The organism is Pararhodobacter oceanensis (assembly GCF_003076755.1).
GTDB classification, from domain to species: Bacteria; Pseudomonadota; Alphaproteobacteria; order Rhodobacterales; family Rhodobacteraceae; genus Pararhodobacter; species Pararhodobacter oceanensis.
This window is the reverse complement of the sequence record NZ_QDKM01000006.1, coordinates 57,672-112,992: the sequence shown is the minus strand read 5'-3', so window position 1 is coordinate 112,992 and position 55,321 is coordinate 57,672. Positions and strand designations below refer to the sequence as shown.

Annotated in this window: 55 protein-coding genes and 1 tRNA gene (1 of these 56 running past the window's edge); 11 read left to right on the top strand and 45 right to left on the bottom strand. The window is 64.2% G+C overall.

The window, feature by feature from the left end:
* Positions 1 to 1,042: the beginning of a GcvT family protein gene (locus DDE20_RS13725; protein WP_116559185.1), read on the bottom strand. 1,460 nt of this gene lie to the left of the window's left edge; 1,042 of the gene's 2,502 nt are visible here — the first part of the coding sequence; it begins with the start codon at positions 1,040 to 1,042; its stop codon lies off the left edge, out of view.
* A gap of 214 nt (positions 1,043 to 1,256) precedes the next feature.
* Here DDE20_RS13725 and DDE20_RS13720 point away from each other — a divergent pair, with 214 nt between their 5' ends.
* Positions 1,257 to 2,138: a 4-phosphopantoate--beta-alanine ligase gene (locus tag DDE20_RS13720; RefSeq protein WP_165814527.1), complete on the top strand. Its 882-nt coding sequence runs from the start codon at positions 1,257 to 1,259 to the stop codon at positions 2,136 to 2,138.
* Between the two features lie 153 nt (positions 2,139 to 2,291).
* Here DDE20_RS13720 and DDE20_RS13715 read toward each other — a convergent pair whose 3' ends face one another.
* From DDE20_RS13715 to ccoN, 9 genes are all read right to left on the bottom strand, one after another.
* Positions 2,292 to 2,891, bottom strand: coding sequence for a superoxide dismutase (locus DDE20_RS13715; protein WP_116559084.1), 600 nt, complete (start codon positions 2,889 to 2,891; stop codon positions 2,292 to 2,294).
* Between the two features lie 114 nt (positions 2,892 to 3,005).
* Positions 3,006 to 3,164 (bottom strand): cbb3-type cytochrome oxidase assembly protein CcoS, encoded by a 159-nt coding sequence (gene ccoS, locus DDE20_RS13710; protein WP_116559083.1) that lies wholly within the window; start codon positions 3,162 to 3,164, stop codon positions 3,006 to 3,008.
* Between the two features lie 87 nt (positions 3,165 to 3,251).
* On the bottom strand, positions 3,252 to 5,447 hold the full coding sequence (locus DDE20_RS13705; RefSeq protein WP_116559082.1) for a heavy metal translocating P-type ATPase: 2,196 nt from the start codon (positions 5,445 to 5,447) through the stop codon (positions 3,252 to 3,254).
* A 10-nt stretch (positions 5,448 to 5,457) separates the two neighbouring features.
* Positions 5,458 to 5,925 (bottom strand): FixH family protein, encoded by a 468-nt coding sequence (locus DDE20_RS13700; RefSeq protein ID WP_116559081.1) that lies wholly within the window; start codon positions 5,923 to 5,925, stop codon positions 5,458 to 5,460.
* Positions 5,925 to 7,346 carry a cytochrome c oxidase accessory protein CcoG gene (gene ccoG, locus DDE20_RS13695; RefSeq protein ID WP_240608074.1) on the bottom strand — a complete coding sequence of 474 codons (1,422 nt, stop codon included), beginning with the start codon at positions 7,344 to 7,346 and terminating at the stop codon, positions 5,925 to 5,927. Before ccoG ends, DDE20_RS13700 begins: the two co-directional genes overlap by 1 nt.
* A 393-nt stretch (positions 7,347 to 7,739) precedes the next feature.
* Positions 7,740 to 8,618 (bottom strand): cytochrome-c oxidase, cbb3-type subunit III, encoded by an 879-nt coding sequence (gene ccoP / locus DDE20_RS13690; protein ID WP_116559080.1) that lies wholly within the window; start codon positions 8,616 to 8,618, stop codon positions 7,740 to 7,742.
* Between the two features lie 2 nt (positions 8,619 to 8,620).
* Positions 8,621 to 8,836: a cbb3-type cytochrome c oxidase subunit 3 gene (locus DDE20_RS13685; RefSeq protein ID WP_116559079.1), complete on the bottom strand. Its 216-nt coding sequence runs from the start codon at positions 8,834 to 8,836 to the stop codon at positions 8,621 to 8,623.
* A gap of 13 nt (positions 8,837 to 8,849) precedes the next feature.
* On the bottom strand, positions 8,850 to 9,575 hold the full coding sequence (ccoO, locus tag DDE20_RS13680; protein WP_116559078.1) for a cytochrome-c oxidase, cbb3-type subunit II: 726 nt from the start codon (positions 9,573 to 9,575) through the stop codon (positions 8,850 to 8,852).
* A gap of 12 nt (positions 9,576 to 9,587) precedes the next feature.
* A complete protein-coding gene (gene ccoN / locus DDE20_RS13675; RefSeq protein WP_116559077.1) occupies positions 9,588 to 11,189 on the bottom strand; it encodes a cytochrome-c oxidase, cbb3-type subunit I in 1,602 nt (533 codons plus the stop codon).
* A gap of 220 nt (positions 11,190 to 11,409) precedes the next feature.
* On the opposite strand from ccoN, the gene DDE20_RS13670 reads away from it, so the two are divergent.
* On the top strand, positions 11,410 to 12,249 hold the full coding sequence (locus DDE20_RS13670) for a universal stress protein (RefSeq protein ID WP_116559076.1): 840 nt from the start codon (positions 11,410 to 11,412) through the stop codon (positions 12,247 to 12,249).
* A 109-nt stretch (positions 12,250 to 12,358) separates the two neighbouring features.
* A complete protein-coding gene (locus DDE20_RS13665; RefSeq protein ID WP_116559075.1) occupies positions 12,359 to 12,688 on the top strand; it encodes a TfoX/Sxy family protein in 330 nt (109 codons plus the stop codon).
* A 397-nt stretch (positions 12,689 to 13,085) separates the two neighbouring features.
* On the opposite strand, the gene DDE20_RS13660 is transcribed toward DDE20_RS13665, so the two are convergent.
* Positions 13,086 to 13,664, bottom strand: a complete 579-nt coding sequence (locus DDE20_RS13660; protein WP_133240354.1) for a hypothetical protein — start codon at positions 13,662 to 13,664, stop codon at positions 13,086 to 13,088.
* Positions 13,665 to 13,890: 226 nt separating this feature from the next.
* Positions 13,891 to 14,637: a transcriptional regulator FnrL gene (fnrL, locus tag DDE20_RS13655; protein WP_116559182.1), complete on the bottom strand. Its 747-nt coding sequence runs from the start codon at positions 14,635 to 14,637 to the stop codon at positions 13,891 to 13,893.
* A gap of 59 nt (positions 14,638 to 14,696) precedes the next feature.
* Here fnrL and hemN point away from each other — a divergent pair, with 59 nt between their 5' ends.
* On the top strand, positions 14,697 to 16,052 hold the full coding sequence (gene hemN, locus DDE20_RS13650) for an oxygen-independent coproporphyrinogen III oxidase (RefSeq protein WP_116559073.1): 1,356 nt from the start codon (positions 14,697 to 14,699) through the stop codon (positions 16,050 to 16,052).
* 59 nt (positions 16,053 to 16,111) lie between these two features.
* Here hemN and DDE20_RS13645 read toward each other — a convergent pair whose 3' ends face one another.
* From DDE20_RS13645 to DDE20_RS13630, 4 genes are all read right to left on the bottom strand, one after another.
* Positions 16,112 to 16,945, bottom strand: a complete 834-nt coding sequence (locus DDE20_RS13645; RefSeq protein WP_116559072.1) for an META domain-containing protein — start codon at positions 16,943 to 16,945, stop codon at positions 16,112 to 16,114.
* Between the two features lie 119 nt (positions 16,946 to 17,064).
* Positions 17,065 to 17,829 (bottom strand): gamma-glutamyl-gamma-aminobutyrate hydrolase family protein, encoded by a 765-nt coding sequence (locus DDE20_RS13640; RefSeq protein ID WP_116559071.1) that lies wholly within the window; start codon positions 17,827 to 17,829, stop codon positions 17,065 to 17,067.
* 191 nt (positions 17,830 to 18,020) lie between these two features.
* On the bottom strand, positions 18,021 to 20,171 hold the full coding sequence (locus DDE20_RS13635; protein ID WP_116559070.1) for a malate synthase G: 2,151 nt from the start codon (positions 20,169 to 20,171) through the stop codon (positions 18,021 to 18,023).
* A gap of 170 nt (positions 20,172 to 20,341) precedes the next feature.
* Positions 20,342 to 21,697, bottom strand: coding sequence for an FAD-binding domain-containing protein (locus tag DDE20_RS13630; RefSeq protein WP_116559069.1), 1,356 nt, complete (start codon positions 21,695 to 21,697; stop codon positions 20,342 to 20,344).
* A 191-nt stretch (positions 21,698 to 21,888) separates the two neighbouring features.
* Here DDE20_RS13630 and DDE20_RS19040 point away from each other — a divergent pair, with 191 nt between their 5' ends.
* A complete protein-coding gene (locus tag DDE20_RS19040; RefSeq protein WP_165814526.1) occupies positions 21,889 to 22,047 on the top strand; it encodes a hypothetical protein in 159 nt (52 codons plus the stop codon).
* On the opposite strand, the gene DDE20_RS13625 is transcribed toward DDE20_RS19040, so the two are convergent.
* From DDE20_RS13625 to rplS, 3 genes are all read right to left on the bottom strand, one after another.
* Positions 22,037 to 22,846 (bottom strand): division plane positioning ATPase MipZ, encoded by an 810-nt coding sequence (locus DDE20_RS13625; RefSeq protein ID WP_116559068.1) that lies wholly within the window; start codon positions 22,844 to 22,846, stop codon positions 22,037 to 22,039. The two genes, DDE20_RS19040 and DDE20_RS13625, sit on opposite strands and share 11 nt — an antisense overlap.
* A 169-nt stretch (positions 22,847 to 23,015) precedes the next feature.
* Positions 23,016 to 23,237, bottom strand: a complete 222-nt coding sequence (gene rpmE / locus DDE20_RS13620; RefSeq protein WP_116559067.1) for a 50S ribosomal protein L31 — start codon at positions 23,235 to 23,237, stop codon at positions 23,016 to 23,018.
* A gap of 11 nt (positions 23,238 to 23,248) precedes the next feature.
* Complete coding sequence (rplS, locus tag DDE20_RS13615) at positions 23,249 to 23,629, bottom strand: 50S ribosomal protein L19 (RefSeq protein WP_116559066.1); 381 nt, start codon at positions 23,627 to 23,629, stop codon at positions 23,249 to 23,251.
* Positions 23,630 to 24,124: 495 nt separating this feature from the next.
* On the opposite strand from rplS, the gene DDE20_RS13610 reads away from it, so the two are divergent.
* Entirely contained in the window at positions 24,125 to 24,838 is a 714-nt protein-coding gene (locus tag DDE20_RS13610; protein WP_116559065.1) for a heparan-alpha-glucosaminide N-acetyltransferase, read from the top strand.
* Positions 24,839 to 24,946: 108 nt separating this feature from the next.
* Here the strand turns inward: DDE20_RS13610 and trmD are convergent, their stop codons facing one another.
* From trmD to DDE20_RS13570, 8 genes are all read right to left on the bottom strand, one after another.
* Positions 24,947 to 25,663, bottom strand: a complete 717-nt coding sequence (gene trmD / locus DDE20_RS13605; protein WP_116559064.1) for a tRNA (guanosine(37)-N1)-methyltransferase TrmD — start codon at positions 25,661 to 25,663, stop codon at positions 24,947 to 24,949.
* A complete protein-coding gene (locus DDE20_RS13600) occupies positions 25,656 to 26,216 on the bottom strand; it encodes a Rossmann-fold NAD(P)-binding domain-containing protein (RefSeq protein WP_116559063.1) in 561 nt (186 codons plus the stop codon). Before DDE20_RS13600 ends, trmD begins: the two co-directional genes overlap by 8 nt.
* Positions 26,213 to 26,719, bottom strand: a complete 507-nt coding sequence (gene rimM, locus DDE20_RS13595; RefSeq protein WP_116559062.1) for a ribosome maturation factor RimM — start codon at positions 26,717 to 26,719, stop codon at positions 26,213 to 26,215. Before rimM ends, DDE20_RS13600 begins: the two co-directional genes overlap by 4 nt.
* A 115-nt stretch (positions 26,720 to 26,834) precedes the next feature.
* The gene (rpsP, locus tag DDE20_RS13590; RefSeq protein WP_116559061.1) at positions 26,835 to 27,188 is read right to left on the bottom strand and encodes a 30S ribosomal protein S16; all 354 of its coding nucleotides are present in this window, start codon (positions 27,186 to 27,188) and stop codon (positions 26,835 to 26,837) included.
* Between the two features lie 54 nt (positions 27,189 to 27,242).
* Positions 27,243 to 27,542 carry a chorismate mutase gene (locus DDE20_RS13585; protein WP_116559060.1) on the bottom strand — a complete coding sequence of 100 codons (300 nt, stop codon included), beginning with the start codon at positions 27,540 to 27,542 and terminating at the stop codon, positions 27,243 to 27,245.
* Positions 27,543 to 27,594: 52 nt separating this feature from the next.
* Positions 27,595 to 28,185, bottom strand: coding sequence for a GNAT family N-acetyltransferase (locus tag DDE20_RS13580; RefSeq protein ID WP_116559059.1), 591 nt, complete (start codon positions 28,183 to 28,185; stop codon positions 27,595 to 27,597).
* Between the two features lie 100 nt (positions 28,186 to 28,285).
* On the bottom strand, positions 28,286 to 29,803 hold the full coding sequence (ffh, locus tag DDE20_RS13575; protein WP_116559058.1) for a signal recognition particle protein: 1,518 nt from the start codon (positions 29,801 to 29,803) through the stop codon (positions 28,286 to 28,288).
* 234 nt (positions 29,804 to 30,037) lie between these two features.
* Positions 30,038 to 30,796, bottom strand: coding sequence for an SAM-dependent methyltransferase (locus tag DDE20_RS13570; RefSeq protein WP_116559057.1), 759 nt, complete (start codon positions 30,794 to 30,796; stop codon positions 30,038 to 30,040).
* Positions 30,797 to 31,450: 654 nt separating this feature from the next.
* Between DDE20_RS13570 and DDE20_RS13565 the strand changes: the two genes are divergently transcribed.
* On the top strand, positions 31,451 to 32,266 hold the full coding sequence (locus DDE20_RS13565) for a rhomboid family intramembrane serine protease (RefSeq protein ID WP_116559056.1): 816 nt from the start codon (positions 31,451 to 31,453) through the stop codon (positions 32,264 to 32,266).
* Between the two features lie 70 nt (positions 32,267 to 32,336).
* Entirely contained in the window at positions 32,337 to 33,239 is a 903-nt protein-coding gene (trhO, locus tag DDE20_RS13560) for an oxygen-dependent tRNA uridine(34) hydroxylase TrhO (protein WP_116559055.1), read from the top strand.
* A gap of 128 nt (positions 33,240 to 33,367) precedes the next feature.
* Here the strand turns inward: trhO and DDE20_RS13555 are convergent, their stop codons facing one another.
* The 4 genes from DDE20_RS13555 to DDE20_RS13540 form a co-directional block, all read right to left on the bottom strand.
* Entirely contained in the window at positions 33,368 to 34,849 is a 1,482-nt protein-coding gene (locus tag DDE20_RS13555) for an inorganic phosphate transporter (protein ID WP_116559054.1), read from the bottom strand.
* 76 nt (positions 34,850 to 34,925) lie between these two features.
* Complete coding sequence (locus DDE20_RS13550) at positions 34,926 to 35,381, bottom strand: NUDIX hydrolase (RefSeq protein ID WP_116559053.1); 456 nt, start codon at positions 35,379 to 35,381, stop codon at positions 34,926 to 34,928.
* An 89-nt stretch (positions 35,382 to 35,470) separates the two neighbouring features.
* Positions 35,471 to 35,893: an alternative ribosome rescue aminoacyl-tRNA hydrolase ArfB gene (arfB, locus tag DDE20_RS13545; RefSeq protein ID WP_116559052.1), complete on the bottom strand. Its 423-nt coding sequence runs from the start codon at positions 35,891 to 35,893 to the stop codon at positions 35,471 to 35,473.
* A gap of 255 nt (positions 35,894 to 36,148) precedes the next feature.
* Positions 36,149 to 36,790, bottom strand: a complete 642-nt coding sequence (locus DDE20_RS13540; RefSeq protein WP_116559051.1) for a queuosine precursor transporter — start codon at positions 36,788 to 36,790, stop codon at positions 36,149 to 36,151.
* Positions 36,791 to 37,362: 572 nt separating this feature from the next.
* Between DDE20_RS13540 and DDE20_RS13535 the strand changes: the two genes are divergently transcribed.
* On the top strand, positions 37,363 to 39,876 hold the full coding sequence (locus tag DDE20_RS13535; protein ID WP_116559050.1) for a hypothetical protein: 2,514 nt from the start codon (positions 37,363 to 37,365) through the stop codon (positions 39,874 to 39,876).
* Positions 39,877 to 40,521: 645 nt separating this feature from the next.
* Here the strand turns inward: DDE20_RS13535 and DDE20_RS13530 are convergent.
* From DDE20_RS13530 to DDE20_RS13495, 8 genes are all read right to left on the bottom strand, one after another.
* Positions 40,522 to 41,307, bottom strand: a complete 786-nt coding sequence (locus DDE20_RS13530; RefSeq protein ID WP_116559049.1) for a ferredoxin--NADP reductase — start codon at positions 41,305 to 41,307, stop codon at positions 40,522 to 40,524.
* A complete protein-coding gene (locus DDE20_RS13525; RefSeq protein WP_116559048.1) occupies positions 41,307 to 41,684 on the bottom strand; it encodes a DUF934 domain-containing protein in 378 nt (125 codons plus the stop codon). The genes DDE20_RS13530 and DDE20_RS13525 overlap by 1 nt, the downstream gene beginning before the upstream one ends.
* The gene (locus DDE20_RS13520) at positions 41,681 to 42,448 is read right to left on the bottom strand and encodes a phosphoadenylyl-sulfate reductase (RefSeq protein WP_116559047.1); all 768 of its coding nucleotides are present in this window, start codon (positions 42,446 to 42,448) and stop codon (positions 41,681 to 41,683) included. The genes DDE20_RS13525 and DDE20_RS13520 overlap by 4 nt, the downstream gene beginning before the upstream one ends.
* Positions 42,438 to 44,105, bottom strand: coding sequence for a nitrite/sulfite reductase (locus DDE20_RS13515; RefSeq protein WP_116559046.1), 1,668 nt, complete (start codon positions 44,103 to 44,105; stop codon positions 42,438 to 42,440). The genes DDE20_RS13520 and DDE20_RS13515 overlap by 11 nt, the downstream gene beginning before the upstream one ends.
* A 10-nt stretch (positions 44,106 to 44,115) precedes the next feature.
* Positions 44,116 to 44,481 (bottom strand): DUF2849 domain-containing protein, encoded by a 366-nt coding sequence (locus DDE20_RS13510; RefSeq protein WP_116559045.1) that lies wholly within the window; start codon positions 44,479 to 44,481, stop codon positions 44,116 to 44,118.
* Positions 44,481 to 45,875: a siroheme synthase CysG gene (gene cysG, locus DDE20_RS13505; RefSeq protein ID WP_116559044.1), complete on the bottom strand. Its 1,395-nt coding sequence runs from the start codon at positions 45,873 to 45,875 to the stop codon at positions 44,481 to 44,483. Before cysG ends, DDE20_RS13510 begins: the two co-directional genes overlap by 1 nt.
* Positions 45,876 to 46,236: 361 nt before the next feature.
* A tRNA-Ala gene (locus DDE20_RS13500) sits at positions 46,237 to 46,312 on the bottom strand.
* Positions 46,313 to 46,520: 208 nt separating this feature from the next.
* Complete coding sequence (locus DDE20_RS13495) at positions 46,521 to 46,850, bottom strand: TIGR02300 family protein (RefSeq protein WP_116559043.1); 330 nt, start codon at positions 46,848 to 46,850, stop codon at positions 46,521 to 46,523.
* Between the two features lie 119 nt (positions 46,851 to 46,969).
* Here DDE20_RS13495 and DDE20_RS13490 point away from each other — a divergent pair, with 119 nt between their 5' ends.
* Both DDE20_RS13490 and DDE20_RS13485 read left to right on the top strand, forming a co-directional pair.
* Positions 46,970 to 47,671 (top strand): M48 family metallopeptidase, encoded by a 702-nt coding sequence (locus tag DDE20_RS13490; RefSeq protein WP_116559042.1) that lies wholly within the window; start codon positions 46,970 to 46,972, stop codon positions 47,669 to 47,671.
* A 31-nt stretch (positions 47,672 to 47,702) separates the two neighbouring features.
* Complete coding sequence (locus DDE20_RS13485; RefSeq protein WP_116559041.1) at positions 47,703 to 48,362, top strand: GntR family transcriptional regulator; 660 nt, start codon at positions 47,703 to 47,705, stop codon at positions 48,360 to 48,362.
* Between the two features lie 38 nt (positions 48,363 to 48,400).
* On the opposite strand, the gene DDE20_RS13480 is transcribed toward DDE20_RS13485, so the two are convergent.
* From DDE20_RS13480 to ugpB, 6 genes are all read right to left on the bottom strand, one after another.
* The gene (locus tag DDE20_RS13480) at positions 48,401 to 48,862 is read right to left on the bottom strand and encodes a low molecular weight protein-tyrosine-phosphatase (protein WP_116559040.1); all 462 of its coding nucleotides are present in this window, start codon (positions 48,860 to 48,862) and stop codon (positions 48,401 to 48,403) included.
* Positions 48,863 to 48,875: 13 nt separating this feature from the next.
* Positions 48,876 to 50,021, bottom strand: coding sequence for a polysaccharide biosynthesis/export family protein (locus DDE20_RS13475; RefSeq protein WP_116559039.1), 1,146 nt, complete (start codon positions 50,019 to 50,021; stop codon positions 48,876 to 48,878).
* Between the two features lie 562 nt (positions 50,022 to 50,583).
* Positions 50,584 to 51,630 carry a sn-glycerol-3-phosphate ABC transporter ATP-binding protein UgpC gene (ugpC, locus tag DDE20_RS13470; protein WP_116559038.1) on the bottom strand — a complete coding sequence of 349 codons (1,047 nt, stop codon included), beginning with the start codon at positions 51,628 to 51,630 and terminating at the stop codon, positions 50,584 to 50,586.
* Positions 51,631 to 51,633: 3 nt separating this feature from the next.
* On the bottom strand, positions 51,634 to 52,482 hold the full coding sequence (gene ugpE, locus DDE20_RS13465; protein WP_116559037.1) for a sn-glycerol-3-phosphate ABC transporter permease UgpE: 849 nt from the start codon (positions 52,480 to 52,482) through the stop codon (positions 51,634 to 51,636).
* 30 nt (positions 52,483 to 52,512) lie between these two features.
* A complete protein-coding gene (gene ugpA, locus DDE20_RS13460; protein ID WP_116559036.1) occupies positions 52,513 to 53,397 on the bottom strand; it encodes a sn-glycerol-3-phosphate ABC transporter permease UgpA in 885 nt (294 codons plus the stop codon).
* Between the two features lie 70 nt (positions 53,398 to 53,467).
* Positions 53,468 to 54,793, bottom strand: coding sequence for a sn-glycerol-3-phosphate ABC transporter substrate-binding protein UgpB (gene ugpB, locus DDE20_RS13455; RefSeq protein WP_338066516.1), 1,326 nt, complete (start codon positions 54,791 to 54,793; stop codon positions 53,468 to 53,470).
* Positions 54,794 to 55,321 lie beyond the last annotated feature (528 nt).

The window sequence follows — 55,321 nt, the reverse complement described above, 5'->3', positions numbered from 1 at the left end:
CCAGCGGATTGCCGTCCGGCGTATAGCAAATCGGCCCGTTGAAATCATCCTTAAGACCGCTCTCTTCGCAGGACGGGATCCGCGCGATCATCGCCGCGTATTGATCCTCGATCCGCTCCAGATCCAGCTGGAACAGATCAGCGCGGAAACTATCCGGCACCGCATAGTCAAACCGCGCCGGTGCGCCCTGCTCATAGACGCCCAATATCCAGCCGCCGCGCTCCTCGCGCACATAGGATTGCGCATCGGCATCGCGGATCACCGGATGCTCGGGATTGCCCGCCTTGCGCCACTCAACCAGCGCCGGATCCTTGTCCATAACGATGAACTGATGCTCGACGGGGATCGCGGGGATTTTGATGCCCAACAGCTTTGCGGTGCGCTGCGCATGGTTGCCGGTGGCGGTGACCACATGTTCGGCGGTGATCTCGAACACCTCGCCCGAAGGCACCAGCCGCCCGCCCTTCTCCGCCATCCGCTCGCAGCTCACCACCCAGGCCTCGCCGGTCCAGCGGTATCCATTCACCTGCACCTTACGCTCGATGGTGGCACCGTGCTGGCGCGCGCCCTTGGCCATCGCCTGGGTCACATCGGCAGGGTTAATATAACCGTCCTGCGGATGATAGAGCGCGCCCTTCAGATCCTCGGTATTGATCAGCGGCCAGCGCTCCTTGATCTGTGCGGGCGTGAGGAATTCATGATATACCCCCGCCGTCTCGGCGACCGAGGAATAGAGCATATACTCATCCATCCGCTCTTGCGTCTGCGCCATACGCAGATTGCCAACCACGGCAAAACCGGCGTTCAACCCGGTCTCTGCCTCAAGGCTTTTGTAAAAATCGACCGAGTATTTATGGATATGCGTGGTCGCATAGGACATGTTGAACAGCGGCAGCAGACCCGCCGCATGCCATGTCGAGCCCGAGGTCAACTCGTCGCGCTCGACCAGCATCGTGTCCCAGCCCGCTTTGGCCAGATGATAGGCAATGCCGGTGCCCACCGCACCGCCGCCAACGACAAGGGCTTTCACGTGGGTTTTCACTGGGGTATTCATCACGCCGCACTCCGATTTCAATCCTTGCCAAGGTTTCGCAGGTCCGCGCCCGCAGCGAGCAAATGCACCCGACCCAAGTGCGCGCGAAAACGACCCGCGCGGCGCCAAACCCATCGATACCATCGCCCCGCCGCTCAGCCCGATTGCCGCCCGCGGCCTGTCGCGCTATCACCGGCCGAACACCGCCAACCGGACCCCGCCCATGTATGTGACGCGCAGCCTCCAAGACATCCGCGCGCAAAGCGCAGGGTTCCGCACGCAGGGCGAAAGCGTCGCGCTGGTGCCGCTGAGCCGCGGGCTCCACGCTGGTCATCTGGCGTTGATCGCGCAGGCGAAAGCCGAGTGCAGCCGGGTGATCGCCAGCCTCACCGAGCCCCCCGACACCCAGACCACTGCGCAACTGCAAGCCAGCGGTGTTGACGCGGTATTTGTGCCCGAGCCCGCCGAATTCGCGCCCGCGGATGCGCAAACCATCGTCGAGCCGGTCACTTTGGGCAAATCCCTCCTCGGGCGCTATTTCCCCAAGCATTTCCGCGCCAGATCCACCGAGGTCACGCGGCTCCTTAACATCATCCAGCCCGATGTCGCCTGTTTCGGCGAGAAGGATTTTCAGGAACTCGCCGCGATCCGCCAGACCTGCCGCGATCTGCATATCCCTGTGCGCATCGTTGCTACCGCCACCCTGCGCGACAGCGACGGGCTGGCGCTCTCCCTGCGCAATCAGGCCCTCGCGCCCGCGGACCGCGCAGCCGCGCTCTGCCTGAACCGCGCCCTCACCCAGGCCGAAGCGATGGCGAAAACCGGCCTCACCGCCTCGCGGCTGCGCGCCTGGGTCGCCGCCCATATCCAATCCGAACCCCGCGCCGATCTGCAAAGCGCCGACATCCGCTGCGCCGCCACGCTGCACAGCATCTCCGGCCCGCTCACCGCGCCCGCGGTGATCCTGCTGGCGGTGCGCTTTGGCCGCACACTCCTGCTCGATCACCGCGTGGTCACCCCCGCCGATCCCGGGGATGACTTGGCCGCAGGCCAAGACGAGGCTGGCCCCTGCCCAACACCGCCCCAAACCCAGCCAGCGCCCTGACCGCCCCCACTTTATGCCGCAAATATCCTGGGGGTGAACGCGCCGCGCGCGTGAGGGGGCAAAGCCCCCGCTGTTCTTGGAATAGCAAAAAGGGGGCCGAGGCCCCCTTTCAATTTCACCGGTCCAAAGACCGTCAGCGATTACCGCCAGCGCTTACATCCGCGAGGCGACGTTTTCCCAGTTGACCAGATTGTCGAGGAAGTTGGTCAGATAGGCCGGACGCTTGTTGCGGAAATCGATGTAATAGGAATGCTCCCACACATCGCAGCCCAGAAGCGCGGTCTGGTTAAAGCACAGCGGGTTGACGCCGTTTTCGGTCTTGGTCACTGCCAGCGAGCCGTCGGCATTCTTGACCAGCCAGCACCAGCCCGAGCCGAACTGACCGGCACCGGCCGCGGAGAACTGCGACTTGAACTCATCGACCGAGCCAAAGCTCTCGGTCAGCGCGGCTTCCAGCTCCGAGGGCATGGACTTGCCACCCGGCCCCATCATTTCCCAAAACTGGGCGTGGTTCCAATGCTGCGACGCGTTGTTGAAGATACCGTTCTGCGCCACCGCACCGGCCTGATAGGTGCCTTTGACGATCTCTTCCAGCGATTTGCCTTCCCACTCGGTGCCGGCAATCAGCTTGTTGCCATTGTCGACATAGGCCTTGTGGTGCAGGTCGTGGTGATATTCCAGCGTTTCGGCGCTCATCCCCAGCGCGGCAAGCGCATCATGGGCATAGGGAAGGTCGGGCAGGGTAAATGACATATCAGATTCCTTTTTTGGCACTCGGTTCAGGGTAATAAGAGTGCGCGGCGGCCAAAGGTCAAGCCCGCGGCGGCAAATCATCCGCGCAATCGGGCACTCCCCCTTCCCCGCTGCTCAGGGTTTCGGGTGGTCGTCGTAATCGCCACGCAGGATGCGGCGGCTATCGCCTTCGGGATCGTCGTATTGGCCGCGTTTCAGCGTCCACCAGAAGGCCAGCAACCCGCCCATCCCCAAGAACAGGGACACCGGAATCAATACCGCAAGAACTTCCATCTTGTGCCGTCCTTCTGCCGGAACCTCCGGCGGGTCTGGTGCGAAACGCGCAGGCGCGGGCGATAGATTGCGCCCTGCGCGCAGGGCCTATCTGAGCCGTAGCGCGTTCAGGCAAACAGTAATCGACGAGGCCGACATTGCCAAGGCTGCCAGCAAGGGCGAGGCAAAGCCGAACAGCGCAATCGGCACCGCGCAGATGTTATAGGTAAAGCAGATCGCGAAATTCTCGCGGATGCGGCGCACTGCGCGGGTGGCGGTGCGCTGCGCATCGGGCAGCGGTGCCAGCGACGCGCCCAAAAGCACGATATCCGAGGCCACCCGCGCCGCATCCAGCGCCGAGGCCGGCGAGATCGAGACATGCGCCGCGGTCAGCGCCACCGTGTCATTGAGCCCGTCACCAACCATCAGCACCTTATGCCCCTCGGCCTGCAGGGCGGTGATTGCATCGGCCTTATCCTGCGGCAGCGCCTCGGCCTGCCAGTCGCTGATCCCCAGCCGTGCCGCCAGATCGCCGACCGCGCCCGCCACATCGCCGGAAATCAGCTTCACCTGTTTGCCACGCGCCTGAAACGCCGCCACCGCCTCGGCCGCCCCGGGACGCAAGCGGTCGGCGAATTCCACCGGCTGCACTGGCGCCGCGCCAATCGCCAGATAGGCGGCAGTTACCTCCAGCGCCTCGGCGCCGACCCAACTGGCGCGGCCCAACCGCACGCGCTGCCCGTTCCACTGTGCCTGCACCCCGTGGCCGGGCACTTCGGTAATATCCTCCAGCACTGCCGGCACCACGCCCCGCGCCCGCGCCGCGGCTGCCAGTGACATCGCCAGAGGATGCGACGAGCCCACGCCCAAAGCCGCCGCCACCTGCAGCGCCTCGGGGCCGAGCGCGTCCAGATTGACCGGCTCGGGCGTGCCCATGGTCAGCGTGCCGGTCTTGTCAAACACCACCGTATCGACCTGCGCCAGACGCTCCAGCGCCGAGCCGTCCTTGATCAGCATACCGTCGCGGAACAGCGTGCCCGAAGCGGCGGTGACCACCGCAGGCACCGCCAACCCGAGAGCACAGGGGCAGGTGATGATCAGCGTTGCGGCGGCAACATTGAGCGAGAACCGCACATCACCGCCGGTGATCCAGAGCCAGACGAAAAACGCCGCCAGCGACAGCAGATGCACCGAGGGCGAGTAGATCCGCGCCGCGCGCTGCGCCAGCGTGGTGTATTTGTTGCGCGCGTTCTCGGCCACCGCCACCAGATCGGCCATCCGGTGCAGGGAGCTGTCCTTGCCCGCCGCCGTCACCCGCAGGGTCAGCGGGCCGGTCAGATTGACCGCCCCCGCCGCGACCACGGTCTCGGGACCGGCGAATTCGGGCAGGGTCTCGCCGGTCAGGAGCGACAGGTCGATTTCCGAGGTGCCCGCGACCACCACCCCGTCAACCGGAATACGGCCACCGGGGCGCACCAATACAGCATCCCCAACCGCCAGATCGGCCACCGAGACGGTCTCTTCCGCGTCACCGGTCAGCCGGATCGCGCGCGGCACTTCCAGCGCGGCCAATTCCTGCGCCGCCGAACGCGCCACCGCGCGGGTGCGGAAATCCAGATAACGCCCCGCCAGCAGGAAAAACGTCAGCATGACGGCCGCGTCGAAATAGGCGTGCTGCCCGCCCTTCAGCGTCTCGTAAAAGGAAATCGACGTCGCCAGCACAATCGCCAGCGAGATCGGGAAATCCATATCCATCCGCCCCATGCGCAGCCCCGCATAGGCACGGCGAAAGAACGGCTGCGCGGAAAATGCCACCGTCGGTACGGCAATCGCGGCCGAGATCAGATGGAACAGATCGCGTGTGGCATCGGTGGCACCGGACCAGACCGCCACCGACAGCAGCATGATATTCATCATACTGAACCCGGCCACACCCAGCCGCATCAACAGATCGCGGCCCTGTTTGTCGGTCTGGGTCATCGACAGCGTGCCGGGGTCCAGCTCATAGGCGGCGTAGCCCAGCGTCTTGAGCCGCGCGATCACATCCGCCGCACCCACGCTGGCCTCGGCATCGACCGAGACGCGGCGCAGGGTCAGGTTCAGCCGCGCCGAACGCACCCCCACCATCGCCTCAAGGTCGCTTTCCACCGTCGAGATACAGAGCGCGCAATGGGCATCCGGCACCGAGAGCATGATCCTGCCGCCCGCGTCGGTTGCGGCGGCACTGGCCCGCTCGACCACCGCAGGGGTGACCGCGCAGGCGGGACAGGCCGAAACGCTGGAGAATACCGGTGTGTCGCTCATCTACTTGCCCTCAGCGGTGGTGGACCAGACCGATGCGCTGGCGAAATTCGGTGCCATCCGCGGCCATGGCCTGCAGCACTAGGTTCCAGTTGCCGTAATCCACATCGACATCGGCGACATAGGCCTGCCCGTCAAAACGCAACTCGGGATCGAAATCCTCGCGCGCGGTGGTCGGGCGGCCCAAGGTGGCGCTCAGACTGGCCAGCGGTGCGGGGGTGCCCTCGGCAGTGGTGATCTCGACGCGCAATTGCCCGTTGCTCAACCCCGCCTCGGTGGCCCAGCCCAAGGCGCGCTGGCGCTCGAGCAGGTCATTGAAGCCTTGGCTCGCGACATAGGAGTTGCGCACCTCAAGCCCGGGGAAGGTGTTAACCGCAAAATAGGCCATCAACAGATTGACCCCGACGATCACTGCAAAGGCCGAAACGGTGATGATCAACACCCCGCGGCCGGTCAATTCCTTGGTTCCAGAAGATGCCATCACTGCGCCCGCCCGTTAAAGACTGTTTCACCATATATGCGATCGTTTTCATCGGCCACGCCCACCCAGATCCGCACCGGCGTCACCAGCTCCCGGGTCTCGGGCGCATCGGGCGCCGAGGTCAGATAGACCCGCTGGTTGAGTTGCTCATCCGGCCCCACCGTCACCGTGCGCCCTTCGACGCCCTCGATGGTCAGGGTGATCCCCTCGTGATCGGCCACCGAAAGGGTGAAATCACGCGCCTCAAGGAACATATTGCGCAGGCGGATGTCATAGGCGTTGCGCACCGAGCCATCCGAAAGCACCACATGCGTCGGGTTGCGGATCGGCGAGATCGACATATCGACATCGGCGCGCACAAACAGCGCCACCAATAGGCCCAGCCCGATCCCGCTCCAGAGCACGGTGTAGACGATGGTGCGCGGGCGGAACACATGGCGCCAGACCGAGCGCGGCGTCTCGCCGGCGCGTTCGCGGGTCTCGTCGGTCAGCGCCATATAGCCGATCAAGCCGCGCGGCTTGCCGACCTTGTCCATAATGTCGTTGCAGGCGTCGATGCAGAGTCCGCAGGTGATACAGGCCAGCTGCTGCCCGTCGCGGATATCAATGCCCATCGGGCAGACATTGACGCAGGCCATACAGTCGATGCAATCGCCGAGGTTCTCATCCTCGCCGCCCTTGCGCCTTGCGCCGCGCGGCTCGCCGCGCCAGTCGCGGTAGGCGATGGTGATCGTCGATTCGTCCATCATCGCCGCCTGAATCCGCGGCCACGGGCAGGCGTAAATGCAGATCTGCTCACGGAAGAAGCCGCCAAACAGAAATGTGGTCAGGGTCAGGAAAACGATGGTGATATAGGCAATCGGATGCGCCTCGAAGGCCAGCAGATCGCGCAGCAGCGTCGGCGCATCGGTGAAATAGAACACCCAAGCGCCGCCGGTGGCGAGGCCGATCAACAGCCAGACGATCCATTTCAACCCGTATTTGCGGATCTTCTCGGCGCCCCATTTCTGCCGGTGCAGGCGCAGGCGGGCGTTGCGGTCGCCCTCGATCCAGCGTTCGACCAGAATGAACAGGTCGGTCCAGACGGTCTGCGGGCAGGCATAGCCGCACCACACCCGCCCCAGCGCCGAGGTAAACAGGAACAGCCCGATCCCCGCCATGATCAACAGACCGGCGACGAAATAGAATTCATGCGGCCAGATTTCGATCATGAAAAAGAAGAATCGCCGGTTGGCGAGGTCAATCAGCACCGCCTGATCGGGCATCTCGGGGCCACGGTCCCAGCGGATCCACGGCGTAAGGTAATAGATCCCCAGCGTGATCGCCATCAGATACCATTTCAGATTGCGAAACGCACCGTAGACCCGACGCGGGAAAATCGGCTCACGCTTGGAATACAGTTCTTCTTGGGACGAACTCACGGGTTGCGCTCCTATTGGGTAACTAACAGCGTGATTTCCACGCGGCTCGCCATCGAGCCTTGACCTCGGTCAAAGTTTTGCGGCCTGAGGCAAAAATATGGATCAGCGGCGAATATTAACTGTGACATAGCGGCACACCGGAGGGTCGCGGCAGGTCGGTAGCGGCGTTGCGCCTGCCCTGATTGACCCTGTGGCATCCGCGCGCCGGTCTTCGGGACCATCTGTCGCAGGGGCTGCCGGTGGTAATAGGCGCTCGCGGGTTGAGCCGGTCTTCTGTCGCGCGGTTTTGGCGCTGCCGGTTGTAATCTGACGCGGCCCTCGTGCCGCCATCGGGCACCTGAAGTGCCGGTGTCGAGGCCCCGGTTGCCCGGAGCCTCTGGGTTTGCAAGCGGGTTACTGGCCACCGCCCAACTGGTGGATATAGGTCGCCACCGCGCGGATCTGCGCTGCGGGCAGACGCTCGGCAAAGCCGGGCATGATGCCAAAGCGCGCGTTGACCACCGATTCGCGGATCGTCTCCTCATCGCCACCATAGAGCCAGATCGCGTTGTTCAGGGGGGGCGCACCGCCATAGATGTCGCCTTCGCCGTCGAGCCCGTGACAGGACGAGCAGTTGTAATCGAACACCTCGGCCCCGGCCTCGGCCAGCGCCGCATCATGCGCCTGCCCCGAGATATTGAGGACATGATGCACGACCTGATCGATTTCCTCATCGCTCAGCAACTCGTCGCGCCCGAAGGCCGGCATTTCAGACCAGCGCGCGTCGATATAATCCTCGTTGCGGATGCCATGGGTGACGGTGATCTCGATGTCCTCGGGGGTGCCGCCCCAGAGCCATTCGTCGTCCAGCAGGTTCGGAAAGCCCCCGGCCTGCACCCCTGCGGCACCGGCACCGTGGCACTGCGAACACTGCGCGCGGAACACCGCCGCACCTGCGTTCACCGCAAAGCGGTTAAGCTCGGCATCGTCGCGGATCGCCGCGAGATCGGCCTCCATCAGCCGGTCATACCAGACCTGGTTTTCGGCATCGACGCGGGCAATCTCGGCGGCGACTTCACCGCGGGTGGAATAGCCCAGAATGCCGGTGGTCGCCGAGTTGATCAGCGGCCATGCGGGATAAAAGACCATATAGATCACCGCCCAGGCGATGGTGATATAGAAGGACCAGAGCCACCAGCGCGGCATCGGGTTGTCGAACTCCTCGATCCCGTCCCAGGAATGGCCGGTGGTTTCCGGATCGCCTTTGGGTTTCTTGTTGTGTTGAGCGGCCATGCTTATGCCCCCTGTCTCTGACCCGCATCCGCGTCCGAGGCGTCTGCCTCGTCCACGGCCGGTCTGTCGTCATTGCGAAAGATCATCGACGCGGTTTCCTTGTGCACGGCGCGGCTGCCGGGACGGAAGGCCCAGACCACGATGCCAAGGAAGAACAGGGTCATGAACAGCAGGAACCAGCTGTCCGCGAACCCTCTCAATAGCGTGTAAGTTTCCATAACACGTCCTCCCTTAGCGGCTGGCGTCGACGACAAAAGTGTCGAAGTCGACCAAGGTGCCAATCATCTGCATATAGGCGATCAGCGCATCCATTTCGGTCAGCTCGGGCTGGCCGTCAAAGTTGCGCGTCTGCGCCGAGTGATAGCGCTCGAGCAAGCCGGAGTGATCCGCCTCGGGATCGGCCTGCGCGAGGAAATCCGCCCGCGCGTTCTCGATCATCTCGTCGGTATAGGGCACGCCGACCATGCGGTAGGTTTCCAGCAGGTCCTGAATATAGCGCCCGTCGATGTTGGTGTTGAGCAGATAGCCGTAGGTCGGCATGATCGACTCGGGCACCACATCGCGCGGGTTGACCATATGCGCCACATGCCACTCATCCGAATAGCGGCCACCCAGACGCGCCAGATCCGGCCCGGTGCGCTTCGAGCCCCATTGGAACGGGTGATCATACATCGATTCCGCCGCCAGCGAATAATGGCCGTAACGCTCGACCTCGTCGCGCATCGGACGCACCATCTGGCTGTGACAGACATAGCAGCCCTCGCGCACATAGATCTCGCGACCGGCGAGCTCTAGCGGTGCATAGGGGCGCATGCCCTCGACCTCTTCGATCGTGTTCTCCAGATAGAACAGAGGCACGATCTGCACGAGGCCGCCGATGGTCACCACCAGAAAGCTGAGAACCAGCAACAGGGTGGCATGCGTTTCGATTTTCTTATGGTGATCTAGAATACCCATTTCACCCTCCGCTTATTCGGCGGCAACTGTGGCGGCAGCGGCGGGCTTTGCCTCGCCGACGCTGGTCACAGTTTTCCACAGGTTATAGCACATGATCAACGCGCCGCTCAGGAACATCAGCCCGCCAATACCGCGCACCACGTTCATCGGGAATTTCGCCGCCACGGTGTCGGCAAAGGAGTTCACCAGGAAGCCCTGCGCGTCGACCTGACGCCACATCAGCCCCTCCATGATACCGGTCACCCACATCGACGCCGCATAGAGCACGATGCCAATGGTCGCGAGCCAGAAGTGCCAGCTCACCAGGCTCAGGCTATAGAGCCGCTCGCGCTTCCACAGTTTCGGCACGATGTAATAGAGCATCCCGAAAGTGATCATCCCGTTCCAGCCCAGCGCACCGGAATGCACATGGCCAATCGTCCAGTCGGTGTAATGCGACAGCGAGTTGACCGCGCGGATCGACATCATCGGACCCTCGAAGGTGGCCATCCCGTAGAAGCCCACGGCAACCACCATCATCCGCACCACCGGATCGGTGCGCAGCTTGTCCCATGCGCCCGACAGCGTCATCAGACCGTTGATCATCCCGCCCCATGACGGCATCCACAGCATGATCGAGAAGGTCATGCCCAGCGTCTGCGCCCAGTCGGGCAGCGCGGTGTAATGCAGGTGGTGCGGACCGGCCCAGATATAGAGGAAGATCAGCGCCCAGAAGTGGATGATCGACAGTTTGTAACTGTAGACCGGCCGCTCGACCTGCTTGGGGATGAAGTAATACATCATGCCAAGGAAACCGGCGGTCAGGAAGAAGCCCACCGCGTTATGGCCATACCACCATTGCACCATTGCCGATTGCACACCCGACCAGACCGGAATCGAGGTCGACCCCCAGATCGAGACGGGGATCTGCAGGTTGTTGACCACATGCAGCATCGCCACGGTGATGATGAACGACAGGTAGAACCAGTTCGCCACATAGATATGCGGCTCGCGGCGCTTGATCAGCGTGCCCATGAAGACCACCAGATAGGCGACCCAGACAATCGTCAGCCACAGATCGGCCAGCCACTCGGGCTCGGCGTATTCCTGGCTTTGGGTGGAGCCCAGCACATAGCCGGTTGCGGCAAGCAGGATGAACACCTGATAGCCCCAGAACACGAACCACGCCAGATTACCGCCAAACAACCGCGCCGCCGAGGTGCGCTGCACCACATAGAACGACGAGGCGATCAACGCGTTGCCGCCAAAGGCGAAAATCACCGCCGAGGTGTGCAGCGGACGCAGGCGGCCAAAGTTCGCCAACCCCTGCTGCAGCTCATAGTTGAGGTTCGGAAAGGCCAGCTGGAAGGCGATGATCACACCGACCAGAAAGCCCACGACCCCCCAGCCAGCGGTGGCAATCACGCCGTAGCGGATCACGCCGTCCAGATATTCCCCTTGGTTATGCGTCGTCGTCTCGTCCATACGGCGGATCTGCCAGATGAAAAATCCTGCTCCGGCACCCATGATGATGATCATGTGCACCAGATAGGCGAGATCGCGAGCCTGTGATGCCGCATAGGCGGCGACCACCGTCACTGCGGCAAGCACGATCAGCTTGGCGTAATCCCACATTGTGTGCGTCCCTTCGTTTATTTTATGGCTGGTCTGCGGTCACTGTCGCTAGTCAGAGCCGTTGTGCCAGCCTGCTTATCCATAACACGGTTTGTGAAAACCTTGATTCAAGTCAAGTTGACGGTGCTTGTATTTGATAGATATCAATGTTTGCGCAATATTTCCCGGGCAGGATGCCAAGTAGGTCGTCCGATTCATCCAGCCTCGGGGAGAAACATTAATGAGCTTTGAATCCATCATCTCTTTTTTGGGCAGTGATGCGGAAATGGACGCAACTCTGCCGGCTGCCATCAGTCTTGCCAACATTTACGAGGCCCATCTATCCGCTTGTATGCTGGGTGTCGATATGACACCGGCGGGCGGTTTTTATATGGGTGCTTCGCCGATCCTGCTGCAGGAAACGCTGGAGCGGGCGCAATCCGATGCCGAGGTTCTCGAGGCGGCGGCGCGACGGATGCTCGACGGGCAGGCGCTGCGCTGGGCGGCGGAATCCGCCGTGGTGCAATTTGGCGGGCTGCAGGCGCTGGTCGGGCTGCGCGCAAGGTTCTCGGATCTGGTCGTGCAAAGCAAACCCTACGGCGAAAATTCCCAACCAACTCAAGAGGCTGTGATAGAATCAGCGCTTTTTGAGGGGCAGGCCGCGGTGCTGGTTCTGCCCGATTCCAAGCTGCAAGAAAACTTCGGCCAACGCGTGGTGGTGGCCTGGAACCAGTCGAATGAGGCGCTCTCGGCGGTGCGCCGCGCGCTGCCGCTCCTGAAGGCTGCCGAGCATGTTTCGGTGGTCGTCGTCGACCCGCCGGTGCATAGCCCCGAGCGCTCGGACCCGGGCGGCTTATTGACGCAGATGCTCGCCCGCCACGGGGTCCGCGCCGAAGTCGCGGTGCTGGCTAAAACCACGCCACGGGTCTCCGATGTGCTGATGCGCCATGTCGAGGATGTCGATGCCAGTGTTCTGGTGATGGGTGCCTATGGCCATTCGCGGCTGCGCGAGGCGATCCTTGGCGGCGCCACTCGCAATGTGCTGGAAAACGCGCAGCGGGCGATCTTTCTGGCGCATTAACCGCAGCTTGCGCGCCGCGAATCACTCTGCGCGTCCCGTAGTCCGCGGGGTTGCGCGGCAGTGACTTGCGGGCATAGCCTGCGGGATCACAGCGAAAGGCGGCGAAGCGATGGCCTATGACGAGGGATTAGCCGATCTGCTGCGCGACGCGCTGACCGAGACCGGCGGCATCACCGAGAAAAAGATGTTCGGCGGGCTCTGTTTCATGATGGACGGCAATATGCTCTGCGGCGTCCATAAGGGTGGCGGCATGTTCCGTGTCGGCAAGGACAATATCGCGCAGGCGCTGGCCGTTGAGGGCGCGCAGCCGATGGCCTTCACCGGACGGGTGATGTCGGGATTTGTCGATGTCAGTGACGAGGCGTTGGTCGACGATCAACGCCGCGAGGTTTTGATGGGTCTGGCAAAATCCTTTGTCGGCGCGCTACCGGCGAAATAGACCGGTAACATAGGCGCGACGCCGGACAGGACCACACCGGAAAGCGCGACGGATTTGCCTTAGCGCTGGCCGCAGCTCACCGCGCCTGATCCGCCACCGGCAAAGGATGCCGTGAGACGCGAGGCGCCTTCCCGATCCGATCCGTAAAGATAGGCGCGAATCCGGTCACGGCTGCGACGTTGGGCCCGTTGATGACGCTTACTGCTCATGGTCTCTACTCCTCTAAACTTTGTATTGCGCGCATCTCCCTGCGCGATCCCTTCAGTAAACCCTTGGGATATGGCGACAAATAGCCCGGTTTGAGACGTTTCAAGGGCAGGAGGGGGAAGGTGCGGCCTCACCAGACGCGCGGGCATACCATTCCGCGCAAAGGCAGATCACGCCGTCAGAGGTGCAGTTACAGCCCGCTCTGATAGCTGGCGCGCTGCGCCGCGAGCGAGGCGGTGATCTGTGGGCGCCGCAGCCCGCGGTGGGCGATCTCGGCATCGGTCAGGAACAGCGCATCCAGCAGATAGGGCGTCATCACCTGCGACACGCCCTGCATATCGCGGGTGGTGGCCGCCGCATATTGCAGCAGTTCCGCATCGGTAAACCGCGTGATGCCGCGGCGGAAATTGTGAAATTGCGCCTCGCCATAGACCATCAGCTCCGGTGGCATCTCGTCGAGCAGCGCACCACCCGAAAGCGCCGCGCGCAGACCACCAAACGCGCCAATGCTGGCCGCACTAGAAGCGCCCGTCGTGGGCGCAAGATGGGCGCGAAACAGGGATTGACCGGCCAGAGTGACCCCGACCACCAGCACCGCCGCAACCAGCAACCGTCCGGCCATGGCAGGCATCACGCTGGGGGCCACCGGATTTGCCCCCGGATCGGCGCCATGCAGGCTGCGCGGCAGCGCCACCTCGTCTTGGACCTCGGACCAGAACTGGTGGATCACGTCATCGCAGTGCGTGGCCCTGAGGTGAGCGTTCGGCATCTTCTCTCGAATCCCCTGATCTAACCATCGCAAGCGGCAGTGGTGGCGTGAACCGTCAAGCTCGGCTGCAACTGGGGCGAGAATAGGGCGCGCGCGGGAATTTCCAACGGGTTTTCGCCCATGGGTTGGGGAATACCCCCGCCTTGCGAACAATCACGCCCATCCGGCGCCTTCATCGCTTCTTAGGAAACCGACACCGCCGCCAAGCGTCAAATTTGCAGGCGAATCAGACCAGATACCCCCCGTCACTATCGTCGGCGGCTTCCTCGAGCAGACGGTCGAAGGCGGGGATGGTGATATGCCGCTTGCCCTGGATCTGGATGATCCCGTCCTTGCGCAGGGCGCTGATCTGGCGGCTGACGGTTTCCAGCGTCAGACCCAGATATTCCGACATCGCCTCGCGGGTCAGCGGCAGATCAACCACCACATTCTCGTTGTTCTCATGCAGCTTGAGCGAGGCATCGCGCCGCGCGATAATCGCGATCAGACTGGCAATCTTTTCGCGCGCGGTCTTGCGCCCCAAGAGCAGCATCCATTCGCGCGCCGCGTCCAATTCATCCAGCGTCATCTCCAAGAGCCGCTGGCTGACATTGGGCATCGTGCGGATCAATTCCTCAAAGGGTTTCTTGCGAAAGCAGCACATCACCAGATCGGTTGTCGCGACCACATCATAGGCAGCGGTATCGCGCCCCGGACGGCCGACGAAATCCGACGGCAACAGCAGACCGACCATCTGGCGGCGCCCGTCCTCCATCGTCTGGGTCAGCGTCGCGATCCCCGAGACCACCGAGGCAACGAAATCCATCTGGTCACCGGACCAGACCACCGTCTGCCCGGCCTGAAAACTGCGATAGTATTTCACCTCATTGAGGCGATCCAGCTCGTCACCATCACAGCGCGCACAGACCGCACGATGCCGGATCGGGCAGTCGCCGCAATCGACATGGGTGAATTTCATAGCTGCGGCGGTCATTTTTGTCATCGGTTGATCTAGGTCATGGAACGCACGTGGCTTACGGACAACGTATGCGAATGACCTATGAATCGCAACTCGCCCGTTTGGGCCTATTTGACGCGCGTGTGCCCCGCTACACCAGCTATCCGACGGCACCGCAATTCTCCGACTCTGTGGGCCCCGAGGTGTTCGGCCACTGGCTGGACCAGATCGCGCCTGGCAGCCGGATTTCACTGTATTTGCATGTGCCCTTCTGCCGCCGGCTCTGCTGGTTCTGCGCCTGCCGCACGCAGGGCACCAGCTCGCTCGATCCGGTGCTTGCCTATGTCGAAGAGCTCAAGGCCGAGCTGCGCCTGTTGCAGCGCCACCTGCCCGAGGGCGTGACCCTGTCACGGCTGCATTGGGGCGGCGGCACGCCGACGCTATTGCCGCCCGAGGCAATGCGCGATCTGGCCGCGGCGATCTTTGATGTGGTGCCATTGGGTGCAGACGCCGAATTCTCTGTCGAGATTGACCCCAACGAGATCGACGGTCCCCGCCTTGATGCGCTGGCCGCCGCTGGGATGAACCGCGCCTCGATCGGGGTGCAGGATTTCGACCCCGAGATCCAGACCACCATCGGCCGCGAGCAAAGCTATGACCTCACCCGCGACGCGGTCGAGGCGATCCGCGCCCGCGGCGTCGCCAGTCTGAACGCCGATATCCTCTATGGGTTGCCGCATCAGAGCGAGGCGCGGATGGCGGATTCGGTGCAAAAACTCCTGTCGCTCTCGCCCGACCGCGTGGCGCTTTACGGCTATGCGCATGTGCCGTGGATGGCGCGCCGCCAACAGTTGATCCCCGCCGACGCCCTGCCCCGCCCAGAGGAACGCCTGCGCCTGTTTGACACCGCCCAGCGGCTGTTTGAATGGGACGGCTATCAAAGCATCGGCATCGACCATTTCGCCCGCCCCGAAGACGGGCTCGCCGTGGCGCAAAAGCAGGGCACCCTGCGGCGCAATTTTCAGGGCTATACCGATGACGCGGCGCAAGCGCTGGTCGGCCTCGGCGCCTCCTCGATCTCGCGCTTTCCGCAGGGGTTCGCGCAGATGAACGGCGCCACCTCGGCCTGGATGAAAGCGGTGCGTGCGGGCTCTTTCGCCACCAAACGCGGCCATGTATTCAGCGCCGATGACAAGATGCGCGCGCGGATCATTGAGGCGCTGATGTGTGATTTCACCGTCAGCAGCGCCGAGATCACCCGTGATCACCCGATCTCGCGCGCCGCGCTCGACGCGATGTTCGCGCCGGTGGCCGAGAAATTCGACGGCTTCCTGCGCCATGATGCGCAGGGGTTGACGATACTCGAGGCCGGGCGCCCGCTCACCCGCATGATCGCCACGCATTTCGACGCCTATGCGATGGCGAAGACCGGCCATTCCTCGGCGATCTGACCGCGCATAAATGACAGACGGCGCGTGAATGCCTCCCGCGCGCCGCCTGTTACCCGCGTTCAGCCGCGAAAGAAACGCGCGCGCAGCCTGCCGCTGGCATCGCGGATCTCCATCCGCCCCGCGCCGACAAGATTGAACTGTGCCGCATCCCCCAGCGCCCGCGTTAGCAGACGCTCGACCTCGCCGGTCTCACCCTGGCAGCGCCGCCGCGTGATCAGGAAATCCTCGACCACATAGCGCGCCGATCCGACCAGAATGCGCGCGTCGAACCCGTTGCAGCCGCTGTCGCCCGAGACCCCGCCGCGGCGGCCAATCTGCAGCTGCGCCTGTCGCAACGCCGGATCACCCAGCGCCACACGGCGCCCGCCCTCATAGAGCCGTTCCAGCACCCAGCCACCGGCGAAATCCAGATCCTGACGCGGCGCCTGCGGCTCCATCTGCGGGGCCTCGCCGGACCGGCGCGTAATGCGAAACTCCTGTCCGGCACCGCGCGACGCCCAAGCGGCGCGCAAACGCGTCGCGCGCCCGTCGGTGCCGACATAAAGCCCGTTTTGCACCGAACGCAGCGCAATATCGCTGCCGCTGCCAATCATCTCGAAGGTTTCCCAGCCGCGAATATGGGGCGAGGCCACCGCAAGATAGGTCTGCTGGCCGACACCGGCACGCAGATAGCGCCCGCTCTGCGGATCACGGAACGCGACCTGTCGCCCGCGCAGAGGCACCATTTCCAGCACCAGAGCATCCGCCGCGCCAACCTGCGCTGACAACACGCCTGCGCCATCGACGCCGACATAGAGCCCATTGATCCGGGATTGAAAGCTATAGGTATCGGCGGCGGCGGGCAGCGCCAGTAAAAGAGCCACCGCGACAGCGCGTAGAATCGGGAAAAACATGCAAGATCTCCGGTCAAATGAACCGCCCCTCAGCGGGGCTCTGTGTTCATCTGTCGACCGAAACAGCCTGAGGGTTCACATTGCGCGCGAAACAGTATGTTTCTGCCGCCCGCCGCGGCTCAGCCGCGCCCGCCCGCTTGCCAGTCGCGCACCGCCGCGCCAAAGGCGGCAAACAGGGGCCGCGAGACCGGATCCTTGCCGGCGTTATACTCGGGATGCCACTGCACCGAGAGGGTGAACCCCAGCGCATCCTTGACATAGATCGCCTCGGGCGTGCCATCAGGCGCATAACCGTCGATCACAATCCGCTGGCCGGGGGTCTTGATCCCCTGCCCGTGCAGCGTGTTGGTCATCACTTCGACCGCGCCGAGCAACTGATGAAACACCCCGCCTTCGGTGAACCTCACCGTATGGCGCAGGGCGAATTTCTCTTCAATCGTGCCATCGGGCGGCATCCGATGGTTCATCCGCCCCGGCAGATCGCGGATCTCGGGATAAAGCGTCCCGCCCATCGCAACATTGACCTCCTGAAACCCGCGACAAACGCCGAAAAACGGCTGCCCGCGCTCCACACAGGCGCGCACCAGAGGCAACACGATGGCATCGCGACCCCGGTCGAAATCGCCATGCGCTGCGGTCGGCTCTTCGCCGTATTCCTCGGGATGCACATTCGGCCGCCCACCAGTCAGCAGGAACCCGTCGCAGGTCTCCAGCAGGTCCTCGACCGAGACAAACCGCGGATCGGTGGGGATCAACAGCGGCAGGGCGCCGGTGACCTCGGCAATGGCGGCGGAATTCATCACGCCCCCCGCATGGACGGCATAGGTATCGTTGAGCATGGCCGTATTGCCAATGACCCCAACAACCGGGCGTTTACGCGGCATAACTGGTCCTGAGATTTCATCTATTACCCGGAACCTAACGGGTTGCCGCGCGAAACAAAAGCCCCGCTCATGCCCCGACGCCACGGCACCCCGTAATGGATAAGGGCGGCAGCCAATGCCACCGCCCCCACTTTATGCCTTAAATATCCTGCAGGGGTCCGGGGGTGCAAAACCCCCGGTCCAACCGATGCTCAGCCGCGCTGCGCTTTCAATTCCAGACGCCGCGCGTGCAGCACCGGCTCGGTATAGCCCGAGGGCTGCTCACGGCCGCGGAACACCAGATCACAGGCCGCCTGAAAAGCGATCCCGTCAAACCCCGGCGCCATCGGCTGATAGTGCGGATCATCGGCGTTCTGCTGGTCAACCACCGCCGCCATCCGCTTCATCGCCTCCATCACCTGCGCCTCGCTGGCGACCCCGTGGTGCAGCCAGTTGGCGATATGCTGGCTGGAAATCCGGCAGGTCGCGCGGTCTTCCATCAGGCCGACATTATGGATATCCGGCACTTTCGAACAGCCGACGCCTTGATCAATCCAGCGCACCACATAGCCCAGAATGCCCTGGGCGTTGTTCTCGACCTCAGCCATCACCTGCGCTTCGGACCATTTGCGATACGAGGCCAGCGGGATCTCCAAAAGCGTCTCCAGATGCGCGCGCCGCCCGCCCTTGCGCAGCTTTTCCTGCACGGCGAAGACATCGACCTTATGGTAATGCAGCGCGTGCAGCGTCGCCGCCGTCGGGCTCGGCACCCAAGCGGTATTGGCACCCGCGCGCGGATGGTCGATCTTCTGGTCCAGCATCGCCGCCATCAGATCGGGCGCGGCCCACATGCCCTTGCCGATCTGCGCCTTGCCCGACAGGCCGCATTCCAGCCCGATATCGACGTTGCGATCCTCATAGGCTTTGATCCACGGCTTGTTCTTGATGAAATCCTTGCGGCTGAAGGCACCCGCTTCGATCGAGGTGTGGATTTCGTCGCCGGTGCGGTCGAGAAAGCCGGTATTGATAAAGGCCACCCGCTGTTTCGCCGCGCGGATACAGGCCTTGAGGTTCACCGAAGTGCGCCGCTCTTCGTCCATGATCCCCATTTTGATCGTATTCGCCGCCATCCCCAGCGCCGCCTCGACGCGGGTGAACAACTCATTGGCGAATGCCACCTCTTCGGGGCCATGCATCTTCGGCTTCACCACATACATCGAGCCCATCACCGAGTTGCGCGGACCTTGGGTTTTTTGCAAATCATGCAGCGCAATCACGGCGGTGACCACGGCGTCCATGATCCCCTCGGGGATCTCCTGCCCGTCATCCAGCAAGATCGCCGGATTGGTCATCAGATGGCCGACATTGCGCACCCACATCAGGGCGCGGCCTTTCAGCATCTTCTTGCTGCCATCGGGCGCGGTGATCTCGCGGTCGGGCAGCAATTTGCGGGTCTTAGTCTTGCCGCCCTTGCTGATCTCCTCGGACAGATCGCCGCGCATCAGCCCCAGCCAGTTGCTATAGGCCAGCACCTTATCCTCGGCATCGACACAAGCGACCGAATCCTCGCAATCCATAATCGCGCTCAGCGCGCTTTCCAGCCGCACATCGGCCAGAAGCGCCTGATCACGGCTGCCGATCATATGGGCGCGGTCAAACACCAGCTCCACATGCAGCCCGTTGTTGACCAGCATCACCGTATCCGGTGCTTTCGGATCGCCGGTGTAGCCCGCGAATTTTGCCGGATCGATCAGCGGCTGGTCATCGACCAACAGCTGCCCGTCGCGCACATGGTAGCGCCGCGCATCGGCGTGGCTGGTGCCCTGCACCGGAAATGCCTCGTCCAGAAACACCCGCGCGCGCGCCACAACCCGCGCCCCGTGGCCACGGTCATAGCCCCCCGCAGGCGGCAGCATGCCCATCGCATCGGTCCCGTAAAGACAATCATAGAGACTGCCCCAGCGCGCATTCGCCGCATTCAGCGCATAGCGGGCGTTGGTGATCGGCACCACGAGCTGTGGGCCGGCGGTGCTGGCGATTTCGGGGTCGACACCGGTGGTCTCGATCTCGAAATCATCGCCCTCGGGCTGCACATAGCCGATCTCTTCAAGAAAGGTCTTATAGGCGCCCGCGTTATGCGGCTTGCCCTTATGGGTGCGGTGCCAATCGTCGATCTGCGCTTGCAGCTCTTCGCGTTTGTCCAGCAGAGCACGGTTCTTCGGCGCCAGTTCATGCGCAATCTGCGAGAACGCCTGCCAGAAATCCCCCGCCTCAATCCCGATCCCGTCGAGCGCCTGCCCCTCGATGAACTCCGCCAAATGCGCATCGACCTGCAAGCCGTGCCTATCTATCCGTGCCGCCATGCTACGCCCTCTATATTATCGCCGGTTTCATCACCCGCGCGTCTGTATGCTATGGAATACAGTTAAGGCCTTAACGCCTTTGAAACAACTGGCGCGAGGCCGGCATTGATCTGCCCCAGCATAAGCTGCCTTTGGTAAACGCGAACAATCGGCAGCGGGGTATCGGCGGTTCACAGATCGAGACACATCTGCCCTGCCGCTACCGGCGCGCGGCGCGGCGCGATGGGTGTCGAGCGCGGCTTGGCCTGACGCGCCAACACTGCCCGCGCCTGCTTTGCCGCACTGGCCGGATCCACCACCGGCTCGGGATAGCGCCCCGCCAGATGCCGCCGCGCCTGCGCGCTGGCCCAAGGCCGGTGCAATGCCGCATCCGGCAGCGCCGCCAGTTCCGGCAGCCAACGGCGGATGAACGCGCCTGACGGATCCTGCAGCAAACCCTGTTTGACCGGATCGAGGATCATCGGCCTGCCAGCCCCCTCAATCTGCCGGATCTGTGGCCAGAACAGCGCCGAATCGTAATCGGTGAAACTGCGCGCCAGATGCAACGCGGCGCGCGTATCGAGCCCCAGATGGAACCGCGCCACCGACCACAGCAACCCGCGCATCCGTGCATTCAGCCAACCGGTGGCGCGCAAATAGCGCATGCTGGCATCGACAAACGGCAGACCGGTTTCGCCCGCAGACCACGCCGCAAACCGCACCGCGCGGTCGACGTCCGGCCCATACTGCGGCCCCTCGCAGCCCGCGTCTTGCGATCCCGCGGGCGACGCCCCTGCACCGCGCGCCGCCAACTGCCGCTCGAACCGACGCAACCCGCGCACCCAGTCCGCCTGCCCGCGCCGCGCCGCTTTCACCTCTGCCGCGGCCTGCGCGACCTCGCGCTGTGAGAGCGCACCGTAAGCCAGATAGGCCGACAGCCGCGACGAGCCGCGCTCGGCCAGAACCGGCGAGTCCTGCGCTTTGGGATAGAGCGGCGCCCGCGCCTCGACGAACCCTTGCAGCGCCGCCACTCCCGCCTCGCGTCCGCCCTTCTGGCGAAAATCGCAGCGATCCTCGGGCAGCTTAAGCGAGCGTGCCGAGGGCAACGCGCCGGTCCCCTCGGCAACATGGGGCAGCGCCGTGACCTCGGCCTGCGGCACCTCATCGGGATCAAGCTCCAGCCAGCGCAGACCGGCCTCCTGCGCCCAAGCCGCCACCCGCTGGTCGCGCGCACGATCCCAAGCGCTACCGCTGTCCTTATGCGAAATAATTTGCGTGAACCGGTGCTTGGCCCGCAACCGCTCCAGCACCGTCACCGCATCACCGTCGCGCAGCAACAAGGGCTGCCCCAGTGCCACCAGATCGCGCTGCAAATCCGCCAAACATTCAGTGACAAACCCGTAATGCCGCGCGGCGGCCTCTGGTTGCACCCAATATTCCGGCTCGATGATATATAGCGGCAGCACCGGCCCCTGCGCCGCAGCCATGGCCAGCGCCGGATGGTCGGCAACCCGCAAATCGCGTTTGAACCAGACAAGCGAGAGCATCGGCACCTCTTTGGGGGCAACGTATTCCACCCCTAAATGTTCACCTTTTACCCCGATCTAGGCGCCTCTCGCAAGCCGCCGCGTCGTGATCAAACCAAATAGTTAACGCCAAACCACCGCAGCTTCGCCCCAGTCTTGCCACAGGCGGACAGCACTCTTGCTCAAGACATGATTAACCATCGGAGACCAATATGGCCGCCCAGCCCAGCACCCTCGACCGAATCGGCAATGCGATGAGACTGCCGTTCAACCTCTTTGCCGATGACAATGACCGCATGCTCGAGCGGCTCGACGACATGCATAAAACCGTGCCGACGACGTTGCCAAAAAACCGGTTGTTCAAACACTGACCGTGACGCCGGGCAGGCGCAGCGCGGTCAGCAGATCGCGCAGCTCCTGCCGGGCGGCCACATTCGACATGTTCAGCGTCTCGACGCCGACGTCGCGCAGATCCAGCAGGGTCAGCCCGCGCGGGAACAATTCGCGAAACACCACCCGCTCGTTGAACCCCGGCGCGACGCGGAATCCGATCCGCTTTGACAGCTGATCCAGCGCGTCGCCAACCTTGCGTTTGTTATGCATCTGCTGCGCGCCCAGACGGTTGCGCACCACGATCCAGTCAATCGGCTTGAGCCCCGCCTGCGCCCGCAACTGCCGCGCCTGCCAGACCATCTCGGCATAGATCGACGGGCCGAGCACCTTGTTGGTCAGGGGCTCAATCCGCGCCAGCAGGTCAAAATCCACGAAACTGTCATTGAGCGGCGTGATCAGCGTATCGGCCAGCGAATGCGCCACCTGCGACAGCCGCGTGTGGCTGCCGGGGCAGTCGATGACGACGAAATCCACCTCGGCATCCAGCCCCGAGATCGCCTCGGACAGGCGGTAATCGTTGATATTCTCATCCGGTCCGATGCTGGCGGGGTCGACCTCGGGCAGGCTGCGGTATTGCGGCGTCGGCAAATCCAGCTGCTCGCGCTCGCTGAATGCCAGACGGTTTTCGATATACCGGCCGAAACTGCGCTGCCGGATATCCAGATCCAGCGCCCCGACCTTATGGCCCATGCGCGCCAAAGCCGTCGCGATATGCATCGCGGTGGTGGATTTGCCCGACCCGCCCTTTTCGTTGCCGGTGACGATGATATGCGCCACGCAAGTGCCCCGCAGTTTGATGAATTTCGCGCGGACTATAAGTCGGCGGGTTTCGACTTGAAAGCGCCATTGCCGCCTTTAACGCAAGGAATACGCCGCATAATCCCGCCGCAAATGCAAAACGCCGCCCCAGAACGGGACGGCGCTGTAATTCCACGCGGTTGGTCTCTTAGAAACCGAGGCCGGCGTATTTGTTCTTGAACTTCGACACACGGCCGCCGGTGTCCATCAGGCGCGAGGTGCCGCCGGTCCAGGCCGGGTGCACCGACGGGTCGATGTCCAGCGCCAGCGTGTCGCCCTCGGACCCGTAGGTCGAGCGCATCTGAACCACGGTGCCGTCGACCAGCTTGACGTTGATCGTGTGGTACTCGGGATGAATCGCGTCTTTCATGATCAGGATCCTTATTTCGCGGCGCGCGGGGCGCGGTAGTTGGACATTTCGGCGATACGGGCCGACTTACCGCGACGCTCGCGCAGGTAGTACAGCTTGGCGCGACGGACGCGGCCACGACGCACGACGGTGATGCTGTCGACATTGGTCGAATACAGCGGGAACATCCGCTCGACGCCTTCGCCGAAGGAAATCTTGCGCACGGTGAACGAGGCGGCGATGCCCGACCCGTTGTTGCGGCCGATGCAAACGCCTTCAAACATCTGCACCCGCGAGCGCGTGCCCTCGGTCACTTTATAGCCGACACGGATCGTGTCGCCGGCTTTGAAGTCCGGAATATCCTGGCCGAGCGCGGCAATCTGCTCGGCTTCGATCTGTGCGATCAGGTTCATCTGATCTCTCCTATGTTCGCTCACGGTTGGTCCGTGAAGATGTGCGCGCTCCAGAGCTCTGTGCCTTCTATCGGGTCCCGCGCCGGTGTGTTTCCGGGGCAGCCCGCCAGAGATAAGATCGACATTGCTTGATCGGTCCTGCGCGACCCTTGGACCCGCCGAAGAAAGCGGTGCGCCACACAGGAACTGGCCCGGTGGCCGATTCCGACCCCAGACGAGCGCGGTATAGGGCCTTGCAGGGGGGCGGTCAAGCGAATCAAGCACCCCGTTTCTGTAGGGTTTCTATGGGCGGATGTCCCGCGCGTGGGACAGGGTGCGGGACGTGCAATATCAACGGGTTAGCCTGTCGCATTCGGAAAGTATTAACCTTAACGGCGCTGTGCCTGCGCGGCTGGTAATTTTCCCGCGCCACGGGCAGAGTGGCCTGACGCCGAAAATCGCCCCCGTGCCGCGCCCTCCGCGCACCTCTCGCCCTCCTGCCCCAAAGGTTCCTCCGTGACGCCCCATGCTTCCCGCCTGCCCTCGGTCGATATCGCGCGCGGCGTGGCGCTGATCGGCATGGTGGTGTTCCATTTCACCTTTGATCTGGAGATGTTCGGCCATCTCGCGCCGGGCACGATCACCAATCCCTATTGGTCGGGTTTCGCGCGGCTGGTGGCGGGGAGTTTCGTGTTCCTCGCCGGTCTCAGCCTGATTTTGGCGCATAGCGACGGGTTTCGCGCGCGGGCCTTTTGGCGCGGCACCGGACTGGTCGCCTTGGCGGCGCTGGCGGTCACGGTGGCGACCTATATCGCCATGCCGCATATGTTTGTCTTCTTTGGTATCCTGCATATCATCGCGCTCAGCCGTGTCCTTGGATTGGCGTTCCTGCGGGTGCCGGTCTGGGGCTTGGTCACCTGCGGCGCTCTGGTCTGGGCGCTGCCCTATCTGCTGCAATTCGAGGCGTTCAACGCCCGCGCGCTGGCCTGGATCGGCTTTGCCGAGACCCTGCCCCTGAGCATGGATCTGGAGCCGATTTTCCCGTGGTTCGGGCCGTTTTTGCTGGGGATGGCGGCGGCGCATCTGCTGCGCCCGTGGCTGGGGCGCTGGCGCTCGGAGGGTGGCGCAATGGGCCGGGCGCTGGCATTCGCGGGGCGGCACAGCCTGCCGATTTACCTTGTCCACCAGCCGTTGCTGATCGGCGCCATGTGGGTTTTCGCGCAGCTTTAGGGCAGGTCGCGTTCAATTGAATTTCGCTGTTGGCGTGAACGCGTTTGCTTTGCAAACGCTGCCTTACTCCAACAGCAAATACGCGAATCCCGTTAATCGCGACCCACTTTAGCCTTTATCGGTGTGCGCGGCCCAAAGATCGGGGCGGCGCTCTTGCGTCAACTGCTCGGATTGCGCGCGGCGCCAGTCGGCGATGGCCTTATGGTTGCCCGATTGCAAGACCGGCGGGATCGCGCGGCCGCGCCACTCGGCGGGGCGGGTGTATTGCGGGTGCTCGAGTAACCCGTTGGAAAAGCTTTCCTCTTCGGCGGACTCCGCATTGCCGAGGACGCCGGGCAGCAGCCGCACGGTGGCGTCAATCAGCGCCTGCGCGGCGATCTCGCCGCCGGTCATGACGAAATCGCCAAGGCTGATTTCCTCGATCGCGTAGTCTTCCAAGACGCGCTCATCGACGCCTTCAAACCGTCCGCAAAGCAGGGTCACGCCCTCGCAAGCGGCGAGGCGGCGGGCGGTCGCCTGATCCATCGGCTTGCCGCGCGGCGAGAGGTAGATCACCGGCCAATCCGCGCGCGGGGTGTCTTCGGCGGCGGCATCGAGGGCGCTGGCCAGCACATCGGCGCGCAGCACCATACCGGCGCCACCACCGGCGGGCGTGTCATCAACATTGCGGTGTTTGCCCTCGCCAAATGGGCGCAGGTCAATCGGTTGCAATGCCCATTGCCCTGCGGTCAGCGCCTTGCCGGTCAAGGACGCGCCGAGGACGCCGGGAAAAACCTCGGGGAAGAGGGTGATGACCTTGGCGGTCCAGGGCGCGCGCTCAGCCACCGGAGCCTCCGATGATCAGCGCCTCAAGGGCAGGGGCGTTGAGCGCGGCGAGGACACCGGCGTTGATTTCCGCGTGGCTGAGCCAGCGCTGGCCATCGGGGGCCGCCGCGTCAGGGTGCCAGCCGAGGATCACCAGCTGGCGGGTGATATCTTGGCGCGGATCGGGGGCGCGGGTGGCGCGCACTGCGGGGTCCATCGCCAGCGAACCCATCACGCGCAGCAAGCGGGCGCTGGGGCGCAGCAGATCCTCGAGCGGGCGCGACAGGGATACGGCATCATCATGCAGCCAGATAACGGCGGTGTCGAAACCGCCCTTGATCTGCGCGATCCGCGCCACGGCACCCTCGGCGGTCAGGTCCAGCGCGATCGGCGTCGTGGGACATGTGGCCGAGAGGTCGGCGGCCAGCGCCTCGGGGCTGCGCGCGATCAGGGTCAGCGCGGTGGCGCGGTGGGCAATCGCGCAGGTGGTCGCGCGCAGCATGCCGGTGCCGCCGACCACCAGCACAGAACCGAGATCAGCGGCGGCCTCGGGTGCTGCCCTGCCCGTCGTCATTCAAACAGGCCTTCGGGCGGATCGGCGATCACCCGGCCACCGGCCAGATCAACCGTCGGCACCATCGCCTTGGTGAAGGGCAGCAGCGCATTGCCCTTGCCGGGCCGCTGCAGTTCCAGCAGATCGCCGGCGCCGTGGTTCTGCACCGAGCTGACGCGGCCAATCACCGTGCCGCCGGTATCCAGAACGGTCAGCCCGATCAGGTCGCTGTGGTAAAATTCATCGTCCGGCAGATCCGGCAATTTCTCGCGGTCGGCATAGAGCCGCGCCCCGCGTAGTGCCTCGGCCTGCTCGCGGGTGGTGATCCCGCCCAAGCGCGCGGCAAAGCCGTTGGGCACCGGCTTGCCCAGTTTCACGGTATATTCCACCGTGCCGTCTTCGGAATAGAGCGGCGCATAGCGCGCAATCGCCGCCGCCTCGGCGCAAAAGCTTTTCAGCCGCACATCGCCGCGAACCCCGAAGGCTCCGGCAATCGCGCCCACACAGAGTCTGTCTTTGGCCATTCCCGCACCCGTCATCTGTCCGAAAATATCCTGCGGGGGGTGAATTTGCCGCAGGCAAAGAGGGGGGCGCAAAGCCCCCCTGCCCGTCGCGGGCGCAACGCGCCCGCAACCACTCTTACTCTTCGGCAGGTGCCGCAGCTTTGTCGGCCCGCTCTTTGGCGCGCTCCTGGGCTTTCTTGCCCGGGGTGCCTTTGTTCGGGTTGTTGCGCGCGACTTTGGTGCGGGCGCCGGCGGCCTCGAGGAAGCGGATCACCCGGTCGGTCGGCTGCGCGCCCTTGTCGAGCCAGGCCTGCGCGCGCTCGAGGTCGAGCTTCACACGGTCTTCGCTGTCTTTGGCCAACAGCGGGTTATAGGTGCCGATTTTCTCCAGAAAACGGCCGTCACGCGGCATGCGGCTGTCGCAGACGACGATCGCATAGAAGGGACGCTTTTTCGAGCCGCCACGGGCCAGACGGATTTTAGTAGCCATGATGAAATCTCCTTGGATGGCTGTGAAGACACCCTTGCGGGGGCGCCAATTTGGTTAGGTCTGAAGTTGCTCGTGGTGACGGATCACCTCCGAGATGATGAAATTGAGGAATTTCTTGGCGAATTCCGGGTCGAGATCGGCCTCTTTGGCCAACCATTCCAACCGCTCGATCTGCCGCGCTTCGCGTGACGGGTCCGAGGGCGGCAGGTCGTGCTGTGCTTTCAACTGGCCCACGGCCTGGGTCTGGTTGAAGCGTTCCGCCAGCGTGTAGACAAGGATCGCATCGAGCCGGTCGATACTGGCGCGATGTTCGACCAGCAACTGCTGCGCACGGGCGGTGGGGTCGTCGGTCATACGGTCTCCTTGGCGGGGCGGACAATCGGGAAACTGGGTGCGGGGCGGAAGGTCATGCATAGGCCTCCATACCGCCATCGGCGAGATCGGCGGGCGCGGGGTGGCGCCAGATCGTCGCGGCGCCGTATTGGGCGTGCTCAAAACTGCCGTCGGCCACACAGCCCATGCGCCGCGCCAGCGCCGCCGAGCGGGTGTTATCGTCGAGCACCAGCGAAATGGCGGTGTCCCAGCCGAGCACATCATAGGCGTAGCTGCGCGCGGCGAGCGCGGCTTCATGGGCGATGCCCTTGCCCTCGGCGGCGTCAGTCCAGAGCATCCAGCCGATCTCGCGCTCGGGCCAGCCTTCGGGGAACCACAGGCCGCAGGCGCCGAGGGGCCGGGCGCTGGCCCTGTCTTCGATCACCCAGAAGCCGTAGCCGCGGTGCACCCAATGGCCGGTCATATTGCAAAACGACCGCCATGCGAGGTTGCGATCCAGCGGGCCGCCGGTGCCTGTGGAGCGCGGCGTTTGGGCATAGGCGGCGAAGGCGTCGAAATCTGCGGGACGGTGGCCGCGCAGGATCAGGCGTTCGGTTTCCAGACGCGGGATCAGCGCCTCGAAGCGTTCGGCCACGGTAGAAATCTGGGTATTGGCGGGGGTCATTGGCAGCCCCCCGCGCTGCGGGCGCGCAGCCCTGCAACACCGCCCGCATGGCGGGCAGCGAGTGACATTGTCACCGCAGAGTTATGCGCGCGCGCGATGATCATTTTTTGCGACCGAGCCCCGAGAGACCACCGGGCAGGCCGCCCATGCCACCCATTCCGGGCATGCCGGGCAGACCACCGGCGCCGCGCTGCATGGCGCTTTGCGCGGCTTTCATCGCTTCGGGATCGGCGAGTTGCTGCTTCATCGCCTCCATATCGGCGGCGCCACCGGCGCCTTTGCCGAACATGCCCTTCATCGCCTGTTTGAGCATCCCGCCCTTGCCCATCTTCTTCATCACATCGGCCATCTGCCGGTGCATTTTCAGAAGTTTGTTCAGCTCGGAGACTTCCAGACCGGCGCCGCGGGCAATGCGCTTTTTGCGGCTGGCTTGCAGCACCGCGGGATTGGCGCGCTCGCGTTTGGTCATCGACTGGATCAGCGCGATCTGGCGCTTGAGCATCTTGTCGTCGAGCCCAGCGGCCTCGGCCTGTTTCGACATTTTGCCCATGCCGGGCATCATGCCCATCACCGACTGCATGCCGCCCATCTTCTCCATCTGCTCGAGCTGCTGGCGCAGGTCGTTCATATTGAACTGACCCTTTTGAAAGCGCTTCATCATCCGTTCGGCCTGTTCGGCCTCAAGGGTGACCTGCGCTTTCTCGACCAGCGCGACGATATCGCCCATGCCCAGAATACGGCCGGCGACGCGCTCGGCCTCGAAGGTTTCCAGCGCGTCGGTTTTCTCGCCAAGGCCGACAAAGCGGATCGGCTTGCCGGTAACGGCGCGCATCGACAGCGCCGCGCCGCCGCGTCCGTCGCCGTCCATCCGGGTCAGGACAACGCCGGTGACGCCGACTTTTTCCTCGAATTCGGTGGCGACATTGACCGCGTCCTGACCGGTCAGACCATCGACAACCAGAAGCGTCTCGCGCGGGGTGACCGCGTCGCGCACCGCCTGCACCTCATCCATCAGCACTTCGTCGATGTGCAAACGGCCTGCGGTGTCCAGAAGGTAGACGTCATAACCGCCCAGCGTCGCCTGCTGTTTGGCGCGTTTGGCGATCTGGACGGCGCTTTCGCCTTTGACGATCGGCAGCGTATCGACGCCGATCTGGGTGCCGAGGATTGCCAGCTGCTCCATCGCGGCGGGGCGGTTGGTGTCGAGGGACGCCATCAGCACCTTTTTGCCCTCACGCTCGGTCAGGCGGCGGGCGAGTTTGGCGGTGGTGGTGGTTTTACCCGAGCCCTGCAGACCGACCATCAGGACGGGTGCGGGCGGGTTGTCGATTTTCAGTTTGCCGGGGTCTTCATCGCCGCGCAGGGTGGCGATCAGCTCGTCATGGACGATTTTAACGACCTGCTGGCCCGGCGTGATCGATTTGGTGACCGCAGCGCCGGTGGCTTTGACCTGCACACGTTTGATGAAATCGCGTGCCACCGGCAGCGAGACATCGGCCTCCAGAAGCGCGATCCGCACCTCGCGCAGGGCGGCGGTGACATCCTCGGCCGACAGCGCGCCCGCCTTGGTCAGGCGATCAAAGACGCCACCAAGGCGTTCTGACAGATTCTCGAACATGGCAGTCCTCTCGTTTGGGCCTTACGGGCGTGCCAGTCGTGCCACGGGGTAACGCATCCGTGGGCGCAACGCGCTGACGGATGGCGATCCCCGCAAAAGCGAAGGGACCGGACGCAAGGGGGCATCCGGGGGAATTACAGCGTCAGGTATGCGCCCCGCGCGGTGGAGTCAAGAAAAATGGGCGCAAATGGGCGAGGTTTGGCCGGGGTGGAGGGTGCGAGGGCGGCGGAGTGCCTAGAAAGGCGCACAGAGATCGACCGCGATCAGCATATTCTCTTCGAACTCGAGCAGGAAAAAATCGGGGCTTTCGGCGCCCTCGGCGCGGATCGCCACCTCCAGCCGGTTGCCGCGCAGCCGCGTGCGTTCAAGCCTGCGTTCCTGATCGCCAAGAAACGCCTTGCCGGTGATCTCCTGAAACCGCTGTTTCAGGGCCAGCCGGTAGGTGGTGCCATCGGTCATATCCCACTGCCATTCGCCCTCGATCTGCGCGGGGATGATCCACAGGTAGATATTCGACCCCGCCACCCGCAGCCGGTCGTCGGCCACCCAATCGGCCATATCAAAGGCATGCGAGACCACCCGCGTGCCGGGCCGCAACTGGTCAAGGAGTTTGGGCCGCAGTTGCAGGTTGACGGTTTCCAGCAGATACATCGTCACCACCGTGGCCTCGCGGATATCGGCGGTGAAGATGTCCTCCTCGACGAAATCGACCAGGCATTCGACACCGGCCCAGCTGGCCTCATCCATCGCGTCGGCAATGCGCTGGGGGTCAACCTCGATGCCGATGCCGCGGGTGTCGCGGTCGCGGGCGGCGGTGATCAGGATGCGCCCGTCGCCCGAGCCGAGGTCATAGAGCACGTCATTGGGCCCGACTTTGGCCAGGCTGAGCATCGCCTCGACGGCGCTTTCATCGGTCGGCACAAAGGGCACATCAAGGAATGTGTCCGGGGTCAGGGAGTAGTTATCCAAGTCATCGGCGATATCTCTGAACATCGAAGCTCCCCAATTCTCATCCGGCGCGGAGGGCGGCGGCCCTGCCCCGGGATGACGCCGCAAAACCGGCGTGAATGCAATAGCGGATGCGGCGGAGATCGCTGGCGCCCCTCGAGACGGGCCGATATCCGCGCGGCAGGGGTAACATAGGGCCTGCGGGGGAAAGAAGCAAAACGGCGGGTGGTTGGGGCTGGCGCGGTGCGTGCGGAGCACACACCCTACGGCGGTGGATGGGTTTGCGCGGAAGGGTGCGGAGGGGTGCGCCTGACCCTGGGTGGGCGCCTGTCCTCGCCACTGCGCGCTGGGTTTTGAAGCACTGATGTCGGGTGCGCGGTGAAGGACATCGCCATGCGCCCTCCCGTGGGGAGGGTCGGCCGCGGCCCGTGGTAGCCACGGGCGTGACGGGGAAGTGGAGCGTGCGAGGTGGTAAGGGCAGCGCCTGACCCTGGGTGGGCGCAGGTGTCCTCGTCACGATGGGCTGCGCTCGAAAGCACTGATGGTGGTTGCGCGGTGAAGGGCATCGCCAGCGCGCCCTCCCGGGGGAGGGTCGGGCGCGGCCCGTGCTGGGCACGTGCGTAAAGGTGGCAATATGCGGTTTTGTCTTGCCTTGGGGCAATTCTCGGGTGAGTTTTACCCCGCACTCACAGGACGCCTATGCTTGTTGTTGCCGATCACAACCCGACCCGCCATATCCGTTTCGCCTATGTGAACTGGCTGTTGATGATCGCCTGTCTGTTGGTGTTTGTGCTGCGGGTGCCTTGGGAGGCTTATGCGTTTACCCCCGCGCATCTGCATCTGGTCGGCGGGATCAAAGCACCGGGCGGGGCGTTTGAGATCATCTCGACCATGGCCAGCTATATCTTCCTGCATGCGACGCCGCTGCATCTGGCGGGGAATCTGCTGGCGATGTGGGTGTTTGGCGACAATATCGAGGATTGCATGGGGCATTGGCGCTATGGGCTGTTCTTCATCCTCTGCGGGATGGGCGGCGCGGGGGCGGAGGCGCTGTTTTCGGCCAGCCCGCAGGTGCCGGTGATCGGCGCTTCGGGGGCGATCTCGGGGCTGATGGGGGCGTATCTGCTGCTGCATCCACGCGCGCGGGTGCTGGTGCTGGTGGCGTTTCGGGTGCCGGTGCTGGTGCCGGCGGGGGTGTTTGTCGGGCTGTCGGTGGCGCTGGATCTGCTGGCGGCGCTGTCACCGGCGATGCCCTCGGATGTGTTGATCGCTTTCTGGGCGCATCTCGGCGGGTTTGCCAGCGGCGCGGCGCTGATCACGCTGTTTCGCGCCCGTGATGTGCCGCTGTTCCAACCGGCGACCGCCTATCCCGAGGGCGGGTTTCTGGGGCTGGGGCGGTTTGCGATTGATCTGGGCAGCGACCGGATGTCCTTGGGCTCGAAGGTCTTGTTCTGGGCCAAGGCGGCGGTGTTTTTCATCCTGATCACCCTCGGCGTGGAATGGCTGTTGGCGTGACTATCCGGCCCGCCACCTCTTGATGATCTCCCCCTCTTGATGATCGCCGCGCTGTGGCGCAAAAGACCCTATGCTGATTGTTGCCGCGCTTTATCATTTCACCCGCTTTCCTGACCCTGCCGCGCTGCGGGGGCCGCTGTTGGAGCTATGCGCCGTGCAGGGGGTCAAAGGCTCGCTGCTGCTGGCGCATGAGGGGATCAACGGCACGATTGCCGGCCCGCGCGCAGGCATCGACGCGGTGCTGGCGCATATCAAGACCCTGCCCGGCTGCGGCGATCTGGAATGGAAAGAGGCCGAGAGCGCCGAGATGCCCTTTGGCCGGATGAAAGTGCGGCTGAAGCGCGAGATTGTCACCATGGGCCAGCCCGATGTCGATCCGCTTGCCCGCACCGGCCATTATGTGGCGCCGCAGGAATGGAATGATCTGATCGCGCAGGAGGATGTCGCGGTGATCGACACCCGCAATGATTACGAGGTGGCGATCGGCAGCTTTGACGGCGCGATTGACCCCGAGACCCGCAGTTTCGGCGAGTTTCCGGCATGGTGGGAGGCGAATAAAGAGCGGTTTCACAACAAGCGCATCGCGATGTTCTGCACCGGCGGTATTCGCTGCGAGAAATCGACCAATTACCTACTGTCACAGGGGGTCGAGGAGGTCTTCCACCTCAAGGGCGGGATTTTGAAATATCTCGAGGAAGTGCCGGAAGAGGAGAGCCGCTGGCAGGGCGGGTGTTTCGTCTTTGACCAGCGCGTTGCGGTGGGGCACGGGCTGCAGCCGACCGGCCATCTGATGTGCCACGCCTGCCGCCGCCCCTTGGAACCTGCGGATACCAAACGCGCCGAATATGAGGACGGCGTGCAGTGTCACCATTGCGTGGATGAGTTTGACGATGCGCGCCGCGAGAGGTTCCGCGAACGCCAGCGCCAGATCACGCTGGCCGCCAAACGCGGCACGCCGCATCTGGGGCGGTAGGGCGCGGGCTACTGGTTAGGTCTGTCGGTGATCCGCGCGATTCTCTTTGCGCAGTGGCGACCCGTCGGGGCGAGACGGTGCAACGACCGCCCTCCCCGTCTGGCGCATCTGATCAAAGCCAGAGGTGCTTACTGCACCCCAGCGAGCAGGGTCGCGGCAAAGAACAGCGCTGCCGAGAGCACCGCCGTGGCGGGGACGGTGACCACCCATGCGGTCATGATGGTCAGCATATGCGAGCGGCGGACGACCTTGCGGCGGGTGCGTTCTTCGACCGGCAAGGAGGACATATCGCGGTTCACCTTGAGGATTTTCTCGTGATACCACTCGCGGTAGAAACCGACGCCAAAGATCGAGCCGATGGCGATATGCGTCGAGGAGACCGGCAGGCCGAGCCATGAGGCGATGATCACCACCACCGCCGCCGAAAGCGCCACACACCATGCGCGCATCGCGTTCAGACGGGTGATCTCGGAGCCGACGACCTTGATCAGTTTCGGGCCAAAGAGCATCAACCCGACCGAGAGGCCGATGGCGCCGACAATCATCACCCAATAGGGGATTTCGACGCTGTCGCTGGCGCCGCCCTCGGCCACCGCATGGACAATCGCGGCGAGCGGGCCGACCGCATTGGCGACGTCATTGGCACCATGGGCAAAGGACAGGAGCGCCGCCGAGAACACCAAGGGGATCGAGAACAGGACTTTGACCGATTTGGTGCGGTTCTCCAGCCCCCGCGACTGGCGGCGGATGATCGGGCGCATGATCAGGGTCAGCGGAATCGCCACCACGACACCGATGAGCAGCGCCTGCGACATATCAAGGCTGACGATTTTCTTGAGGCCCTTCATCGCCATATAGGTGGCAAACACGCCGCCCATGACGCCGATCAGGATCGGCACCCAGGTGCGCGAGGCGGCCATTTTATCCTCGCGGTAGATGATCCGGTTGTTGATCACCGCCAGAAACGCGGCGGCCATGATCCCGCCGAGCAGCGGCGAGATCACCCAGCTGGCGGCGATTTTCGCCATCACCGGCCAGTTCACGGCGGCAAATCCGGCGGCGGCAATGCCCGCGCCCATCACCCCGCCAACGATCGAATGCGTGGTCGAGACCGGCGCCCCGACCCATGTGGCCAGATTGATCCAGAGCGCGCCGGCCAGAAGGGCCGCCATCATCGCCCAGATAAACACCTGCGGATCCGAGACGCTTTCCGGCGCGACAATCCCGCGCGAGACGGTGCCGACGACATCGCCACCGGCCAGAAGCGCACCGGCAGTCTCGAAGATTGCGGCGATGATCAGCGCGCCGCCCAGCGTGATCGCATTGGCGCCAACCGCCGGGGCCATATTGTTGGCCACATCATTGGCGCCGATATTCAGCGCCATATAGGCGCCCACGGTGGCAGCGATCACCACCACCCAAGCACCGGGCGTCGCGCCCATAATGGTGGCGGCGGCCAATCCGGCAATGATGATGAAGATCAGCGCAACGCCGGGACCGACCAAGGGGCGCGAGGTAAAGCTCGCGGCTTGTTCAAGCAGCGTGATCCGACCGAGGTCTTTGTCGAGCGTCTTGATGCCCTTGGCATTCGGGTCGACTGGCGCAGACATCGCTGTCTCCTTGGGTTCGCATGTCACTTGCGAAGCGCCCTAGCCTGTTTACCCGCCAAGAACAACGTTTTTGGCTTTACAGCGCGCGTAATATTTCGCGCAGACCCTCTTCGGACACAGCCTCGATCGCTTGGTTGATGGTCATCCAGGCGCGGTTGCGGATCTTGCGCTCGGGCCAATCCTCGGCGATCTCATCGACTTGCAGGGTGAAGAGTTCGCAGTCGCAGGTCACCGGAATGCCGCCCTTGACCAGTTTGCGATAGGAGAAGGTGCCGAGGCTGCTGTCCTCGACGCGGCCTTTGACGCCCGCTTCCTCCCATGCCTCTTGCTGCGCGGCCTCGGCCAGCGTGCGGTTTTTCATCGGCCAGCCCTTGGGCACGATCCAGCGTTTGCCGCCGAGCGAGGTGACCAGAAGCACCTCGCGCCCGGCCTCGGTCTGGCGCAGGCAGAGCGCGCCGGTTTGAACGTAATTCGGCCGGCGAAACACCGGCTCGACATAGTCGCGGAAAGTGGTCATTGCGTTGAGTTTCATATCTGTGCCTGTCGCCCGAATGCCCCTGTTGCGGGGTCTTTTGTGATTTTATCCACAGGTTTTGCGGCGTTATCCACAGGAATATGCGCCTACTCCCCCTCGCCGTCAACTCGACCCCGCAGGGATTTGATCGCGCCGCGCCGTGTCTTGCCCTCGAGCCGCCGTCTTTGGCTGCCGTAGGTCGGCTTGGTGGCGATGCGGCGGCGCGGGGCGACCAGCGCTTGGCGGATCATCTCGGCGAGGCGTTCGCGGGCGATTTCGCGGTTGCGGGCCTGACTGCGGGTGTCCTCGACGCGCAGGAGCAGCGCGCCATCGGCGCTCCAGCGGCGACCTGCCAGCCGTTTGAGCCGTTGCTTGACCGCAGGCGTCAGCGCGGGGCTGCGCGCGGCCTCGAACCGCAGTTCGACCGCGGTGGAGACTTTGTTGACATTCTGCCCACCGGGACCGGAAGCGCGGGTGAAGCTCTCGGTCAGTTCCCAGTCCTGAATGGTGATCTCGTCATTGATGCGCATATGGTCTTATCCTATCGAAAGGGCCGCCCGATCAACGAGCGGCCCTCACGAGCTTCAGGAGATGGAGCCGGTTAGAAACAGGCCCAATCAATTGGGTAGCGTGCCCTGCGGGCTGCCGTCAGCTTACGCTCCCTCTGACTGTCCCGACACCTCTCTCCAATATCACTCTCGACACTGGACCACCTCCTTTCAACTGGTTGAACTGTAAGGGTATGGTGGCACAGATATTCTGTTTGTCAAAGATTTTTCACCGGCTCAGGCGGTTAACCTGCGCACAATTGCGCGAAACGGGGCCAGCGCCAGCAGGGCCAGCGCCAGTTTCACGCTCCAATCGGCGACAGCCAGCGACACCCAGAGCGGCACCATCGGGCCCAGCCCCAGAAGCGGCAGCGCCTCGGTCGCCCAGCTGGTGTCGTTGCCGGGTTCGATGAAGGATAGCGTCGCGGAAAAGGCGATGGTGAAGAACAGCGCGGTGTCCAGCGTCGAGCCGACCAGCGTCGAGGCCAGGGGCGCGCGCCACCACGCGCCGTCGCGCAGCCGGTCAAAGAGCGCCACATCGAGCATCTGCGCCGACAGGAACGCCAGCCCCGAGCCGAGTGCCACGCGCAGGGTCACCGCGGGGAAGCTGTAGCCATCGCCCTGCAGCAGGATCTGGGTGCCGATCAGCGAGCAGGTGACGCCGACGGCAAACCCCGCCCAAACGACGCGCCGCGCCGCCGCCGCGCCATAGACGCGGTTCATCACATCGGTGACCAGAAAGGCCAGCGGATAGGTCAGCGCCCCCCATGTCAGCCAATTGCCGAGCAGGAATTGCACAAGGATATTCGAGGCCACGACAATCGCGGCCATGGCAAGGATGCCAGGGAGATGGGAGCGGAAAAGGAAGGATTGGGTCATCAGATCATCCGGTTTTGCAAGGAGCGCGGAAACTTGGCCGCCGGTTGGCGACGCGCCCGATTACCGCCGGCGGGGCCGCGGTGCAAGGGGGGAGCGGTGCTGGGGGGCATGGGTCGGGCGAGTGTCGGAGCGCCTCTGCGCGGTTCAGCATCGGGTCTGAATCGGCGGGGGCTTGATGGCAGGCGGCAAGTGGCGGGGGTTTGGTCGTGGGTGGCAGGCGGCGTGGCCTTAGCGGCCGGTAGCGAGTGGCGGTTGGCAGGCGATAGGGGCTTGGTGGCCGGTTTCAGGCCGCGATGCCTTCGCGGTGGCTGTCGGGCTGTGGGACTCGGTGGCGGGGGTTCGGCTGTGCAACTGTTGAACAGCGGCGCGGCAATCAGCACTAGGCAAATGGCACTCGGGTGATATCGTCGGAGGCATTGCTGAACGAGACGATTCAGAAGGATTATTTTATGTCACATGCCTCGCGCCCTTTGTCGCAGCCGGTTTTTCAGAGCCTCCGCCTTGCCTCGCCACTCTCTGCCCACCGCCTGAAGCGCCCTGCCCGGGGGGTGCCAAGGGGGGCGCCAAAAGGGGTGACCGCTTCGGTGCTCGGGGCGTCGCTTTTTGCCATGTCGTTGCTGGCGTTTGTGCCTGCCGCCGCACAGGCGCAAGAGAGCGCCACCGGTGAGGTTGCTGCGGGCGAAACCTCCGAGGCGGGTGCCGAGGAGGGGGCTGCGGTGACCACAGAGGGTGTCACCGGGGATGTCGCCGGGGATGCGGCAGGGGATGCCGCAGAGGAACCCGCAGCGGATGCTTCTGGGGCGGTCACGCAGGAGAGCGCAGAGAGTGCCACTGAAGGTCGCACGCTGCAGTTGCTGGACGGGTTGGTCACCCTGACCCCCGGTGCCGGGATGGTGATTGCAGAGCAGGAAGGCACGGCGCGTAACGCCCATGTCAGGCTGGCCAGTGCCGCGGCGCCGGAGCAGCCGCTGACCCTTTTGGTGATGGATGTCCTGCCCCCCAGTCCGGTGGCGATCGGGCGGTATATGCAGACCGTGCTGGCCCGCACCGCCTCGATCGAAGCGGGCGAGTTTCAGGGGATTCCGGTGTGGATCGTCGAGGGCGCGAGCACCGGCGCGCCGGATGGCAGCAGCGATCCGGCAGCGCAAAGCGCGGCGGTGCGGGTGATACTGACCCAAAGCTGCGTTGACGGGCGCGGCGCTTTGGCGATTGCCGCAACGGCGCGGGCCGATAATGCGCCTGCGGGCGGGTTTGAGGCGATGCTGGCACCGCTGGCGCTGTCATGGCCCGAGGATGCCACCCCCTGCCCCGCCGAGTTGACCGGCTTCATGGGCGATATGGTGACCCGCTTTGCCGCCCAGATCGAGGAGACGGGCGAGGCGGGGGCTGGTGCGGAAGGAGCGCCCGAGGCCGAGGCGAGCACGGCGGATGCCAGCGCTGCCGCGCCGAGCGATACCGAGTCGAGCGAGGCCCTGCCAGATACCGCTGACACCGAGGCTGCCGCGCCCGCGAACACGCCGCTTTTTGCGCCCTATGCCAGCGCGACGCTCCCCGAGGCGACTTTGGCGACCACCCTTGATGACAGCGGCTTGCACTGGGTTTTGCTGGCCCATGAGGCCGCGCCCGACAGCCCGCATACCGCGCTGATCGCGGGCGATATCGGCCGCGAGGTTGCGGGCGCAGTTGCCTCGGTTCAGGGGCTGTTCTCGGCGATCGACAGCATCGAGACCGGCGAACATGCGGGCGTGCCGGTAACGGTGATCCGCGGCGCCGCCTATCTGGCGGCCGAGGGACCGATGGGCGCGGCCGGGCCGATGCGGGCGCAGGCGATGGTCACGCAGGGCTGCGCGCCCGAGGCCGGAGCGCTGCTCTTGGCGGTGGTGACCACGCCGACGCGCAGCGCGCCGATTGTGATGGAAGCGATCACCGGCACTTTGGAGCTGGCGATGCCGGAGGGATCGGAGGCCTGTCTGCAGGGGTTCGAGGCGGGGCTGGCCGAGATGGCCGCGGCGCTACCCGAGATGCGCCGCGCGCAGGCCGAGGCCGAAGCCGCGCGCAGCCCCGAGGCGCTGGCCGCCGCCGCCACGGCTGCAGTCGCCGCCGAGGACTGGCAGGTGATCGAGCGCTTTGGTCTGCGGCTGGAGGCGCCCGCCGATATGCGGATCCGCCGCGACCGCGACGAGGCGGAGCGGCAGGAAATCTGGCTGACCAATGTCGATGCCGAGACCGGCCTTGGCTCGGATGTGGTGCTGCGGGTGTTCACCGACGCCCAGCGCGCGGCGCTCACCACAGCGCCGGTGGAAAGCGCGGAATTCGCCAGCGAGTTGGCGCGGTTGAGCGGCCAGCCGATGGGGATGACCGATGAACGGATGCGGATCGGCTCCAGCGTGATGCGCCAGTTTCGCAGCCATGAGATGCGCGAGATCGAGGGCGAGATGCGCGCGCGGCAGTTGCTCTATCTGATCAGCGATGAGGCGAGCGCCAGCGGGCTGCATATCTGGGCCGCGATTGCCAATATCGGTGTCGAGGCGCCACGCGCGGCGGCGATCGAGGCGCGGGTGCTGGCGGGGCTGGCGATGGTGACGCCCGAGCGGTTCGAGCAGGCCGCGGCGGTTGAGGTGCCGCAGGTTCAGCTGCCGGAGGTGGTGATGCCGCCGGTGGAGGTCGCGCCCGAGGAAGTGCCGGTGGAGGTGCCGCCGGTTGGGGGGCAATCGCCCGCGGATGAGGCCGAGGCCTGGGCGCAGGCGCGCGCTCTGGGCACATTCGAGGCGGTGGCGGATTTCCTCTCGGCCTATCCCGAGGGCCTGCATGCCGCCGATGCGCGCAACTGGCTGGCGCGACGCGGCTCCGGCGGCGCGCAGGTGCCTGCTGGTGGTGGGACCGGTGGCTCTGGTGGGGCCGCGCCGCAGGTCGCCTCAACCGATGCCGAGGCCTGGCAACAGGTCCTCGCCTCGGGCACGCGAGAGGCGGCGATGACCTATCTCAAAGCCTTCCCGCAGGGCGCGCATCTGGCCGAAGCGCGGGCGATGCTGGCAGGACAGATGCCGCCACAACCCCCCGCCGCCCCGGCAAAACGCACGCGGTGACGGGCTGTTGGGGTGCGTGCAAAGCACACACCCTACGGCGGTTGCGAGGGCGGTGAGTAGGTGCAGCGGCGGCGGGTTCTTCGTCGCGCTTGCCCTTCAGAGCTAGGTGTGGAGCGACGCGAGAAGGGCCGCGCCTGACCATGGGTGGGCGCACTGTCCTTGCCGCAACGCGGATCGCCTGAAAGCACTCATGCCGGATGAGCGGCGAATGTCATCGCCAGTGCGCCCTCCCGCGGGGAGGGTCGGGCGCGGCCCGGGGTTGGCCCGGGCGTAAGGGTTAAATGCGAAGCTTATGGCTTACGGCGGTTGCGAGGACAGTGAGCGAATGAGGCTGCGGTCGGCACGTCCCCGTCGCGCTTGCCTGTCAGGGCCAAGTGTGAGGAGACGTGAGAAGGGACGCGCCTGACCCTGGGTGGGCGCACTGTCCTTGCCGCAATGCGGATCGCCTCAAAGCACTCGTGCCGGTTGCGCAGTGAATGGCATCGCGAATGCGCCCTCCCGGGGGGAGGGGCGGGCGCGGCCCGGCCCGGGGTGGGGCCGGGCTTGAGGGGTGCGTGCGATGGAGATCGCTTACAGACGCGGCTCCGGCGCTGCGGAGGGACGCGTGCGCCAGCCGTAGGGTGTGTGCTTTGCACGCACCTTGGGTTAGCCGACGAAAGCCTTTTCGATGACGAAATCAGCCGGGGCGGAATTCGAGCCTTCACGCAGGCCAAACCCTTCCAAGAGCGCCGAGATATCCTTGTTGAACGCCAAGGAGCCGCAGACCATGGCGCGGTCGCGGGCGGGGTCGAGTGGCGCCTCGAGCCCGAGGTCGCGGAACACCTGCCCCGAGGCGAGCGTCTCGGTGATCCGTCCCATATAGGGCGAGGTCTCGCGAGTCGTCGTCGGGTAATAGCGCAGTTTATCCGCCACCAATTCGCCGATCAGCGGGTCGGCTTGCAGCGAGTTCACCAGTTCCTGACCGTAAGCCAGATCGGCGTAGTCGCGGCAGGTGTGCATCATTACCACCTGCGCGTTTTTCTCCCATGTCTCGGGATCGCGCAGGAGGCTGGCGAAAGGGGCGAAACCGGTGCCGGTGGCGAGGAGCCAAAGCCGCTCGCCGGGCAAAAGCGCGTCATGGACCAGCGTGCCGACGGGTTTGGGGCGCAGGATCAGGGGATCGCCGGGCTGGATGTGCTGCAACCGGCTGGTCAGCGGGCCATCGGGGACTTTGATCGAGTAGAACTCCAACTCGTCATCCCAAGACGGCGAGGCGATGGAATAGGCGCGCAGCACCGGTTTGCCCTCGGCGCTGGGCAAGCCGATCATGACGAATTCACCGGAGCGAAACCGCAGGCTTGCAGGGCGGGTGACGCGAAAGGAAAACAGGCTGTCGGTCCAGTGCCGCACCGCGGTGACGGTTTGCAGATCGGGGCGGATATGTTGGTTCATCAGGCGCTCCTGCGCAGGCGTTTGCGGTAGTCATGGGTCTGCCAATCGGCGCGGGCGCGCCAGTGTTCGGCGGGTTGGCGGGCGGCGAGCGCCTCGTCGATCTCGACCTCGTCAAACCCCGAGCGCCGCGCCATCGCGTATTGATCGGCGAGCACATGGCCACAGGCGCGCAGGCGGCCCTCAAAGCCCTTGGCGCGCAGCCATGAGGCCAAGGAGAACCCGCGCCCATCGGCGAAGGAGCCAAAGCTGATGCGGATCGCGGAGGTCTCGGCAAGTTGGCCTTCCAGCGCCTCGAGATCGACATCGGGGGCGAGATCGAACCATGTGCCGTTGAACCCGTCGGGCGCGAAACCGCTGTCGGTGACGATGATGCTCATGCGACTTTTCCCCTTAGCTTGGTCGGCAATTCTGTGCCGGGCAATTCTTGGCCCACCAGGTCCTTGCCCCGGATCACGCGGCCATCCTGCACATGGATGCCGCATTCGATTTTCTCTTGCCCGCGCCAGCGTCCGGCGCGGGGGTCTTCGCCCGCCGCCACCGGCGAGGTGCAGGGCGCGCAGCCGATCGACTGGAAGCCCTTGGCGACCAGCGGATGCGGTGGCAGGTCGTGCGCCTCGCGGTAAGCGCGGATGCGGGCGATATCCCAATCGGCAAGCGGGTTGACCTTGATCAGCCCCGTCGCGGCGTCGCGCTCATAGGGTTCGAGAGTGGCGCGCGAGGCGCCCTGAAAGCGCTTGCGACCAGTGATCCAGCCGTCGAAGCCGGTGAGCGCCTTGTCCAGCACTTGGGTCTTGCGCAGATCGCAGCAGGCGTCGGGCTCGGCCAGATGCAGGATGCCGTCGGGGTCTTTGGCAAACAGCGCCTCGGGGTCGGGCTGGATGATGCGCAGATCACTAAGCTGCAAACGCTCCGCGACCTCGCGCTGGTAGGCCAGCGTCTCGGGGAACAGCATCAGCGTGTCGATGAAGATCACCGGCGTCGCGGGGGCGATCTGCGCCACCATATGCAAGAGCACCACGCTTTCGGCGCCAAAGCTGGAGACCATGGCAATGCGACCCAGCGCGCCCGAGAGCGCGTGCCGCAAGACCCCCTGCGCATCGGCTTTGCGCGGCAGGTTGATGGGCGAGGTATCACGCGGCATCGGCACCCTCCTGATCGTAAAGCGCGGCTTTGAACGGTGCCAAACCAAGGCGCTTGTAGGCGGCGAGGAAGGTTTCCGCGGGCGAAAGACGCTGGGCGAGATAGGCGCGGATGATCCGCTCGATAGCGGGCACAATCTGGTCATAGGCAAAGCCCGGACCGGTGCGGGTGCCGAGCACCGCATCCTCGGAGCCATCACCGCCAAGGGTGATCTGGTAATTCTCGACACCCGCACGGTCGAGACCGAGAATGCCGATATGGCCGACATGGTGATGCCCGCAGGCGTTGATGCAGCCAGAGATTTTGATCTTTAAGGGGCCGATATCATGCTCGAGTTTCAGTGCGTCGAAATGGGTGGCGATTTCCTGCGCCACCGGGATCGAACGCGCCGTCGCCAAGGCGCAATAATCCATCCCCGGGCAGGCGATGATATCCGAGATCAGCCCGACATTCGCCACCGCCAGCCCCTGCACCCGCAGCGCCTTGTAGAGCGCGGGCAGATCGGCGCGGGCGATATGCGGCAGGATCACGTTTTGCTCATGGCTGATGCGGATTTCGCTGTGCCCGTAAGCCTCGGCGAGATCGGCGATCAGGCGCATCTGGTCGCTGGTGGCATCCCCCGGGGTGGCGCCATGGGCCTTGAGGCTGATGGTGACAATCGCGTAATCGGGGTTGCGATGGGGGTGCAGATTGGTGTCGGCCCAAGCGCGGAACGCCGGGTCAGCGGCATAGGCGGCCTGATAGGGCAGATCGCAGGCGGCGGGCAGATCGGGGGCCTGAAACATCGCCTCAATCCGCGCAAGCTGGGCCTCGGTGGCCTCGGCGTCGAACTTGGGGCGGTTGTCGATGAACCGCGCCTCGACCAGCTCGCGGATGCGCTCAATGCCGTTTTCATGCACGGTGATCTTGATCCGTGCTTTGAACTTGTTATCGCGCCGCCCGAGCAGGTTGTAGGTGCTCACGATGGCCTCGAGATAGGGCAGCAGGTCCGCGACGGGCAGGAACTCGCGCAGCACTTTGCCGATCATCGGCGTGCGCCCGAGACCGCCGCCGACGATCACCTCAAACCCGGCCTCACCGTCGCGGCGCACCATGCGCAGCCCGATATCATGGGCTTTGGTCACCGCGCGGTCGATCTCGGAACCGGTCACCGCGACCTTGAATTTGCGCGGCAGGAATTGGAACTCGGGATGGTCGGTGGACCATTGGCGGATCAGTTCCGCCACCGGGCGCGGATCGGCGATTTCATCGGCGGCAGCGGCGGCGAAATGGTCCGAGGTGACATTGCGGATGGTGTTGCCGCTGGTCTGGATCGCGTGGATACCGGCCTCGGCCAGCGAATCCATGATATCCGGCACATCCGCCAGTTTCGGCCAGTTGAACTGGATGTTCTGGCGGGTGGTGAAATGGCCATAGCCCTTGTCCCAGCGATCCGCGACCTCGGCCAGTTTGCGCATTTGATGCGGGTTGAGCGTGCCGTAGGGGATCGCCACGCGCAGCATATAGGCATGGAGTTGCAGATAGAGGCCGTTCATCAGCCGCAGGGGTTTGAACTCATCCTCGGTCAGCGAGCCGTTGATCCGGCGCTCGACCTGCGCGCGGAACTGGCGGTTGCGCTCGGCGAGGAACTCGGTGTCGAAATCATCATAGACATACATGGCGTTTCCCTCAGGCGGCAGAGATGGCTTTGGCGGCAGTCGGCGTGTCGGCGGGCGTGTCGGCAGGCGTGTGGGCGCTGCCTTCGGCCTGTTTGCCATGGGCGTAATTCGACGGGCCACGGCGGCGGAAGTCCTCGCGGAAATGTACCGGCTGCGGACCCGAGGCGGTGAGCCGGACATTGGCCAGATAGCAGCCGACCACCTGCGCGACCTGCGCGTCGCCCTCGGCCAGCGCCAGTTCGGCGTCGGTCGGATTGGTCAGCACCAGCGCCTCGCTAAGTTCGCGGGTCCAGCCGTGGGCTTCGGTCAGATAGACGACATCGCCCTCGATCAGTGCATTGGCGGTGACGATTTGGGGGAAGCTTTCGCGGGACATCAGGCGAACTCCTCAAGCAGGGTCGGGATGGTGGCGGCAGCGCGCGCGGGGGCGAGGCCGAAGAGGGTCAGCACCGGGCCGCTGGGGGCGGCTTGCGCCAGATCGGCGGTGAGCCGGTCGAGCGTGGTGGTGATGATGCGCTGGTCGGGGCGGCTGGCGTTCTCGACCAGCGTCACCGGCGTGGCGCCATCGGCACCATGCATCAACAGGCGGCCCTGCCAGTAGCGGGCGGCGCGTTTGCCCATATAGATCGCGGCGACGGCACCGGGGGCGGCGAGGCTGTGCCAGTCGTGATCGGCGAAGCCCTGAATGTCATGGCCGGTGAGAATGCGCAGATCCGAGTTGCGCCCGCGCTGGGTCAGGCTGCGGCCAATCGCGGCGGCAGCGGCAGAGGCGGCGGTGATGCCGGGGGTGACCGCCCAGTCGACACCGGCTTCGGTCAGCGCCTGCGTTTCCTCGTCCAAGCGGCCAAAGATGCTGGCATCGCCGCCCTTGAGCCGGACCACCAGAGCGCCGGATTGGGCGTGGTGGATCATCTGGGCGTTGATCTCGTCCTGCGGGGTCGAGGGGCCGAAGCCCTCTTTGCCCACGGCGATGAACAGCGCTTCGCGGCGGGCGAGTTCAAGGATCGCTTCGGGCACCAGCCGGTCGTGGATCACCACATCGGCGAGGTCGAGAAGACGCCGCGCGCGCTGGGTCATCAGCTCGGGATCGCCGGGACCGGCGCCGACCAGATCGACACGGCCCTCGGGGTCCTCGGCGGCGAGATGGCGGCGCAGCATGTCGTGAAGCACATGCTCCAGAAGTTCCTCGCCGACCTCGGCGAGAACCTGCGGGCCGGTTTCGAAATAGAACTCGGACCAGAAATCGCGGCGGCGGCGGCCAAAGGGCAGCGCCTCGGCATGCGGGCGGAAGCGTTTGCCCGCGCGGGCCAGCGCGCCGAGACCGGGCGAGAGCGTGGCCTCGAGATCGGTTTTGATCGCGCGGGCGAGCACCGGTGCGGCGCCCTCGGTGCCGATGGCGACGGTCACCGGATCGCGGTCAACGATTGCGGGCGTGATGAACTGGCTGGCCTCGAGATTGTCGACGATATTGACCAACACCCCCTCGGCGCGGGCCATGGCGGCGAAAGCGGCATCCTCGGCGGCGGTGCCATGGGCGCCATAGGCCAAAGCGGCGCCGGTCAGATCCGAGGGACGCGCCGGACGCTGGATCAGGGTGACGCCCTCGGCTTGGATCAGCGCGGCGAGATCGGGCTCCGGCGCGGTGGCGATCACGGTGAGCTTGGCGTCGGTCTTGAGCAGGAGACGCAGCTTGGCCAGAGCAAACTCGCCACAGCCGGCAATGACCACCATGCGGTCGGCCAGATCAAGGAAGACGGGAAAATGCTGCATCATGCGCTCCATAGGATGAGATGCCGGCATTTAGGAAAATTTCCCAGTAAACCGCAATATACCCGCAGGATTGAGGGAGGTTATCCGCGTGTGGGTCGGGTTGTGGGCAGGTTGTTCCAAGGAAAGCTGCGGCTAGGCGCGCCCATTCCGGTAAAGCCCTGCCGGTTGGAATACGGTTTACCGGTAGGGGGGTGAAAATGGCCGATTCGCGGGGGATTCGCGGGGAAATCGGCGGGAATTTGCTGCGGATTTTGGGGAATTCGGGGGCGCGCGCGCGGAATGGGCCGGAGGAGGCCCTGCGGGATGCGTCAGACTGCGGAAACGCAAAAAGCCCCGCCGGAGCGGAGCTTTTTTGAAAGATTGGTGGAGCCTAGCGGGATCGAACCGCTGACCTCCTGCATGCCATGCAGGCGCTCTCCCAGCTGAGCTAAGGCCCCATCAGTGCCGCCGTTCCCGGCTGCGCCTGCGGTTTAGGATTTCGCAGCGCGGAGTTCAAGCGAAATCTTTACCCCGTTTCGCATTTCTTTGCCCGCGTCTTGTGACCGCGTTGCGGGGTCAGCGGCGGGGTAAGGCAGCGGGTAAGGCGGCGGGCTTCAAGCGGGCGCAGCGGGCGCCCGCTTATGTTGCGTGACAAAGCCGGTCAGATCAGCTTTCGTCTTCTTCTTTGGCGACATCGCTCAATTCGTCGAGGGACACGGTATCGTCATCCTCGTCCTCGAGCAAATCGTCATCCACATTCACCGCGACGTCATCGACATCATCATCGTCGAGCAGCACGTCATCGGCCTCGGTCTCTTCGGAGACTTTGGCTTTCACCTTGGCGGCGGGTGTCGGCGAGCTGCCTTTACGACCGGGCACGTCGATATTGACGACCTCGCCGGTGTAAGGGCTGATCACCGGAGATTTGTTCAGGTCATAAAAACGTTTGCCGGTCGTCGGGCACAGACGTTTGACACCCCATTCTTCTTTGGGCATGCAGGTCCCCTTCCTATCTTTGGATCGACGCGCGTTGCCATATGTGACACGGGTTGTCAAAGGATTTGTGCCTGAACGCTATCGGCGTGGCAGGGGGTAAATGGTCCGGAGGGCCTGAAATGCGCGAGCAAAACGATGTGATAACCCTGCCCGGTGCGCCCGAGGTCTCGGTGCAGGTGCGGCGCTCGGCGCGGGCGCGGCGGCTGGCGCTGAAAGTCTCGCGGCTGGACGGCTCGGTGGTGCTGACCCTGCCCAAGGGCGCTTCGATGCGGCTGGCGCAGGGATTTGTCACCGAGCGGCAGGACTGGCTGCGCGAGGCGCTGCGGGGCGTCGAAGGGCCGGTGGCGGTGGAATTGGGCGCGCAGATCCCCTTTGAGGGCGTGTTGCGGCGGATCACCGCGGCGGATCTGCGCCATGCGCAACTGGACGGCGAGGCGCTGCTGGTGCCGGCAGCGCGCGCGGCGGCCTCGGTGCAGGCGTTTATGACGCTGAGCGCGCGCGACCGGTTGGCGGCGCGGGTGGCGGTGCATACGCAGGCTTTGGGGCGGCGCGCGGGCAAACTGACCCTGCGCGACACGCGCTCGCGCTGGGGCTCTTGCACGCCGGCGGGGGATTTGATGTTTTCCTGGCGGCTGGTGATGACGCCGCCGGCGATTCTGGATTACGTGGCGGCACATGAGGTGGCGCATCTGGCGCAGATGAACCATTCGCCCGCCTTCTGGGCGGTGGTCGCGCGGCTCTATCCCGATTACGCCGAGGCGCGGGGCTGGCTCAAGACCCATGGCGCGGCGCTGCATCGCTACCGTTTCGACGCCACTTGACGCCATCGGGGGCTTGTGATCACATTTGAAAATGCAACGCGCTTTCCGCCCTTTAACCGCAGATCCCTCGACGCTTCCGGCGCATGACCGCGTCTATCGCACCCTGCGTGCGCGGATCATGCATGGCGAATTGGCGCCGGGCGAGGCGCTGACCCTGCGCGGCATCGGGCGTGACTTTGAAGTCAGTATGACGCCTGCGCGCGAGGCGGTGCAGCGGCTGGTTGCCGAGGGGGCGCTGTCGATGTCGGGATCGGGGCGGGTGGCAACGCCGGAACTGACCCGCGACCGGATTGAGGAACTGGCCTCGATCCGCGCGCTACTGGAGCCGGAACTGGGCAGCCGCGCCCTGCCCCGCGCGCATTCGGCGCTGATCGACCGGATGGAGGCGATCAATTCGATCAACACCGATTCGGTGATGCGCAGCGATGCTATTTCCTATGTGCGCAGCAATCTGGAGTTCCACCGCACGCTGTATTTGCGGGCGCAAAGTCCGGCGATGCTGGCGATGGTGGAGACGATCTGGCTGCAATTGGGGCCGACGATGCGGGCGCTTTATGCGCGGCTCAGGCGCAACTCGCCGCCGCCGCATCACCGGATGATCCTCGCGGCGCTACAGGCAGGCGACGAGCCGGGCCTGCGGCTGGCGCTGCGCACCGATGTGACGCAGGGGCTGCGGCATTTGATCCAGTGAGAGCGTGGCGGGTGTAAGCGGTCAAGGACCCGCGGCGGTTACTTGCGCGCCGGTCTGACCAGCTTGCCCACCCAGCCTTTGGCACCGTCGCGGACCTGCGCAAACACCGCCTCATGAAACTCGCGTGAGTGGCGGTAGGGGTCGGCGATGCCTTTGTTGCCGCTCCATTGATCGAACAGGAAGGTCTTGCCCGAGAGTGCGGGTGCGAGTTTGACCACCTCGGCCTTATGGCCTGCCTCCATCACCAAAATCAGATCATGGGCGCGGCCCAGTTTCTCGGTGAACTGGCGTGCCTTATGGCCGTCGAGCGAGACGCCGTGTTCGGCGGCGACCGCCGAGGCGTCCTCATCCGCGGGGTGATCGACCAGCGCATGGATGCCCGCCGAAGAGACGCTGATCTGCGCACCGAGCGCGTCAAGTTCGCTTTGCAACATGCGTTCGCCCAGAGGCGAGCGGCAGATATTGCCGACGCAGACCACCAGAATACTGTCGATTTTCATAGTCCGGTCCCGATCAATCGCCCAGTGTATCCGCGGCGGTGATCGCCCGCACCGAGGGCAGCAGCCGCGTAATCGTGTCGTTCCAGCGCTGCAGCGGCGAGCGGATCACATAGACAACATCGCCCGGCTCGAGCACGAAACGGGTGCCCAGCAGCAATCCGGTCGGCGAGCTGGTATCGAGCTGGAACACCCGCGTGCGCCCCTGATGGATGCGGAACACGAAGACCCCGCGCACATCGGCGCGCGAATCCGCCAGCCCGCCCTGACGGGTGACCGCCTGGGTCAGGGTGATCGGCTCGAGCGAGAGGTCGATGGCGTCGGGCCGCGCAACCTCGCCCAGCAGATAGGCCTCTTCGGCGCGGCGGCGCGGCACGCTGACCACATCGCCGTTGCGCAACACCGGATTGTTTTGCGTCAGACCGGCCTCAAGGAAGCCCTGCACATCGACCGGATAGACATGGCCGCCGCGCTGCACCGTCACTTCGCGCAGATCGGCGGCATCGGTGGCGCCGCCAGCGGCGTTGATCGCCTCGATCAGGGTCAGCCGCACGGTGGTCAGGGGCTGCCGGTTCGGCGTGTTGACCTGACCGGAGACAACGATGCCCTGCGAGTTGAAGGACGCGACGCGGACATCGACCTGCGGGTCGGGAATGAACCGCGCCAGACGCTGGGTCAGATCATTGCGGATCTGCTCGGGCGGGCGGCCACGGGCGGCAACCGCGCCGACAAAGGGATAGTTAATGGTGCCGTCGCTCTGCACCCTGAAACCGCTGCCGGCAGAACGCTCGCCTTCTGGCAGGGTCAGCTCGGGGTGGTCAAAGACGATCACCGAGAGGATATCGCCGGTGCCGACCAGATAGTTCCAGTTGCGCCCGCTGGGCAGGCTGGTGGCCTCATGGCCGCGCGAGGGCAGCGTGAAGCTTTCGATATTGGTGATATCAAGGCGGATCACCTCGACGTTTTCATCGAGATCGTCCTGCCCTTCGGCGGTGACCGGAAAATTCACATAGCTGTCGGAACAGGCAGAGAGCAGCAGCGCCGCGCCGGTAAGCCAGGCCAGAGCACCGGGGCGCAAATGCCGAAGCCGCGCCAGCAGATGCCGGACAGGTGCCGTGAGGCCGATTTGCGAGGGGCTTGCAGCTACCGAAGCCTGCGTCATGCGCACCGATCCTTTTTGTCTTCTGCCGTTTGTTATTGCGATCACGAGGACTCCCGATACTTGGTAATCAACTCCGCGCGAACATGCAAACGTCACGATCTGCAATTTGCGATTTTGCGCCATGGAAGCATTTGGCGGGCGCGGATTCAACAGTCATATGCGTCTCGGTGAGGGGCTTGGGCGGGGCTGATTTGCTGCGCTGTGGGTGGTGGCAGGGGTGGCGTTAACTCTGTTGGTGGCGGTTGGCCCCTGTGCACTATGCGGATCAAAGCTGGGTGCAAGCCTTGGGAATGTCAGGAAAATCTATTCCAGCCGGATGGATCCGCGCGCGTGTGGCTTGCCGCGCCTCACCCTGTGGTTGTGCGATGTATCTGCCCTATTCCGCGTTTCCGCGCATTCCCCCCAGTCGATGGTGAGGGATATTCAACTCGGGCGGGTGTCGGCGCGTGACTGTTGCAGTTTTGTATCAGGCGTTGACCTGGGGTCGGGCGGCACGGCGGCACTGCGCGCGCGCCGCCCGAATTTGGGCGTCATAACAGGGAAAGTGCAGGCTTTTGACCGGTCAATCCGTGCGTTTGCCACTGGCTTTGTTGAACGGGTGCAGCGCCGAGAGCGGCGCGTAAAGCGGCACCCCCTGCCCTTCGAGCACCGAGGGCAGACCCTGCACGCGCACGGTCAACGGCGCGCTATTGCCGTCGAGCGTGACGTAGATATGGCTCTCGGCGCCGGCCGGTTCCAACAGCGCGACGGTGCCTTGCAGCGCCAGATGCGGGCCTTCGGGTTTGGCCAGCAGCAGATCATCGGGGCGCACGCCGACAATATCGGTGCCCGAGGGCATCTCGGCGGGCATGCTGCCGTGATCGCGCAGATATCCGGCGTCGATCATATTCATCGCCGGTGAGCCGATGAAACCGGCGACAAACACCGAGGCGGGTTTGGCGTAGACATCCATCGGCGTGCCGACCTGTTCGATCACCCCGCCGTTGAGCACCACCAGCCGGTCGGCCATGGTTAACGCCTCAAGCTGGTCATGGGTCACATAGAGCGAGGTGGTGCGCAACCGGCGCTGAAGCTGGCGGATCTCGACGCGCATCTGCACCCGCAGTTTGGCGTCAAGGTTCGACAGCGGTTCATCGAACAGAAACGCCGCGGGTTCGCGCACCAAAGCGCGACCCATGGCGACGCGCTGGCGCTGGCCACCCGACAGGGCGCGGGGCTTGCGGTCGAGGAAATCGGCAATCTCCAGCATCGCCGCCGCCTCATTCACCCGCCGCTCAATATCCGGTTTCGAGACACCGCGGTTTTTCAGCCCGTAGGCGAGATTGCCGCGCACCGTCATATGCGGATAGAGCGCGTAGTTCTGGAACACCATCGCGATATCGCGGTCGGCGGGTTCCAGATCATTGACCACACGGTCGCCGATGGTCAGCGTGCCGTTGGTGATGGTTTCCAACCCCGCCACCATCCGCAGCAGGGTGGATTTGCCACAGCCCGAGGGGCCGACCAGCACGATCATTTCGCCGTCGGCGATATCGAGGCTGACGCCCGTTACCGCCTTTACGCCCCCGGCATAGACCTTGTGCAGATCGTCGATCACGATGCGCGCCATGGGTTATTTCTCCGTCTCGGTCAGGCCCTTCACAAAGAGCCGCTGCATAAACAGGATCACAAGGATCGGTGGGAGGGCGGCAAGCACCACCGTGGCCATCACCAGATGCCACAGGGGTTCGCTATCGCCGCCGGTGACCATGCGCTGGATGCCCATCACAATGGTGTAATAGCTGTCGTCGGTGGTGATCAAAAGCGGCCAGAGATACTGGTTCCAGCCGTAGATAAACATGATCACAAACATCGCCGCGATATTGGTGATGCTCAATGGCATCAGGATATCCTTGAAGAATTTCATCGGACCGGCGCCGTCAACACGGGCGGCCTCGAGCATTTCTTCGGGGACGGTCATAAAGAACTGCCGGAACAGGAAGGTCGCGGTGGCGCTGGCGATCAAGGGGATCGAAAGCCCCGCATAGGTGTTGAGCATATTAAGCTGCGCGACCACCTCGAAGGTCGGCACAATCCGCACCTCGACCGGCAGCATCAGGGTGACAAAGATCACCCAGAAGAAAAAGATGCGGAACGGAAAGCGGAAGTAGACGATGGCGAAGGCGGAGAGCAGCGAGATGGCGATTTTGCCAATGGCGATGGCCATCGCCATGACGAAGGAGTTCCACAGCATGCCCCCGATTGGCGGCGCACCGGCGTTCGAGCGGCCCTCGATGATCACCGTCGAGTAATTCTCCCAGCCGTGCGAGCCCGGTAGCAGTGGCATCACCCCGCGCAGGAAGGTGCCGCCCTCATGCGTAGAGGCAACCAGCGCCACATAGACCGGAAACACCACCACGGCAACGCCGAGGATCAGGATGATATGGGCAAACAGCGTGCCCCAGCGGTCATTCTCAACCATGATCCGCGCCTTTCAATTGTGCCGTATGCATCAGTAGTTCACCCGCCGCTCGATCCAGCGGAATTGCACCACGGTAAGGGCGATCACGATCACCATCAGGATCACCGATTGCGCCGCCGAGGAGCCCAGATTGTTGCCGACAAACCCGTCGCGATAGACTTTATAGACCAAGATATTGGTCGCCTGCGCCGGTCCGCCCTCGGTGGTGGCATGGATCACGCCGAATGTGTCGAACATCGCGTAGACCACATTGACCACCATCAGAAAGAAGGTCGTCGGCGAGAGCAGCGGGAAGATGATTGTCCAGAACCGCTTGGTGCGGCTGGCGCCGTCAATCGCGGCGGCCTCGACCAAGGACTGCGGGATCGAATGCAGACCGGCAAGGAAGAACAGGAAGTTATAGCTGATCTGCTTCCATGCGGCGGCAACGACCACAAGGATCATCGCATCGCCCGCATCCAGCCGGTGGTTCCAGTCATAGCCGAAGCCTTCCAGAATATAGGGCAGGATGCCGACCGAGGGGTTAAAGATGAACCACCAGAGCACACCGGCAATCGCGGGGGCCACGGCATAGGGCCAGACGAGGAATGTCGAATAAGCGTTCTGCGAGCGGATCATCCGGTTGACCATCACCGCGAACAACAGCGCCACGGACATCGACAGAAGGGTGGTCGAGACCGAGAAGATCAGCGTCGTTTTCATCGACGCGAGGTAATGCGAATCCTCGAACAAACGTTCAAAGTTCTGGAACCAGACAAAGGTGGTGCGCAGCCCGAAGGGGTCTTGGCGCAGCATCGATTGCCATAATGCCTGACTGGCGGGCCAGACAAAGAAAACCAGCGTGATGATCACCTGCGGTGCGAGCAGCGCATAGGGCAACCAACGGCTGTTAAAGGTCATGCGTTTGGTTTGCATTTCGGGCCTGTCAGTCAAAAACTCCCGCCCGAGCATGTCGCCGGGCGGGAGGAGAGGTCAAGTCGTCAGATCACTGCATCGCGGCTTCGAAGTCGCGCAGCAGGCGATTGCCACGCTCGACCACCGCATCGGCGGCTTCCTGTGCGGTTTTCGACCCGGTGATCATCGATTCCATTTCCTCGGAGACGATGTCGCGGATCTGCACGTAGTTGCCGAACCGCAGGCCGCGCGAGTTTTCGGTCGGCGGGTTCAGGTTCATCTGCAGGATCGAGGTGTCGGCGCCCGGGTTCTCGTCGTAATACCCCTGCTCGCGGGTCAGCTCCGCGGCGGCATGGGTGATCGGCAGGTAACCGGTGTTCTGGTGCCACCAGGCCTGATTTTCCGGCAGCGACAGGAAGGCGAAGAACTGTGCGACACCGGCGTAATCGCCTGCGTCATGACCCGAGAGGGTCCACAGCGTGGCGCCACCGATGATCGAGTTCTGCGGTGCGCCTTCGACATCGGCGTAATAGGGCTGCATGCCGTAGCCAACGCTAAAGTCGGCATTTGCCATGACGCCCGCACGACCGGCCGAGCTTTCCATCATCATCGCGCATTCACCCGAGTAGAACTTGGGTCCGGCATCGGGGCCAGCGCCACCACCGGCCCAGCTAAACAGGCCTTCGGACTGCCAGCGCGCCAGATTCTCCCAGTGCCGCACCAAGGGCTCGTGCTGGTTGAGCACCAGTTCCGAGTCAAATCCGGCGAAACCGTTTTGCTGCGTGCCGAGCGGCAGGTTGTGATAGGCGAGGAAGTTCTCCATCTGCACCCAGCTGGGCCAGCGGGTGGTAAAGCCACAGGTCGCCGCGCCCGAGGACACGATCTGCTGCGAGGCGGATTCCATCTCGGCCCAAGTGGTCGGTGCCTGATCCGGGTCGAGACCGGCGGCCTCGAAGACGTCGCGGTTGTAATAGAGGATCGGCGTCGAGGAGTTGAACGGGAACGACAGCATATTGCCGTTCGGGTCGGTGTAATAGCCGACGACCGCGGGCAGATAGGCCTCGGGGTCGAACTCGACATTATTGTCGGCCATCAGCTGGTAGATCGGCACAATCGCGCCCTCGGCCGACATCATCGTGCCGGTGCCAACCTCGAACACCTGCACGATATGCGGCTGCTCACCGGCCCGGAACGCGGCGATCGCGCCGGTCATCGTTTCGGTGTAGTTGCCGCGATACGAAGGCCGCACGACATAGTCGGACTGGCTCTCGTTGAAGTTGGTCGCGATTTCCTCGACCAATTCACCCAAGCGGCCGCCCATTGCGTGCCACCACTGCAGTTCCACCTGCGCCTGTGCGGCCTGAGCCGACAGGGTCATGCCCAGCGCGGTGGCTGCCATTAGACTGTGTTTCATCATAATCTGATCCCCATGGTAATGTAGGTTTCTTCTGCACCTGACAAACGCCCGCACATCGGTGACCCGAAGCGCGAATATCTGCACTCTGATGCGATAAACCACGTTTGTGAAGCCCGTATGACAGAATTTCGAAAAAAGACGCACTTTGCGGCGGCGGGATGCGGGTATTTCCGAAGCTGGTTGCAGGGGGACGGGGCGGTGTGGCGCAGGGTTGGAGCCAAGCGTGGAGGGCCGCGCCTGACCCTGGGTGGGCGCAGGTGCCCGTGGAACGACGCGGTGGCTTGCAAGCATGGATGTCGGTTAAACAGTGACGGCCATCGCCAAGGCGCCCTCCCATGGGGAGGGTCGGGCGCGGCCCGGCGGTGCCGCCGGGCGTGACGGGGGGTGGTGTTGCTCGGGAACGACTCAGGGTGATTTCCCTAACAGCCCCCGCTCGGAGCCAAGCGTGGAGGGTCGCGCCTGACCCTGGGAGGGCGCTCTGGCTTTGCCACAAGGCGGTGTGCTTGAAAGCATGGATGTCGGTTGGAC

What these genes read in the sequence shown, in the direction of transcription:
- DDE20_RS13645 (WP_116559072.1), bottom strand. Translation starts at nt 16,945, where the DNA reads ATGTTTTTCCCGATTCTACGCGCTGTCGCGGTGGCTCTTTTACTGGCG.
- ccoS (WP_116559083.1), bottom strand. Translation starts at nt 3,164, where the DNA reads ATGGAAGTTCTTGCGGTATTGATTCCGGTGTCCCTGTTCTTGGGGATG.
- DDE20_RS13685 (WP_116559079.1), bottom strand. Translation starts at nt 8,836, where the DNA reads ATGGAAACTTACACGCTATTGAGAGGGTTCGCGGACAGCTGGTTCCTG.
- DDE20_RS13570 (WP_116559057.1), bottom strand. Translation starts at nt 30,796, where the DNA reads ATGTTCAGAGATATCGCCGATGACTTGGATAACTACTCCCTGACCCCG.
- DDE20_RS13495 (WP_116559043.1), bottom strand. Translation starts at nt 46,850, where the DNA reads ATGCCCAAAGAAGAATGGGGTGTCAAACGTCTGTGCCCGACGACCGGC.
- trhO (WP_116559055.1), top strand. Translation starts at nt 32,337, where the DNA reads ATGCTGATTGTTGCCGCGCTTTATCATTTCACCCGCTTTCCTGACCCT.
- hemN (WP_116559073.1), top strand. Translation starts at nt 14,697, where the DNA reads ATGACCTATGAATCGCAACTCGCCCGTTTGGGCCTATTTGACGCGCGT.
- DDE20_RS13635 (WP_116559070.1), bottom strand. Translation starts at nt 20,171, where the DNA reads ATGGCGGCACGGATAGATAGGCACGGCTTGCAGGTCGATGCGCATTTG.
- arfB (WP_116559052.1), bottom strand. Translation starts at nt 35,893, where the DNA reads ATGCGCATCAATGACGAGATCACCATTCAGGACTGGGAACTGACCGAG.
- rpmE (WP_116559067.1), bottom strand. Translation starts at nt 23,237, where the DNA reads ATGAAAGACGCGATTCATCCCGAGTACCACACGATCAACGTCAAGCTG.
- DDE20_RS13565 (WP_116559056.1), top strand. Translation starts at nt 31,451, where the DNA reads ATGCTTGTTGTTGCCGATCACAACCCGACCCGCCATATCCGTTTCGCC.
- DDE20_RS13670 (WP_116559076.1), top strand. Translation starts at nt 11,410, where the DNA reads ATGAGCTTTGAATCCATCATCTCTTTTTTGGGCAGTGATGCGGAAATG.
- DDE20_RS13700 (WP_116559081.1), bottom strand. Translation starts at nt 5,925, where the DNA reads ATGGCATCTTCTGGAACCAAGGAATTGACCGGCCGCGGGGTGTTGATC.
- fnrL (WP_116559182.1), bottom strand. Translation starts at nt 14,637, where the DNA reads ATGACCGCCGCAGCTATGAAATTCACCCATGTCGATTGCGGCGACTGC.
- DDE20_RS13585 (WP_116559060.1), bottom strand. Translation starts at nt 27,542, where the DNA reads ATGACCGACGACCCCACCGCCCGTGCGCAGCAGTTGCTGGTCGAACAT.
- rpsP (WP_116559061.1), bottom strand. Translation starts at nt 27,188, where the DNA reads ATGGCTACTAAAATCCGTCTGGCCCGTGGCGGCTCGAAAAAGCGTCCC.
- ugpB (WP_338066516.1), bottom strand. Translation starts at nt 54,793, where the DNA reads ATGATGAAACACAGTCTAATGGCAGCCACCGCGCTGGGCATGACCCTG.
- ugpA (WP_116559036.1), bottom strand. Translation starts at nt 53,397, where the DNA reads ATGCAAACCAAACGCATGACCTTTAACAGCCGTTGGTTGCCCTATGCG.
- DDE20_RS13715 (WP_116559084.1), bottom strand. Translation starts at nt 2,891, where the DNA reads ATGTCATTTACCCTGCCCGACCTTCCCTATGCCCATGATGCGCTTGCC.
- DDE20_RS13525 (WP_116559048.1), bottom strand. Translation starts at nt 41,684, where the DNA reads ATGAGCATCATCGTCACCGACAGCGGTTTCGCGCCCGACGGGTTCAAC.
- ugpC (WP_116559038.1), bottom strand. Translation starts at nt 51,630, where the DNA reads ATGGCGCGCATCGTGATCGACGATCTGCACAAGGTCTATGCCGGGGGC.
- DDE20_RS13720 (WP_165814527.1), top strand. Translation starts at nt 1,257, where the DNA reads ATGTATGTGACGCGCAGCCTCCAAGACATCCGCGCGCAAAGCGCAGGG.
- DDE20_RS13540 (WP_116559051.1), bottom strand. Translation starts at nt 36,790, where the DNA reads ATGACCCAATCCTTCCTTTTCCGCTCCCATCTCCCTGGCATCCTTGCC.
- DDE20_RS13520 (WP_116559047.1), bottom strand. Translation starts at nt 42,448, where the DNA reads ATGCCGCGTGATACCTCGCCCATCAACCTGCCGCGCAAAGCCGATGCG.
- ccoO (WP_116559078.1), bottom strand. Translation starts at nt 9,575, where the DNA reads ATGGGTATTCTAGATCACCATAAGAAAATCGAAACGCATGCCACCCTG.
- DDE20_RS13555 (WP_116559054.1), bottom strand. Translation starts at nt 34,849, where the DNA reads ATGTCTGCGCCAGTCGACCCGAATGCCAAGGGCATCAAGACGCTCGAC.
- DDE20_RS13660 (WP_133240354.1), bottom strand. Translation starts at nt 13,664, where the DNA reads ATGCCGAACGCTCACCTCAGGGCCACGCACTGCGATGACGTGATCCAC.
- DDE20_RS13490 (WP_116559042.1), top strand. Translation starts at nt 46,970, where the DNA reads ATGCGCGAGCAAAACGATGTGATAACCCTGCCCGGTGCGCCCGAGGTC.
- DDE20_RS13580 (WP_116559059.1), bottom strand. Translation starts at nt 28,185, where the DNA reads ATGACCCCCGCCAATACCCAGATTTCTACCGTGGCCGAACGCTTCGAG.
- rimM (WP_116559062.1), bottom strand. Translation starts at nt 26,719, where the DNA reads ATGGCCAAAGACAGACTCTGTGTGGGCGCGATTGCCGGAGCCTTCGGG.
- DDE20_RS13705 (WP_116559082.1), bottom strand. Translation starts at nt 5,447, where the DNA reads ATGAGCGACACACCGGTATTCTCCAGCGTTTCGGCCTGTCCCGCCTGC.
- DDE20_RS13485 (WP_116559041.1), top strand. Translation starts at nt 47,703, where the DNA reads ATGCAACGCGCTTTCCGCCCTTTAACCGCAGATCCCTCGACGCTTCCG.
- ugpE (WP_116559037.1), bottom strand. Translation starts at nt 52,482, where the DNA reads ATGGTTGAGAATGACCGCTGGGGCACGCTGTTTGCCCATATCATCCTG.
- ffh (WP_116559058.1), bottom strand. Translation starts at nt 29,803, where the DNA reads ATGTTCGAGAATCTGTCAGAACGCCTTGGTGGCGTCTTTGATCGCCTG.
- DDE20_RS13640 (WP_116559071.1), bottom strand. Translation starts at nt 17,829, where the DNA reads ATGCCGCGTAAACGCCCGGTTGTTGGGGTCATTGGCAATACGGCCATG.
- rplS (WP_116559066.1), bottom strand. Translation starts at nt 23,629, where the DNA reads ATGAACCTGATCGCACAGATCGAAGCCGAGCAGATTGCCGCGCTCGGC.
- DDE20_RS13510 (WP_116559045.1), bottom strand. Translation starts at nt 44,481, where the DNA reads ATGTCCCGCGAAAGCTTCCCCCAAATCGTCACCGCCAATGCACTGATC.
- DDE20_RS13530 (WP_116559049.1), bottom strand. Translation starts at nt 41,307, where the DNA reads ATGAACCAACATATCCGCCCCGATCTGCAAACCGTCACCGCGGTGCGG.
- DDE20_RS13515 (WP_116559046.1), bottom strand. Translation starts at nt 44,105, where the DNA reads ATGTATGTCTATGATGATTTCGACACCGAGTTCCTCGCCGAGCGCAAC.
- DDE20_RS13480 (WP_116559040.1), bottom strand. Translation starts at nt 48,862, where the DNA reads ATGAAAATCGACAGTATTCTGGTGGTCTGCGTCGGCAATATCTGCCGC.
- cysG (WP_116559044.1), bottom strand. Translation starts at nt 45,875, where the DNA reads ATGCAGCATTTTCCCGTCTTCCTTGATCTGGCCGACCGCATGGTGGTC.
- DDE20_RS19040 (WP_165814526.1), top strand. Translation starts at nt 21,889, where the DNA reads ATGGCCGCCCAGCCCAGCACCCTCGACCGAATCGGCAATGCGATGAGA.
- DDE20_RS13630 (WP_116559069.1), bottom strand. Translation starts at nt 21,697, where the DNA reads ATGCTCTCGCTTGTCTGGTTCAAACGCGATTTGCGGGTTGCCGACCAT.
- DDE20_RS13665 (WP_116559075.1), top strand. Translation starts at nt 12,359, where the DNA reads ATGGCCTATGACGAGGGATTAGCCGATCTGCTGCGCGACGCGCTGACC.
- DDE20_RS13550 (WP_116559053.1), bottom strand. Translation starts at nt 35,381, where the DNA reads ATGAAACTCAACGCAATGACCACTTTCCGCGACTATGTCGAGCCGGTG.
- DDE20_RS13475 (WP_116559039.1), bottom strand. Translation starts at nt 50,021, where the DNA reads ATGACGCAGGCTTCGGTAGCTGCAAGCCCCTCGCAAATCGGCCTCACG.
- ccoP (WP_116559080.1), bottom strand. Translation starts at nt 8,618, where the DNA reads ATGGCCGCTCAACACAACAAGAAACCCAAAGGCGATCCGGAAACCACC.
- DDE20_RS13600 (WP_116559063.1), bottom strand. Translation starts at nt 26,216, where the DNA reads ATGACGACGGGCAGGGCAGCACCCGAGGCCGCCGCTGATCTCGGTTCT.
- ccoN (WP_116559077.1), bottom strand. Translation starts at nt 11,189, where the DNA reads ATGTGGGATTACGCCAAGCTGATCGTGCTTGCCGCAGTGACGGTGGTC.